Genomic DNA, 57012 nt, shown 5'->3' on the forward strand with positions numbered 1-57012 from the left:
GGTGAATCGTGCGGATGGGACGACCTGCCCGGCCCTCGTCAGGACGAGGACGGCCAGGAAACCAGGACGCGCGTGTGCTTCTTCTCCATCAGGCGACCTTCACCGATCTCGGCGTCGGGAGTACCGGCCGGGAAGACCTCGATCCGCGCGCCGGGGCCGTGGCGGTGCACGCGGTCCCACTCGCGGATCAGCGCGACGTACTTTTCGGCGATGCTCTCGCCGTCGCGGCCGTGGCCGTAGACCACGAACTCGAACGACGTGCGGTCCTCAGAGGTCGCCTGCGACGCCCGGTAGGCGAAGCTGCTCCCGGCCAAGGCCGTCTTCGCGCCCATGCGGGCGGAACGCTCCACCACCCCGGCCTCGATCATCTCGGATTTGGCGACGAGTAGTCCGAAGTCGTCCAGGGCTGTGGCCAGGAACAGGTCCAGCTCGTCGAACGACTCGAACCCGCCCACTTCCACGCCCGACTCGCGCACCACCCGCGGCACGCTCAGCGCCTCACGCAGTGCGTCGGCGTCCACGGCCTGGTCGGCGTCCACCCGCAGCGCGACGTCCTCCCCGCGCAACAGGACCAGACGCTCGGCGTTGGCGCCGACGCCCAGGATCGGCACGAACCCGCAGAGCACATAGCCGCGGCTGACCAGGCGCCCCTGCTCGCGCACCAGCGCGACGGAGCGAGTCAGGCCGCGCATTCGCAGCGGCACGACGAGCACGCCGCCCTCCGCCAGCTGCTCGGTCCAGGCAGGCGGGATGTCCCAGGCTCCGGCGGTGACCACGATCCGATCGAACGGCGCATGCCCGGGAACCCCGCCCTCAGCGTCTGCCCGCACCACCCGGACCCGCGAGTACCCGGTGTCAGCGAGGAACTCGGCGGCGCGGTCGGTGACGAACGAGTCGATGTCGACTGTGGTGACATGGCCGTTCGGGCCGACCAGTTCCGCGATGAGCGCGGCGTTGTAGCCACCGGAGCCGATCTCAAGAACCCGCATCCCGGGCCGGATGTCGGCCTGCTCCAGCATCATCGCCTGAATCCGCGGCGCGGACACCGAGCTGGTGGCGAGCCCGTTCTCGTCCCGCTGGGTGATGACCACGTCGTCGCGGTTGTAGACCTGCTCCAGCGGCGCGCCGGGCGCGAACGCTTCGCGGGGCACTGTGGCGAACGCCCGAATCAGGGCGTCACTACACAGTTCGTCGTGAGTGCGCAACTGCTCGACCATCGCAGCGCGCAGCACGGCGGCCCTGTCGGTGACGGTGTCGTCGTCTCGTAGTGTGTTCACTCGCTCACTTTTCCAGTAGCTGTTCCGAGGCTGCGGACGTCCGCGCCGGTGGGGTCAGGTGGGTTGCCGAGCGGGCTTGCGGAGGCTGTGCCGTCCGGCTGGCGTGGTGCGGTCGGCGGTGTCGCCGACGAGGTGGCGGTAGGCGGCTTTCCAGACAGTGCACCGAACCCGGCGACGCCACGGCCCCGCCGTGCAGGAGCGGCAGCGACCCAGCTCGTCGGGCGCGTGCACGGCCAGCAGCGCCCGAAACGCCCCGGTCAATCGGGCGATCTCGGAGTCCGCAAGGACGGCTTTGGACTGCTGGTCGCCCTCGTCGGCGAGACGTTCGAGGTAATCGAGCCGCCCAAACACCGCTCGCTGGAGGGTGGAGGTGAGGACTTCATCCATGGTCGTACTCCTCGTTGACGGTGTCCGACGGCCAGGCACGGGAATCCTGTGATGTGGCCGGTGCTGCGGGTGCGGGCCACAGTCGCGGGTGCAGGTCGAGCGGGACGACGTCGCCGACCCGCAGCCGGGCGGTGTGTACGCGGTGGGCGGCGTCGTCGAAGTACCGGCACGGCCAGAACCGGCCCGCACAGGTCGGGCAGACGCCCGAGTCGTCGGGGTCCGGCAGGTGCATCGTCAGGTCGTTGATCGCCTCAGCCGCGCGTCCGGCGGGGCTGTCCGACGCTACGACCACGCCCTCCACGGCCCGGATGTCCCCCTCCATCGTCTTATGCCATCCCCGCCGGGCCGGTGGGCGTCTGCAAGACCGGAAGCCGGCGGCGCCCGAGCAGAAGATCGGAGACCAGGTCGTCGTAGGCACGGCCCAGCTCGCCGAGCTGGTTCGCCGCGAGTCGGACCCGCGGATCGTCCACCGCGGCGCGGGCATCAGCCATCAGCTGCCCGCGCATCCACACCGTCACCAGCCGCCCGACGAGCTGGCCGAGAGATTCGGTGTGCAGGACACCGGTGCGGCCCTCGGTGAGCGCGGTGGCGGCCCAGCGGTCGATGCGATCGAGCAGCGCCGCACAGGCGGCGTCGTGTGCGTGCACCGTGCGGGCGGCGGTGGCCAGCACCGGATCAGCGGCCCGGGGATCGCAGACGATCTGGTGGGCTCCGGCGCGCAGCCGGTGCTCGGCGGCCAGCGCCGCCGCCACGGCCAGCACCGGGTGCCCGTAGCCGCCGGGCGGCGTAGTGGCGAACGCGCGCACCACGGCCGTCGCTCGGGGCAGCGACGACGTGGTCACGGTCTCGCTCGGCGCGGTCGACGGGGTGATGGTCATGGCGGTCACGACGCCGATCCGTCCGTGGTGGGAACGGGTCGGCCGGTCATCTCCCACGCGGTGAAGCAGGCGACGCTCCGCTCCCACAGCCTGCTGGCGCCGACCTCGGCGACGTGCATCCGGACGCGGTGGGCGCGGTCGTCCCAGCACGCCATCACCCGGACGCCGGTCCCTGCCTCGACGTCGAGAATCAGGTGCTCGTCGATGCGCCGGTGCAGTGTCCGGCGCCGGTATTCGACAGTCGGCATTCCGGTCGCCACGATCGCGGCAGCGCCTCGGTGTTCGATGCCTGGCACGAACAGCGCCGGGACGAGCGCGGCGGACTGCAGCTCGGTGATCAGGGCAGCGCGGCGGTGTTCGTCGCGCCAGATCCGGGTGACGGCGTGGACGAGTTCGGCCAGAGCCGTTCCCGGTGAGGTGAGGGTCGCGGTCATCGCACGTCGTTCCTTCGTCTGTAGGGGCAGCGACCCCGGACTGGTCGGGGGTCAGCGCCGGGGCCGCTGCCGATCGGACCGCCCGGGACGTCGCTCGACGGCGGCGGGGGCAACGCCGGAGCGCCATCCCGGACGGGAGTTCGTCACCAGGTACGGTGTCGGCTACCTGAGTGACGTAGGTCATGAAGACGACCGTACAACTGACGATCGTCAAAACCGATACTCCGATCGGGTGGGCCTTCTGCGTGCGGCGCAACCTGCACGTGTGAGGGCGCTACCAGGAAGAACAGGAGCACCACCGTGGCCACAAGCAGCCCAACCGCGCTGAGGTGGTGGTTCGCCGTCGCGATGCGGCGGCTGCGGGAGGCCGCCGGCGTCAGCCGCGAAGCTGCCGCGCAGGCAATCCAGGGCAGCGTCTCCGCGATCGCGCACATCGAGAACGGCCGCTCCCTGCCCAAACCGCTGGAGCTCAAGGAACTACTCCGCCTCTACGGCAAGGCCGAGCAGGTCGACGCGTTTCAGGGACTGCGCGAGCGAGCCCGCAAAGGCAGGGATTGGTGGATCGGGTTCGCCAACAACGAGATCGAACAGGACTTCGATGTCTTCCTGGGCATGGAGTCCAGCGCGAGCCAGATCGAGAGCTGGGACGCCCAGGTCATCCCCGGTCTGTTGCAGACCCGTGCCTACGCTGAGGCGCTCGTCCGAGGCGGCAACCCGAACCTGCCCAAAGACGAGGTCGAACGCCGGGTCGAGCTGCGCCTGACCCGTCAGCAGATGGTGTTTGAGCAGGGGGAACATCCCTTGGTGTGGCGGGTCGTGGCTGAACCGGCGCTGACTTGGCGCATCGGCGGCGACACCGTCATGCGCGAGCAGCTGAATCACCTGGCCGACCTCGCCGAGCGGCCCGGTATCAAATTGCAGGTGCTGTGCTCGGCGGTGGGCGCGCACACTGGCGTGGAGGGCACGTTCACCATCCTGTCCGCTCCTCCAGAACTGGAGGACTACCCCGGATGCGTGTACGTCGAGACCCTCGTCGCGCCCTACTACTACGAGGAGCTGGAACAGATCAGAAAGTACCGCAACGCGTTGGACGAACTGCGAATCAAAGCCACCGCGCCGGACAAGACGCCGGCGCTGTTTCGCCAGCTAGCAAAGGAACTGTGAGCGATCATGACGCACGAGGACGCCGTTGCTGCCCTCGCCGCCGCGACCAACTGGCACAAAGCCTCCCATAGCAACAAGGAAAACGGCTGTGTTGAGGTCGCGTCCGTGCCCGGAGTGATAGGGGTCCGCGACACCAAACTTGGTGCGGCGAGCCCCATCCTGGCCTTCGACCCCAACGAGTGGGAAGCCTTCATCCGTGGCGCCAAGGACGGCGAGTTCGACATCTAGAACACCACCCGCATCACCCGAGAGCTGGGCGAGAACGCCCCCGGCCACCGCTGCATGGCCGGGGGCGCTCCCGATGAGCTCGGTCATGTTCGCCACCGATCGTGCCTCACTCCATGCCGTTGACGCCGCTCATCCGGCAGGATCATCGATCACTCCAAGGATACTCGGCGCTGAACCGGTCAAACCCGTGATTGAGATCCTCGTCGGTGGCGTAGTGGTCCACCGAGATTGACGATCCGGCGACCACACCGGCAGCGTCGAGCACGCCTGCGACTGCGTGCACGATCGCCGCGTACTGGTTCGGCGCCACGTCGGAGGGCAGCCGCACCCTGAACTCACGCGATTCCACAGACTCCACGCTGCCCGATGCCCGGTGGCAAACAACGGCCTTACCGGGTGCTCTCAATGTCGTCACCCAGGCGTCGATGTCGCGTTCGGGCCGGGTTCGGTTAGGCATACGCTGCCGAGCCGCGCTAGCCGTACTCGCGGATGAAGCTGTGGTCGCAGTCTTGTCCGCTCATACTTGGGGTGGCGCGTGGGGTAGGCGATGGGCGAGTACGTCGAAGTAGTGCTGGTTCGACCAAGCTCGCCGGTCACCGATGACGTAGAGACGGCGTTTCGCGCGGCTGGCCGCGACGTTGAGGAGGTTGGGTTTGCTCGCGGCCCACTGTCGTGCACCGGGACGTTGTGGGTCGCTGCCGAGGACGAGGATCACGATGTCGGCCTGCTTGCCCTGGGCAGTGTGGATCGTTCCCGCTACCAGCCCCGGATAACGATCACCGAATTTGCGGACTCGGTCGGCGATATCCCGGAACGGCGCGATCACCATCACCTCGGACATGTCGAAATCCAGCCCGGCGAGAGTGCGGAGGATCCGATCGAGCTGCACGCCCTCAGCGGGGATCCAGTGGCTTTGGGAATCGACGGAGGCGACGTCGATCCACTTCGACTCGGGCAACGTCGGATACTTTTCGGCGAAGCTCGCTGCATGCGTTGGCACAATGGCGTGGATCATCAGGCCGTCGTAGGCGATATCGTTGGCGATACCGAACATCGGCTGGTCGCAGCGGCGATGCACCATCAGGGGCGCACCTACCCAGGTTTTCCCGTCCGCTCCTGGCAACCACGTCCCTAGCGGGGTGACCCGGTCCGCTAAACGTTGCACGGATGTGCGACTGGCCGACCACTGCTCATCGACGCCCCGTTCCTGCCGGATAGCTTGCTCAGCGCGGAAAGGCATCGTGGTGATCGGTTCTAGCTGCAAAGGGTCGCCGACGATCACCGCGCGCTTTGACCTCCATAAGGCCCCGACCGCGCTTTGCGGAGTCGCCTGCCCCGCCTCGTCGATCAACAACCATCCCAGCGCCTCGCCGCGTAAATGGGAGAACATCCGGGCGAACGACGAGAACGTCGTTGACACCACTGGTACCACCAAAAACAGCGCCTGCCAAGCCGCGAGCGCGTCGGCCTCCGGTAAGGTCCGCGGCGCGCTACCGGCGAGGACATCAGCGGTGCCGTGCAGAGTCTGCCGCATTTCCTTCGGAGTGTGCTGCAGAAACGCCTTGTGCAGTCTCAATGCTGCCAGGAACAGTTCCGTGCGTGCACAGTTCCATTCTGTGTCGGTCCACGGGGCCGTCAATTCCCGACGGCCCCGATCCTTCCACCAGGAGCCGTCGAGGAAATGCTTCCCGAGATTCACTTGCCCACGCGTCAATGTGGCGATGATCGCGTTCAGCTCGGCCTCCGCGTCGCGCACCGCCTCCGCGGCGGTCGTGGCAGCGTGACCGGCGGCATTCGCGTCAGATGTCAGTCGTGCTTGACCATGGTATGCCGCGCCGTAGGCCTGTTCGGCGGCCAAGATCTGCCCGGCGAGGTACTGATCGCGGGCGTTCCATTCCCGCATGGCTCTGCCGAATGTTGTTAGCCACTGCAAAAACCGGGGTTTGAACCGGAGGTTCTCGACGCGCCTCGACACCCGATGGTCTCGTTCGATCTGCCATGCCCGCACGATGCGTTCCGCCTCAGCGAGGTGAGCACGCGCCTCCGCGAACCGCTGGCTCGCTTCCGCGTGATCCAGGCGGCGCCCGCGCACCCGGCTTTCCGCGGTCACCTTCCGGGTAACAGCCTGATAGACCTGTTCACGCTTAACTTGCGCGGATTCCGCTCGCTTCAGGACGCCAAGGAAGTCTGCAACCGCCTCCGCCCATGTACACGATGGGGATGTCAGCTCGTAGTCCTTGAGGATCGCCAGCAGCCCTGCGTGGGACAGATCCATCTCGATCATGTCCTTGTCGGCGGACTCGGTCTCCGGCTTGTCCAGGTCGGCTGGCGATACCGGTGTCGGCTTGCGGTACCAGAACTCACTGACGAAACGTCCGCGGTTGTCTTTGTTGCCAAGCTTGGCGGCGAGCAGTCCCCACCCGGCGTTCCCGTCACCGGTCTCAGCGGTGCTCCGTGGATCGGCAGTCAGCAGCTCAGAACTGGTGCCGGCGAAGTAGTCGAGCTCCTCGGCCATCTCCCGCCAGCAGTCGTCGATTGCGTCCCGCGCGGGCATCTCGTTGGTGACGTTCTCCACAGCGCCGTTGTTGGCCGACGCGACGACGATCTCGAACCCGGTGAGCTGCGGCACCAGCGTGTGGATGACCCTCTTGCGGTCACCGGTCACCCAGCCTTTCTCTTTCCCGATGAACGCGTCTGCGGGACGAGGCAGCGTGGCGAGCACGCGGGCGCGCTCGACCACCACCGCGGCGACCAAATCCCGCAACATGGTCGTCTTACCGGTGCCCGGCGGCCCGTTGACCGCGAAAATCCCCGCACCTGTCGCAGGGAGTCGAAGCGCGCTGTTGACAGCGAGCTGCTGCCCCAACGCCAAGGAGTGCTCCGGATCGCTGGGCCACCGGCCTAGCGGAATGTGCCTCGGCGCGGTGACGTGCGCTACCGCGTCCAGGTCCTCCTGCACATCCACCCGCTGCCCGAGGTCGAGTGCGGAGTCGGGGCGCAGATACTCGCGCAACGCCGCCCCGGCCCTGCCGGCCCGGGCGTGTTCGGTGACAGTGATGAGATCATCGGCGATCATGCTGTTGAGGAAGTCATGGCCGGTGTCATGAGCATTGCGCAGAGCCACGCGCTTGCTCTGAACGCGAATTTCGCCGTGACGCACCGCCGCGCCAAGACGAGCCATGTCCTCGGCGAGGTTGAAGCATCCCGCCAGGAGGTCCTGCCCCATCGGACTGCCCACCTGGTGTCCGCCGCGCGCGAGTGCCGCAGCTCGCGCGTCGTGCGAATCAGGGCCCACGAGCTTCTCGAACAGGTCGCTGAAGCGAAGTTTGACAGCTTCGAACCCGGTCAACCAGCCGTCTGCCCCCGGGCCTGGATGCAGGACCCGGCTCGTGGCCCACGCGCAACTGGACAACACCTCCGATCCAACGATCGGGCGACCCTCGGCGGAGACAACGAATGTCACCAGCGCGCTTTGCCCGGCCGGTCGCTCCTCGAAGCTCGGCTCATTCGGCTCGAACACCGACTGCAGGACATCAAAGATCGAGTCCAGGCCATAGATGCCCAGATGTACAACGTGCTGCCACACCCGCCCGTCGGTGAACCGGCGCCGCGCCAACTCATGGTCCGGCTCCCACGGCAACGGCTCGCCGGGCTTGACCGCGAACATCAGCTTGTCGCGATCGACCTTCTTCACCGGCGGCGGGCTAAACATCTCCGCCATACTCCAGAACTGCACGATCCCTGCACGGTCCTCGTCCGTTCCCGGCGCCGGGCGTGGGCGAGCTGACGCCCGCACCTCACGTCGAGGTAACTGCTCCCGGCTGCCCTGCCCCGCCGCCGCAGGCGCGCCACCGGCATTGGCCAGCACCTGTGCCAGCAAGTCTGACGACCCGGCCGGACGAGTCAGCGGCCGGTCACTGCCCTGGTCGAGCTGTTCCTCGACGGATGTCGTCGCCGGGCCTCGGACGAGAGCGAGCCGACCGGCGGTGTTGGTAGCGCGGCGTTGGGGTGCAGGCAGGCCCCGGCCGTCGAGTTCAGCATGGACGTGCTGGTAGATCTCGTCCAGCGACAACGGAGTCGGCTCGGCGAGTGCACGCAGCAGGGCTGCGGTGAACGCGGTGTGCCGCGATCCTGGCGGCGCATGTGACGGAGAGGTCGCCGAACTGGAGGTCAGTGTATAGGTGCCGGTGAAGTTGAGCTGGCCGGCGACCAGAGCCTGCGGCGTGGACATCGCGGCAATGGCCCGACCGGAGAAGCAGCAGTCCAGGATCAGTACCCGGGCGCGGGCACGTGCCTGGCCGAGGTCCTGCTTGATCCGCGCTACCGGGATGCCGCTGTAGCCGACGTTGCGGGGCTCGGTGTCTTCGAGCCCGAGGTGCAGGCTCCCATCGTCGTCAAGCAGCCCGTGGCCAGCGTAGTAGACCAACAGCAGATCCGTGGCTTCACGACTCGCGCGGCTCAGAGCCGCACCCACACTTGGCAACGACGCGGGAGCGCCGATTCCTTCGACCAAGCAGTGCTCGCTGCCAAGCAGGCCGTGCAAGGGATCGGTCAGGGTGTCCCGTAGTACTTGAAGATTGTCCGAAACTGCGGGGATCGCCGCCAGCTCGGTAGATTGGAAGGTGCTCGCACCGATCAGCACCGCTCGGGACGAACTGCCGTTCGGGAACCACAAGTCTGTCACCCGATTCATTCCTCGACAGGTGCGATCAGCGCTTTGACCTCGCGAATCACTGTTTCGGGATCACGAGCCCGCCGCACGTTGACAATAACCTCACGACCGTACGGCGCTTTCACCGTGACGGTGATGTCAGCATGGCGCTGTGTCAACCAGGTCGACAGCGACTGAGCGAGCACGGCCCCGGCGCCGCCGAGTGTCACCACCAGCATGTCGACCACGCCGCTCATATGACCGTGTCGGATCGGCATGTCACGCCATTCCAGACAGCCGCGCAGCTCATCTTCACGCACGAGCCACCCGCGCAGCTGCCGCTCCGCGTCATCGCCATGCAAGCTCACGTGTAACTCGGCATCGCGTGCCGCTCGCGCATCTCTGGGCTGCTCATTGATCACGGGCATCTCCCCATCATGCCAGCAAAGCCACCATCCACCGTGCCTTTCCCGGGATGGATGGGCTCACCTGCGGCGTTGCGCAAGTCTTGTCGGGGCGGCCGAACGCCTGACAGGGTTGCAACGGGGATAAGTTCTCGTGTTCCGCGGTGTCGGTCCTTCAAGGTTTGTTCCCCACTTCGTCCGTGAGCGTAGATGGCGTTTCACGATGTGGTGTGCCTCAATACCATGAGGCCACAATCCGACACCTGCGAGGGTTGCCAGTGCAAGGACTAAGCTGGCGTCCGATCCAAATTTCAGCGGCTCAAACGCGGCCTGCACACCGACGGTGGCGAACCCGACAAGCGCGAATCCAGCTGCCTTTTTCATAAGTAGGCCAACTTGAGAACGCACTGCTGAATCTAGATCGAAGTGATCGGCCGCTTGATACGCTAGAAAAGCAATAGTGAAGGGAGCCACGATGATGAAGCACGTAAACGCAAAGGCAGGCTGTCGATAGAAAAAGGTTCCGGCTATCGAAATTACAGCCACCGCTGCGACGAACGTGGTGACCAATCGCTGGTAGTTTCGGCGGCTACGTCGACGGAGTCCGTTGAAACGGTTGGGGCGCCGTAGGCCGTTGCCAGCGCGACGTGCCGAGCGGCCGGTTGCTCTTCGTTTTGATTCGTGACGTGTCATGCCGCGCAAGTTTGCCAGACGGCTCGAGGTCCGCTGCGCAGAACTATAGACACCCAAAAATGAACTGACCGACTGGAGACGGTTGAGGTTCTCCCTTTGGGCCGGACACTCTGAGCCAGACAGTGGTCTGGGGAAGGATGTCCTGGTGCCACGTTCGTCGAAGTATCCCGAGCAGTTCCGCAAAGACGCGGTCGAGTTGGTCCACACCTCGGATCGTCCGCTGCGTCAGGTCGCCCGCGACCTGGGCGTGAACCACGAGACCTTGCGCGCCTGGGTCAGGACCGCCGAGAAGCTGGCCGGGCGGCCGTCCGCTGCGTTGGGTGGCGCCGGTCAGGATGGGTTGCGGACGCTGCGTAAGCGGGTGGCGGAACTGGAGGTGGAGAAGGAGATTCTGCGGGAGGCGGCCGCCTATTTCGCCAAGGAGATGGGTCGTTGACCTGCAGCTACGCGAGACGTGCCGATATAGCGGCCAACGTAAGCCTCCGCAGCAAACCGAAGCACAAGATCATCGTCGTAGGCTGAGGTTGGGAGAGTTCCCGGTGTGGTGGTCATGACCTCCATTGTCAACCCGAAGTTCGCCCGCCAGCACCGCCCAATCACCCACATGCGGCGTGAGAGTGTGTTCGGCTCGGGTCCGTTGGGGCCGGGTCACACCCAATCTGCTGGTGGCCGGTGAGACGACGCGGGCGGCAGGTCCGGGGGATGTGTCGGGTCACGTAGGTCGCTGACCGGTTCGGGGGTGCGGGGTGGAGTGGGAGCGGGTCGCCGCGGTGACTGGGCCGGGTGGACCGGGATCGGGGTATGTGGTTGCGCCGCGGCTGGTGCTGACGTCGGCGCATGTTGTGGCGCGGGCGGGTGCGTCGGTGGTGGTGTTCCGGCCCGGACGGGCCGGTGCGTTCACCGCGACCGTGGCGTGGTGCGGAACACCAGGCGGACGCGACGACGCCGCACTGGTCGTGGTCGATGACCCGGACTGGAACCCGGTAGGGCTTGCGAGGGTGTGCTGGGGGCGTTCGGTGACGCACCGCCCGGGGATCGGGTGCGAGAGCTGGGGTGTGCCGAATCTGGTCCAGCGCCCGGACCGCTCGATCGAGGTGGAGCAGCTCTCGGGCACGCTCAACCCGGGCGATCGGATGGTCGGTGACCGCTATCTGATGAAGCTGACGAGTCATCCCCCCGTGGGGACCTCGCCGTGGGGTGGCCTGTCGGGGGCGGCGATGTTCTGCGGTGACCTGCTCACCGGCGTCATCGTCAGCGACCCGGCCGACCGCGCCCACGCCGCGCTGGAGACGGTGCCGATATCGCTACTGCTGTCCGACCCTGGCTTCGCCGCGGTCATCGACGCTCACACCGGTTCTACCGGGCCTAGGTGTGAGCCGGTCGAGTTGCGGCCGCTGGCCGACGTGCAGGCGATGTCGTGGGCCGGGGCACCGGTCACGTCGCCAGCAGGGTTGTTGCCGGCACGGCGCGCGGTGGTCCCTTTCCATGGCCGTGAGGACCTGCTCGCGGACCTGGACGGGTGGGGCAGGCTGCCGGGGCTGGGGGTGTGGTTGCTACACGGTCCGGGCGGACAGGGCAAAACGCGTCTGGCTCTGCACTTCGCCGATCAGATCGCTCGTGAGGGCTGGGCTGTGCTCTGGCTTCACCGGAATTCCGAGGCTGTCGCGTTGCAGACTCTGGCCGAGGTCCGGGTTCCGGCGTTGATCGTGCTGGACTATGCCGAGAGCCGCACCGGCCAATTCGCTGAGCTCGCCGAGGTCTTGGCCCGGCGACCTGATTCGATCCCGGTGAAGCTGCTGTTGCTCGCCCGCACCGCGGGTGCTTGGTGGATCGAGTTGCCGGCGGCCGGTGACACAGTGCGCGACCTTGTGGATACCGCCAGGGTCGCGTCGTTGCCGGTGCTGGATGACTCCGTCGAGGCCCGCCAGGACAGCTACCGGGGCGCGGTGACGGCGTTCGCCGCGGCATTGAGGCGTGTTCCCGGCCAGGACCAGCAGCCGTGGGAGGTCGCCGCTGCCACGCTGACCGGCCGGTCGGCGCCGGCCGTGGGCGGGCGGACTGTGCTGGCGGTCCAGATGGTGGCATTGGCCGATCTGCTCGATACCGCGAACCTGCCCGCGACCAGTCCGGGTAATGATGCGGGGCGGGAGCCGGAGGACCGGTTGCTTGATCACGAACGTGGCTACTGGCGGACCGCCGCTCACGCGGGTCACCTCGACCTCACGGAGGCGACTTTGGCCGACGTGGTTGCCGCCACCGTCCTGCTCGGCCCTGCCACCCTCGGCGAACTTGACGCGGTTCTGGCGCGGATACCGGCCGTCGCGGATCTGCCCGCGGACCGCAGAGAGGCAGTGCGGGGATGGGTGTTGCATCTCTACCCCGGCGGGAAGGATCAGACCTTCGACAGCCTGGCGCCGGATCGGCTGGCCGAACGCTTGGTCGGACGCCTGCTCCTGGACGCGTCCAGACCCTCGGTGGTCGAGGGCCTGGCCACCCAGGCCAGCGAGGTGGAAGCGGAACGGCTGCTGATCGTGGCCACCCGCGCGGCGGCACACGCCGCGCTGGGCCCCCGAGTTGGGGATGCGGTGACCGCAGTGTGTCTGCGACACCCAGCGTTGCTGGTCCCCGCCATTCGGGCGGCGACACGCCTGGAGCAACCTGGCCCCTTGCTGCGGGCCCTGGACCAGCGCATTACGGACCCGTCCACCGGCATCGCGATGCTGCAGCGCTTGTCCGGCGCGCTACCTGAGCGAAGTCAGGTACTCGCCGAGACGGCAGTCGGCATCGCGCAAGCGCTGGTGGAACGACACCGGCAGACGACCGAGGAGAGCCCAACTCAAGAAACCGCCAACGGCCTCGCCATGAGCTTGAATACCTTCTCCGTCCGGCTGGGTGACGTGGGTCGGTGGGAGGAGGGGCTGGCCGCGATCACCGAGGCCGTTGGTATCCGGCGTCGGTTGGCCGAGCAGCGCCCCGACGCGTTCCTGCCCAACCTCGCCACGAGCTTGAACAACCTCGCTGTCCGGCTGGGTGGTCTGGGTCGGTGGGAGGAGGAGCTGGCCGCGATCACCGAGGCCGTTGGTATCCGGCGCCGGTTGGCCGAGCAGCGCCCCGACGCGTTCCTGCCCAACCTCGCCATGAGCTTGAACAACCTCGCTGTCCGGCTGGGTGGTTTGGGTCGGTGGGAGGAGGGGCTGGCCGCGATCACCGAGGCCGTCGGTATCCGGCGCCGGCTGGCCGAGCAGCGCCCAGCAGTACACAGAGCAGCACTTGATCAATCACTCCGCGTCCTTGAACAATTGCAAAGCATGTCCAACGGGCCGACATCGCCATGACCTAACCCTGGGCGTCGCCTTCGGACATCTCTCTGCTGCAATTCGCGTCATCCGCTCATCGGCATGAGCGTTCACCGGCGACTGGTCAGTGGCAGGTCAGTCATCCAAGAGACACGATCGTCAGGACGGCACAGCGCGCGCTCGCGCCAGAGCGTCAGCCCAGGCGCTGGTGTACTCGTCAACTGTCACCCAGCGCAGGCTGTGGAATGGTGACTCGTCCGAGCCCTCGGCGATGTAGACGCGGTCGGCGTACTGCCAGATCAGGATGCGCCAGCACTGATCACGGTCGCTGTACGGCCGGCTGATGTCTCCCAGCGGGACATCGGCCAAGGTCCACGTCTGCAGATCACGGTATATATCGTCCCACCAGGGGAAGCCTGCGATCTGTCGGCCGTGGCCGTCTGTGAACCGCAGTGCGGTGTTGTTGCCGCGCGCGAAGAACTCGATCTCGAAGCCAGCTGCCTGTGTGAAGAGGTCGCGGTTGCTCTCGGCAACCAGCTCCTGGTGGCTCAGCTCGTGCACGAAACCCCCAGCTCGATCTCGCCGCATCCTCGCGCGCCGGGGTCATCAACCCGCAACCGAGATCATAACGTCTACGCTGGTTGTCAGCGCTCGCGTATTTCCCTAGGTCTTCACATCGCACCAGTTGCTCCTGCGGTCACCGGCAAGCCGGTCCTCGACTACATTCAGTGACCTTTTGGTGCTAATGCGCAGGGCGGATGCTCCTGGGTGATCAATCCGCTACCGTAAGATGTCGAGGTTGTCTGACTTAGCGGTGGAACCGCAGGGCCTCGCGCGTCGTCACACAGCACGCGCGGGGATGCCAGTGTTGGGCAGAGGGGAACGTGGGCGAGGTATGACGCAACCAGAGAGCCAGCCGGGGCCGGGGGTGGCGGCGGATGCTGACCGTCAAGTGCGACTGCTTGCCGGCGCGGCCCAGGTCAACGAGGCCACGCAACCGGTCGCTGCGGGGCAGGGCTTCAGTCTGCGGAAAGGCGAGGCCCGCGACATCCTCAATCAGGCGTACGGCATTCGCGATCAGCTTGAAGACCTTAAGCGGCAGGCGGCGAGTCTGCAGAAGTTGACGCCTCCGGCGCAGGACCAAGCAAGCGCGACCTATAATCAGAAACTTACCCGCGGTGCGATGACAGGTTTTATGGTGTGGGATGCGGCGGCCGCGTTTGACGCCGGCGTTGATCAAGTCGGCACCGAGCTTACCTATATGAATACCATGATTGAGAAGCTGGAAAAAGCGCTCGGTATTACCGGCGAGGTCGAACAGCAAAACAAGGACGCTGTCAATAAGGCTGGATCTGGTCAGGAGAGTATTGTTTCATGATTCGCCGCACTCTTACCATTACCGTTGCCTTGTTGTCGTCGACTGCGCTGGTGGCGGCATGTTCGGGTAAGGGCGGTGGTTCCGGCCCGTCGTCATCGTCGACGCCGGCGGCCTCGTCCCCGGTCACGTCCCTCCCGTACGCAGGGGCTCCAAAAGTACAAAACCCGCTTCCTGTCTCGGTGTTGTCGACCGATCCGTGCGCTGCCCTCACCTCTGAGCAGGTGCAGGCAGCCATCGTCGTCGATGTGCCGGGCAAACGTGGCGACTTAGCCGGACTCGGCGCCGATTGCTCCTGGTCGAACCTCCCCACGGGCGCCAAAGTGGCCCTTACCTACGACACCGAAACCCACACTGGCTTGAGCGGGGTGTATCAGAACACTCAGCCGAAGACGAAGGCGTGGAAAGAGATGCCGCAGGTCCTGGGGTTCCCCGCGGTGGCGCACGACTTCACGCCGGGTGACTGCCAGGTCAGTGTCGGGCTCGCTGATGATCTGTCTATCGATGTGTCGGCCTTCTTGAGCAGCAGGAAGACAGCGACGGCTGACCCATGTGAGGCGGCGTCGAAGGTTGCCGGGCTCATGATCACGACGTTGCGGCAGAAGGCCGGTGCATGATGGGGTTCTTCGACGAGGTGGGAAAGGCGTTCTCCGGTGCCGCGGATGATCTGGTGCATGGTGGACGGGAGGCGTGGCATTGGACGCGGAACTTGTTCAACGACCAGGGCGTGCCGCCGTCGCCGATCGCTGAGCAGGTCGATCTAATTCTTGCTGGGAATAGTCGCGAGTGGCACGCCGGTTCTGTCACAGCGAAAGCGGTCGCTCAGCAGCATGGGGATTTGTCGACGCAGGTGCGTGAAATGGCGACGCGGCTGGAGTCCGCCTGGACGGGTCAGGCCTCAGATGCCGCCGGGGCACGGATACAGAAACTTCAGTCCGTGCTCGACTCCGCAAGTGCCACGTTTGACGGTAACTCCACCAACGTCGGCGCGGTCGCCTCTCATTTCGACTACACGCAGTCCAACGTCAAGAAGATGCCGTCGCCACCGCCGGAGACCAGTTTTTGGGACCGCGCGAAACCGTGGGACACCGACACCGAGAAAGCGGTCAACGACTACAACGCGACTGCGAGACAGAACCTCGAGCTGTACAACGCGTACTCCGATCACACTTCCACCAGCAGCGGCGCGTTGCGCGCCGACTACGGCGATCTGGGGACGTTCGCCGACGGCGATCTCACAATCGCCAAGGACCCGGTCACCCCGCCGCCGGATGACAAATCCACGCCCGGCGACGTTCACCACGAGAGCAGGACCACACAGCCAGTGACACCGCCGCCACCTCGGCCCTGGACGACACCCCTGTCCACCACCGTGTCGCCCGGAGACCACTCGGCCGGCGCTCACACCGGCACCGGGAGCGGTACTGGTGTTGGCTCCGGCGGCAGGACGGCTGTGCCACCGGGTAGCGTCCGCGGCGAAGAAGACACCGTGGCAGCCGGGTATGCGCCCTCGGCGGACCCGCCTGGCCCCAGGCCAGGCCCGGGCACAGGCTGGCTGCCTCTGGGTACCAGCGTCGGCACTGGCAGCGGTGCCTCGACCACGCCATATGTCGGAGTCGGCGACCTCGGCAACGTGACGGGCGGGAAGGCCCTGCCGGGGCAGCCCGGCGCCGGTGGCGTGCCAGGAGGCGGCCGCCAGTCCGGTACAGGGCTCCCGGGAGGGCCGGGCACAAGCGGCGGCGCCATCGGCGGGGCCGGTAAGTCCGCGGGCAGTCGTGCGCAGGGCGGGCCGGGTGGAATGGCGCAGGCTGGGCGTGGCACGAAGGAGGAGGACGCCGAGCACCAGCGTAAGTACGTCCTCGACAGCGACACCCTGTTCACCGATGAGGCCCGCGACGACCTGGACCCCACCACCGGGCTTCCTCCGGTGCCGCCCACCATCGGTGCGTAAAGCACCTATTCAACCGACGTCGGCGACTTTCGGAGTGAACCTACGGTGAGTGTGATCGATCGTCCGGTCGTGCTGCCCAAACTCGCGTTCTTGACGGTGTGGGACATGGTCGGTCTCGGCGAACCACATCCCATTTTCGGCACGAACACCCACTACGTAACCGGTGACGGTTTCGCGCGGGACCTACACGCCCGCACCATGGCGCTGCTTACTGAACATGGCTTGGCGCGCCGGGACCGGCTCAACCCGCTGTGGAAAGCCACGCTTCGCGTGATCGGGCTGGCGGGCCGTGAGTTCTACGCTTGGTCGCACCACTCGGGCGACGGAACGCACGGCGCAATCCTCGTCGCCTCCCACGACGGTCACGCCGTCCGGGTCGCCGCCGACGACCACGTCGTGTCCGTGGAGCCTGTAGCGGACAAGTGGCACGCTACGCACCTGCTTGACGCTCTGCCGGATGTGCCTGGCGCGCGTATCAAGACCGTGCGGGTGGCCGAGGACTTCTACGACGATCCGTACGCGGTGTCTCGGTCCCCGCTGGCCGAGCCCGTCGATACCAATGACATCGACTACCTCAACAAGGTGATGGCAGTACCTCGCGATGCGGTCCACCAGTTCTACACCGCCACTCGCGACGATGGCGACCGTGTTCGCTCCAGCCCCATCACTGCCCTCGACCTCACTGGCCAAGGACGGGTTCTCACCTACCGCACGGACGACGACCGTATCGTCGCGGAGTCAGGAACACCGCGACAATGCATCTCCATCTTGAACACCACCCACGCCGGGTTGTGACAGCAAAGGTTTTCAGCCGCGGCACTTCGGCGGTCTTGAAGCCGACCGTCGCGTCAGTGAAGCGCGTGGTGGTGCTCGGCCACCTTGCGGAACCCGGCGATGTACTGGCGGACGAGCGGCACGTCCTCTTCGTTGTGCCAGACCGGCAGCGTGAGCGTCGACCGGTGGACTCGTTCGGCCATAGGACACTGTCCTGGGCGGTAGGCGATCCTGTCGAGCTGCGGATGGTCGGGAAACAGCGGAGCTGGATCCTGAAGGAGGGGCAGCAGGTTCAGTGGGCAGGGCGAGTGGGGCCTCTGGAGTTCGTGGAGTCCCTCGGCCTGTAGCGCCTCCGCGAGCCGCTCTACCGGGAGGCCATCGAGTTCATCCGGTAGGTAGGTGAGTGGCATCCGGTACCAGGCGGCTCGAATGTCGTCGTCCAGGATGGGCACCATGACCCCCGGAACATGTCGCAATTCATCGCAAAGGTATTCGGCGACGTCGGCCCTGCCGTCCAGGTAGCCGTCCAGCTGCGGCACTTGAGCAAGTGCCGCAGCGGCGGCGACCGGATGAAGCCGCGAAGCCGATCCTCTGCTGGCGGCGGCATAGGGGCGCAGCGGATGAGTCGTTGGGACCTCTTCTAGTCCGTGCGTACCGCCGTAGCCGTGCGCCAGCAGCCGGTGGTAGAGGTCGTCGTCGTTTGTCAGGACCAAGCCGCCTTCATCCGCGGACAATGGCTTCGGGGTGCTCAGGGAGAACACCGCGGCATCGCCGATACTGCCCACTTTGCGGCCGCCGACGGTAGCGCCGTGGGCGTGGGACGCGTCTTCGATCAGCAGCAGGCCGTGGAAGTCTGCGAGTCTGCGCAGCGCCGCGACGCCGGCGGGAATGCCCCAGAGGTGGGTCACGACGATGGCTTTGGTGTTCGGGGTGATCCGCGCTGCCACCTCGGCGATCGAGATGTTGCCGGTTTCCTCGCTGTCGGCCAGCACCGGCACCGCGCCGAGGTGCAGGAGCGGCGTCACCGTCGCAAAAGATGTGTAGGCGGGCACGATGACCTCGTCGCGTGGTCGGATGCCGCTGGCGAGGTATACCGCGTGCAGCGCTGCGGTACCGGAGTTGGTGGCGACGGCGTGACGCACGCCCACGTACGCCGCCAGGGTGTCCTCGAGCTGGGCAACTACGTCGGGTGTGCCCGCACACGAGCTGGCCCCATGCACCTGGTGCAGCACGCTTTGGCTGCTGCAGCCGGCAAATGGGGGCCAGGTGAAGTGCGGTGCCGGTTCGGTGACGGCGGGTACACCGCCGAGCAACGCAAGAGGCGAACTCACAGTAGGTCCTTTCGGGGTGCAGACAGGTGGGAGTGGGCGAGGGTTCTGTCGGGCTCGTGGGCTGCTGGGGTCAGTACCGTTGCAGTACGCCGAAGTAGACGTCCCCGGCGACTTCACTGGAGACCTTGTATTGCTCAGCGATGTCGTCCGGGGCGTAGATACCGGCGTGGTCGAGGCCGGCCGGGTGTTCATGGACGAGGTCGTTGATGATCAGTTGCGTGGGTGAGAAGACGTGCCGCTCCGGTGTTTTGCGGTTGATTCGCCGTGGTCGGTCGAGCCGCGGACTACGCTTTTGCCGTTCTGGTGGGGTGAAGGTGGTCGGGGGGTGTGCGGCGACGGTCCGGTGGTCACCGTTGACGAAGCCTTGCTGCACGAGGATGGTGATGGCTTTGCTGACAAGCGGATCATTGGTGTTGTACCGGTGGGCGATTTCCCTTTGAACTGGTAGTCGGCCGGTCAGGGTCCGGTCGTTGATCGCTTTGGCGAGGTCGGCAGCCAGCGCAGCCAGCCGGTTCGCGGGTCGGTCGCTCTGTCGCGCAGAGGCGTACCTCCTGCCGTGCTTGACCACGAGTCCGCGTACGCCCAAGAGCGCGAAGGCGCTGGAGACAGTCCTCAGTGAGACTTGGTAGCGTTTTGCCAGTTCACTGCGCCTGGGAAACGTTCTGTGCCAGGGCGACTGCTCATCCTCCAACTCCAGCCCGATCAGGTGGGCGATCGCGTCGGTCAAGGTCGTTTGGCGATTCGGAGTCGGCATCTGACTTTCTTTCACGGAAACGGGATATCGGTCGCGTCGCCCGGGTGGCGACGGGAGCCGCTGTGGTGTGCTGGTCGGGCAGCCGCCGCAGGCCGTCCAGTACCCGTTGCATGACCGCGGGATCCGGCCGGTGCAACGGTGTGCGGGGGTATGGGGTTGGCGAGTTCTCCAGGTAGCGCCGCGTCCGGCGAGGTCGCGCGGCGGGAAGAACGATGGTCGGGGCATCCTGCTGGCGTGGCTCACGTTCGGCGGGCGGGACAGTCGGCAGCACGTCGGTCAGATCTGGATCAGCCGTCGACCGCGCTGTGGTCCGGTCTCTTTCGCGTTGCTGAGCGATCCGCTCGGCGATACCGGCAACTGATCGGTCGCGGTGGCGTTCGAGGAACTGACGGCGCTTGCGAGCACTTGCCAGCTCGGCACTGAGCCACATCGCGACTACGCCCACTGCTACCGCCAATATGGCGACGCTGACCCATCCCCACCCGTTCACGTGGCTGGTGGCGGCTCGGGCCCCGGCGGCTCACGCAGCGCGTGCCGCCCTGGGGCGAAAGGCGGCAGGATGAGTTCGGTGCTTGGCTTGAGCGGTGTCTCCGCGTGTGTGTGCAGCAATTCGCCGAGGCCGAGCAGCAGTTCGGCGAACTCGCGCTGTTTGGCCTGGGGAAGCTGCTCGACGAGCAGGTCGTTGATGACCCGGGGAATGTGCTGGTGCACCGCGCCCAGCGCCCGGACGAGTTCGATGGTTTCGGGGTTCACGGCTGTTCCACCGCCCTGAACCAATCCGGTTGTTGGGCTGTTGCCATGGCGGCCACGCTGCGGGCGCAGGGCAGCAGGGCTCCGAGTTGGGCGAGGTGTTCCTCGCGCTGCGTCTGACCGTGCGTGGTGAGTAGTGCCCACCCTGTTCCGTCCTTGCCACGGACCGTGAGGACGTAGCCCCGGCTGCGCAGGAGGTAGAAATGGCGCTTGAGCCGGTCACCGGAGATACCGGTGGCTTCGCACAGGAACGGGAAGCGGCACCACCGGTTCGTATCGAGCAAGCTCACCAGCCGCAGCCGCACCAGATCCGACAGGACTTCATTGGGTGCCGCGCGCAGCGACGCGGCAGCGGGTGTCGTCACCGAGGCACCTCGGCCAGTTCGTCAGCGAGGATCCGCAAGCTGACCTCCGAGCGCCACATCCGACAGATGACCACGGCGCCCGCGGAATCCCGCTTGAGGTTCCGCGCGATTAACCACCGTTGTCGCTGGTCGGCGAGGACTTGGCTTAATAGCGCGGTCGTCTATGACGTGGGAGACGGTGTCGGCCGTCTGCGAGTTCTCGTATGCGCTGCTGAGCTCAGCGAAGGTGTGCCGCTTCCTGCACGGTGGGCGTCCGGCGTGGCGGTTGCATTGTCTAGGGCTGCCGAGGTCCGGGGGGAACGGAGCGAACCCGGCGCCTTCGGTGCGCAGCGCAGCGGCGGCTAGGGCGGCCTCGTTGTCAAGGTCGGGTACGAGCCTCAAGTCAGTCATGACACCGGCCGGTGGTGTAGCAGGCGGTGTATCGCTCCGTGGCGCCGATGACTCGCCCGGTCGCGCTGCCGAGGGATGCCATTGAGTGCGCACAGGTCGGCGACGTCGCGCGGCAGCTCGCGTGGGTCGGGTTGTACGCAGGGCGCAGTGATCATGCGCGAGCAGCGGAGGCAACCCCGCCCACAGGTGCTGGTGGTGGGCTGGAGGTCGATGAGGTGTCCGCAGACGGCGACCAACGGAAGCGTGTGGTCGGCGCGTGAGGCGGCGAACGCTTCGTCAGTGACGTGATGCTCGCGGCCATCTACTGCGCAGGTGAACGGCGAGGTAAACAAACGGTCAGGCTTGCTCATGTCGGGTCCTGGGCGTCGGTGTCAGGGTTATAAGTCGGCGGGAACGTGCGGGTCGGGACCAGCCCGTTCCCGCTGCCGAGTGGGCTGGCGGCGGCGACGCGGGAGCCTCAGAGACGGCATGGGCGTGTCGGCTCGTTGACCGCATCGGCCGCCACCGGTATCCCCCGGGACCTACCGGACCGTGGCTGGTCGGGCTACTACGTGTTGCCAGGAGACGCCCGTGACTGCGACTCCGTCGGCCAGTAGCGGTCTGGGTGGCGGGCGCGCGTATCGGCGATCACCACTTGTTTCAAGATGGCTTCCAAGAGCTGGCGGGCCGCACCGGGCGTGAACACGGCGGCTTCACCGGGTGGGACGATCAACACGACCTCGACACCCTTGGTGAACACCTTGACGTCGCCGGGCCAACCAACGGCGTTCGTGCAGGGGATCTGGTCCGCGTCCGCAGGCAGCTTGCCCGGTCTGGCTTCCATTCGTCCCCCTCGAACAGATCGATGCTCTGCGGAGTCGCCCGCCATACGGCGTGCAACCTTCCAGTAGACTCAGTGGCGCTGGACCACTGCCTGTCTATGGAAAATTCCACATCCAGCGATGTAATGGTGGTCGAGATGGTATTTTTCACCCAGATGGATGAGGCCCTGCTACGTCCCGCACCACGAGGGCCAAACTGTGGAAGGACCAGCGCGTTGGAGGTTGTCGGTGGCTGAGAAGCCCAAGCCGAACGTTCGGCAACGGCGGGTCGCGCGGAAGCTCAAGGAGTGGCGCGCGTCCCAGAAGCCGTCGCTGTCGCAGGAGCAACTTGCGAAGAAGCTCGGCTGGTCGACTCCGAAACTGAACCGTTTCGAGACCTGCGTGGCAGTGACACCGGTCGCGGAGGTCATCGCGATTGCGACCATCTTGGGCATCAGCGACGAAGAGCGTGACCGCGTGGTTGCGTACGCGCGAGCCGGGCAAGAAGGTCAAGTATGGTGGCGCGCGTTCGGTGCGGAGGCGGTGCCCGACTACGCCCACGACTACCTCGACACCGAAGCCTTCGCTGCCGGCGTGCGGACCTTGCAGCAGATCGTGCCGGGGCTCTTGCAGAGCCCGCGGTACACCGACGAGCTCGTGCGTCTCTGGCAGGCGAAGCCTGACGAGGCGGTCACCGAGGATCGCCGCCGCGTGCGTCAGCGGCGGCAAATGCGCCTTGATGACGCTGAGAATCCGCTCAACTTGCACGCGATCATTCCGGAGCAGTCGGTATTGCGGCAGATCGTGGGTGACGCCGACGTCATGGTGGAACAAGTCGACGTGCTCATAGCTCGCGCCGAGCAGTCCAACGTCGTGATTCAGGTCCTGCCCAAGGAACGCGGCGCCTACCCCGGGATTGGGACGAGCTATAGCTTGCTGTCGTTCGAGGATGGCGACACTCAGGAGACGGAGGCTCTCTACCTTGAAAATCTGGTTTCCGGACTATTCGTGGAAGAGCCACCGACGATCGCGCTGTACAACTCGAATCATGAGCGTCTGATATCCCCGGATTGGGCGCTCGACCCCGTTGCGTCACTCCAGAGGATGCATGACATCCGGACGGACTGGTCACGAAAGCGATAAGGAGAAGTGAACGATATGACGGCACCAGAATTCAACGACCCCCGCTGGCACAAGAGCAGTCATAGCAACGGAGATGGCGGCGACTGTGTGGAGATCGCTGCGGCAGACGAGGCCATGTACGCACGTGACTCCAAGCTCGGTGAAGCGAGCGGGCTCGTTCAGTACTCCCACAATGCGTGGACCGCGTTTCTCGAATTGATGACCACCAAGGTCTAGCGCAGAGTCAACGACAGAGCGTTCCCTCTCGCGTGGACACACCAGGGGCGTGAGGGTGACGCTCTCTCGGCGGGGTCTCCGACGATACCGTTCGCGTCCCGCGCCGTCGAAGAACCGCGCCTGGAGACGTTCGCCCAGTGTCGCGTCTAATGCGCTTTCCGCGGGTGGTCCGTCAAGCCGGGCCGGGAGTGATGAGGTTGCCAAGGCGACGGAACGACTTCGCTGCCCTCTCGGCCGACCGTCGGTACGACGGCTCCGGTGCGGCATTGAGCGGCTCAAACGCCACCGCGCCGCGGCGAACCGGTCCGATAATCTCACCTTCCGTTACGAAGCCACCGTCCGCGCGGCGGACAGTCCAGGCGCGCGCTCGCAATTAGGCGGGACTTCGTGGACACCGCGAAGGACCAAGCGGATCCGCTGCGTCTGCGGGTGGGTATCGTTGTGCACCCGCAAGCGCGCGACCAGCGCTGGCAGCGCCGCCTCCACGAATCTTGTCCCGGCCGCGTGGCACATGCCGCCGAGCGCATGGTCCAACTCCAGTATGAAATGGACAAATGCACCCAAGGGGAGGTAGCTCCGAAAGTCTCTACTGAATGGCGGGCTTTCGGCTGGACCCTTTTCGTGAGGACGACTGTCTCTGCTTGAGGTTTCGGTTACGCTGTTGTGTCGGCAGCAACCGACGCTATCGAGGGGGCGCGTGGATCAGCTGACGGTGGACTTCGCCGTGCTCAAACGCACGGCGGAGGCGATCGCGAAGCATATCGACGCCACGGAAGGCAACCTTGACGAACTGGACCGAATCGTCACAGACCTGAAGTCGAGCTGGAAGGGAGACGCGCAGGACGCGTTCGGCACTGCGGCCACCGAGTGGTTCTCGGCCGCCCGCGATCTGCGAGACCAGCTGCACTGGCTTCGGGACGTCGTGATCACCGCGCACGACAATCACGCCAAGGCAGTCCATGTCAACGTCACGATCTGGCAGGGTCGGTAGTGGCGGCGATGGGACCCGGACCCGACGGAGGACCGGCCATGCCGGTGAAGATCTCGCCTCCGGACTTTCATGGTGTGGCGCTGCAGTTCGTCGACGCGCAGGACGGTCTTGAGCGGATACGTCAAGATCTGCTGAACGGCCTTGACGTGGCACACGGGGCGGCTGGTGCCTGCGGCGGTGCGCGGAAGTACCAGGAAAGCTGGGCCGCCGCGATCGACTGCATCATCAACGAGGGGTTCCACACCGCGTTCGACCTCCTCGGTGCGATCGGCAAAGGCATCGACGTGTCCGCGCTCAATCACGTCACCGCCGATCAGGACAGCACACCGGGTAAGCCCGGCGGACAGCCACCGTGGGTGCCAGTGGTGCCGCACGCGTGGCCGGCCAACAGCGACTTCGTGGTCTTGACCGGCGACTCACCGTGGTGGATGCCAGGCTTCCTGGAGAATTCCATCCCTACTGCGGACACCGACAAGATCGACAGCGCGGCCGACGCGTGCCGGAAGGCCGCGGGTTCGATCCGGGGCCTCGCCGCCGGCCTGCACTCCCGGCTTCAAGGACTCGTCAGCAACAACAGCTCCGACGACGTCGCCGAACTGGAACAGTTTTGGGATCGCGCCGCGGGTGCTCAGTCGATCCTCACGGAATTGCCGCAGTCGCTCGAGGACATGGCGAGCAGCCTGGTCGACTTCCGGGTCTGGAACACCGACACCCAGGAGAAGATCAAGGACAAGGTCAAGTCGGTGATCGACGGGCTCGGTGTCATCGGCGGGCTGCTGGTGATCGGCAGCATCCTCACCGAGGGAGCGCTGGACGCGCTCATCGTCGCCCTGGTCGAAGGCCTCGAGCTGTTCGGCATCGACGCGGCAGGCGCTTTGGTCGTCCCCATCGCCGAGGTCGCGGCCGCGGCGGAGACGATACTCGTCGTCGCCGGCGGGGCGATCGCGATCACCCAAGGGGTGGTTCCGGCGATGCAGGCGCGGCGATGAGCAACACGCCGAATCCCAACGTCGAAGGCGTGGACGCCACCAAGATCAGCGACGAAGTAGGAGGCCACACACAACCCACCCGAGACCCGGACCCCAACGCCACCCCCGGCGGACATCCGACCAAGATCCCGAAGAACGCCGATCCGGACGACGTCCGTTCGCTGGGACGTGAGAACGAGTCGGCCACCACCTTGGCCAGGGCTGGATACGACGTCGAACAGAACCCCCAACCGCTGGCGAACGGCAAGAAACCCGACTACCGCGTTAACGGTGAAGTCTTCGATAATTACGCGCCGACGAGCCCCAGCGCCCGTAACATCTCCCGTGAAATGCAAAAGAAGATTAAGAAAGGTCAGACTCAGCGTGTGGTCCTCAACATGGCCGACACGCCCGTTGATCTACCGGCCATGCGCGCTCAATTGCATGACTGGCCAGTCGGCGGCCTCAAGGAGGTCCTGGCGATCGACAAACTGGGTAACATCGTTCACCTCTACCCCTAGCGACTCGCCTAGTAAGGACTGTTCGGATGGCCATCGAGTACGACCTCGAAATGGTGACGGCGCTGTCACCTCAACAGCTCGCCAGTGAACTGCTTGACGCCGCCGAGCCGATGCGACTGTTCGAGACGTCGGTCTCCTCCGAACAGCTTGCCGGTGACGGAGCGGCGACAACGCTCAGCACCTGGATCCAGACCTATGCCGCAGCACCTCAGCCGTGGGCGCCGATAGTCACCGATCTTGGAATCACTCCGACTGTGGCGATCGGATTCCGGCTCGGTAAGAACGATGAGCTCACCGAGCAGCGCGACGACATGGTCCGCCTGACTGCCGCGGTGCTGGAGCGGGTTGTGGGGGACGCGGTGCTTTCGGGCATGGACGTGATCTGGCTCGTGCGCCAAGACGGCGACCTGAGCGTCAATGAGCGCGACGACCTCTGGTCTCCCCGTCGCCTCGCGGAGCTTCGTCAGCCCTACCGGCGCGCTACCCGGACCTACGCAGACGAGTAGCGGCACACGGCCTTCATCGTCGGAACGGATTCGATGACCGTTTTGCCTCAGTTTCCTGTGGATCTTCGACCCTGTTGCTCCCGGGTTGACCGTTCCCAGCGTTGCGACCAGGGATGGCGTTCGCGATTTATGCCGACCCCAGCGGCGTTCGTCGAGGCCGAGTCACGGGCTTGGTGAGGACAACGAACAAGGAGTTCCGTCGACGGCGAACAACGTCGCCAAACTGATCGCTTCGCGCTCGTTGACCAGTACCGACGGATGGCAGGACTCGTCCCTGATCAGGGACGACCTGATCACGGCCGTGCGTCGGATCACCATCTGAGGTTGCTCCGCCGACCGGACACCTCGAATCTGCGGCAGGGCGGGTTCCGCAGGCCGATTGCCTTCGCTTCCCGGATGCGGTCCTCCATCCAGGTAGGTAGGCGGTGGCGCAGTTCCAGTCAGGCTGCTTGAGCAAGCAGGACCCGGGTGCGGTGTTGGTGAGCACTGCGGTGATCCGCTGCCCGTCGGCGTTGGTGAACAGCAGTTGCGCTCCTGGGTGAGGGCGATCCTTGCGCAGGAGCAGCCGGGAACCGGCCGGCCAAGTGGACAGGTCGATCATGCCGGTGGCCTCAGCCCCCGCCCTGTCCCGGATCCCGTCGCGGCTGTCGGGTGCGGGTTGCCAGCACGTGTCGCTTCCCGGCCGACGATCCGCTGAATCCGCGCCTCGACCGGGGAGTCGAACGAGAATCGCACGCCGTGGTCTCGGCCGATGTGGGCGAGCGGCTGGCTTGCTCCGGCGTAGTCGCTGCGCGAGCGGTTGTGGCGAATCGGGGCCACCGGGACGGCGCCACGGCAAGGTCGCGGTCGAGGCTTGCTGTGCTATTCCGAGGGCTGCTGAACGTCGACGGAGCAGAACAGTCCGGACCGGCTGGCCGAGGTCACGGCCACGACAGGGCCATTGTTCTGCTTGGAGGCGCGGACGCCCAGAGCTGCGATGTGAAGCTGGGTCAGGGCCTTGCAGAATTTCAGGACGTCGTTCGGGTCTTCCCAGTAGCTGCCCTGCACCATTCCGTCCTGGTGGGCGACGGCCGGCACTGACCAGATTCAGGAAGCTCAAGATCGTGAACGTGCCGTTCGGGGCGGCGTGCGGACGTCTGACCATCGGCAGCACCTGGACTGTCACGTTCGGTAGCACTGTTGCGTAGAGTAGTCGGATCGTGCATCTGGGTGAAAGTTCGCTGATGGTATCCAACCGGCGACTCTCCGGGCATACCGTGGTTACTCCAGATGTGTGAGGTCGGGGGGCCGCTGGGGAGTTTTACCGCGGGCGGGGAGGGGCCAGATGCGAAGCGCGGGAAACGCTGGAGTCGTCGATTCGTTGAGGGTTGGCGAGTTCCGCGCGTTGTGGTCGGCGGAGACCGTCTCCGTCCTCGGTGATCAGCTGGCCAGGGTCGCGCTCGCGATCCTGGTCTACGACCGGACGTCTTCGGCCACGCTGACGGCACTCACCTACGCGCTGACCTTCGTCCCGGCCGTCGTCGGCGGCTGGCTCCTCTCCGGACTGGCTGACCGGTATCCCCGCAAGCAGGTCATCGTCATCACCGATCTGCTGCGAGCGGCGCTGGCCCTCTCGATGGCCATTCCGGGTATGCCGCTGCCGGTGCTTTGGGGGCTGATCAGTCTTCTGACCATGGCGTCCGCGCCGTTCAAGGCTGCCCAGCTCGCTCTCCTGCCCCAGATTCTGGTGGGGGACAGGTATCAGGCAGGGCTGGCTGTTCGGCAGATGAGTGTCCAGGTCGCGCAGGTGGCCGGCTTCGGCAGCGGCGGGCTCATCGTCAGCGCGCTCAGGCCGAGCGGTGCACTGGTGCTGGACGCCGTCACTTTCGTGGCCAGCGCCGTGATCGTCGCCGTCGGCGTACGCGCCCGGCCGGTCGCCACCGACGACGAAACGGGGTCCGGAAGCGCACCACGAGCGGCGAGGCAGTTCGATCCTCGACTGCTGGCGCCCTTCGCACTGGGGGGTCTGGTCGGGCTGCTCGTTGTGCCCGAAGGTCTTGCGGCGCCCTACGCCGGTGCGATCGGAGTCGGGAGCCTAGGTGTCGGCCTCTTGATGGCTGCGGACCCGGTCGGAAGCGTCCTTGGAGCTTGGTGGACGGCGCGTGCGGGCGGCCTCGCCGTACACAGCCAGCGATCGGTCATCGTCCCCGCGGCACTTGCCGGGATTCCCTTGGCAGCGTGCTCGATCGCTCCGGGGCTAGTGGGGCCGATTCTGCTGTGGGCGGTGTCCGGAGCTCTTTCAACCGTCTACCTGATTCGGCTGCAGCCGATGATCGTGGCAATCGTGCCAAACTCGCGACGTGGCGCGGTTATGGGCCGTTACAGCACGACTGTCTATGCCGGCCAAGGAATTGCCATCTTCGCCGGCGGGCTGCTGGCCGAGCACGCAGGGCCGGTCGCCACCGTGGCGATATCCGGCGCACTGACTACCGTGCTGGTGTTGGCTCTCGCGGCCGCGTGGAGATTTGCTCGTCCCCGGCAGGCGAGAACCGCCGAGGACGAGCCTGGAGCTCCCGGTCGAGCGACTCGAAAACCATCAGACCTCTTTGTTACGCACAGCGGCCTCCTCCCAGGACGTCCTGGAGCAGGAGGGGGCAACGACTCGGAAGCGGCGACTTCAGAGCCGGGACCCTCCAGCGGGAACGGAAGTGAGATTAGTATGCCCGCAGCGTCACGCTCAACGCAGCCGGGTACGCCAGTTGGCCCAACCGGTTGGGCTGCCTGGTCGCACTCTGTGCCTGCCCGCGTGTTCGTGCTGATGGTCGAATTGGCCGCGGTTGCCGTCGTGGGGATCAGCGCGATCGTGGTCCGCCCAGCTGGGCGGGCGTTCGTCCTCTGCGCGGTCGTCGTCGGTTTCGGCCTGGTCGCGGCGGAATTGGCTCGGCAGGTCGAGCGCCGTCGCCGTCGCTTCTCGGACACCCCTCACGTCAACTTCTCGTCGGTGTGGACGTTGGCCGGCGCGCTCGTGCTCCCGCCCGCGTTGGCCGCGGTCCTGGCGGTGACGCTGTACGCCCATCTGTGGTTCCGCTGTTCACGCGGAGTCGATGGGGCGTACCTCTCTCGCTTCCTGTTCAACGCAAGCAACGTGATCTTGTCCTGCCAAGTCGCGGCCTGGACGGCGACGGAACTGCAGCTGGCGCCGATGACGCACCAGTTCGGCCTGCGGGACGCCATCAGTGCCGTCGTCGTCATCGCGGTGTACTACACGATGAACTCGACCATCGCCGCCGCACTCATCGCGATCGTGCGACCGGATCGAACAGCGCGGCGGTTGCTGGGCCCATTGAGCGAGAACGTGCTCGAGCTGGCCACGCTGTGCATGGGCCTTCTGACAGCCCTGCTCCTCAGCCTGCATCCCGCCCTCGTGGTTCTGATGCTCGTCCCGCTCTACGCGCTGCACCGCTCGGTCCTGATCCGGCAGTTCGAACATGCCGCGACGACCGACTCGAAGACCGGCCTGCTCAACTCCACGGCTTGGCACGCGCTGGCGGAGGCCGAGTTCGGACGAGCTCGGCGAACAGGTAGCCGAGTCGGCATCATGATGGTCGATCTTGATCATTTCCGGCGTATCAACAACACCTTTGGGCACCTGGCGGGTGACAAAGTGCTTCGTGCTGTTGGTCAGGCACTCCAGGAGATAGTCGGCGGCGATGACCGCTGCGGCCGGTTTGGTGGGGAAGAGTTCGTTGTGATGTTGCCGGGCGCGTCACACGACGAACTGGAAGAAGTGGCCAACCGCATCTGCCAGGCGATCTTCCGAACACGTGTCGACGCAGTCCACGACGCCGGTGTAGGCCACCAGCTCAGTGCTTCCGTCGGCGCGGCCATGTATCCGACGGCCGGAGCATCGCTCGAGGAGGTACTTCTGGCTGCCGACTTGGCGTTGTTCGCTGCCAAGGACGCCGGTCGCAATCAGGTCCGCGTCATCGAGACCACGTCTTGATCAAGACTGCTGCTCGGCTTATCCGTCTTCCGGCAGGTCCCGATTTTGCTGTGCCCAGTTCGCAAGCGGACGGAGCGAGCGGAGGAGCTCTTTCCCGCTAGACGTCAGGCTGTACCAGACGCTGCCGCCAATTTGGCTACCTTGCGCCCGGCGAACGATCAGCCCGTTGTCCTGCGCGCGCTGGAGCGTGTGCGTCAGCACCTTGTCCGTCACCGGCTTCGGATGGGATACCCAGCCGACCCGTGCCTCAGCTTTGTTCACCTCGGCCATGAGGTCTTTGTACCGTCGCTCGCCCAGCGCGAGCGTCGCCAGCACCGCGACTGTCCACTGGCCGTTGAGCAACGCCAGCGCCTCGTGGAGGCTCTGGCGGTACGGGACATCCCAGTCGTCGGTCACGGGCCTTGCCTACCACGAACAAACCCTCGGTAGTCGATCAACGGGGAAAACGGCGGCCCGGCGTCGACCGTTCGAGTGAAGATACCCCGACTGAGCCAAGGATCAGTACGTACTTACCTTGCAGATAGTCGGGGTTGACCAGCTAAAACCGAAGGTGCCCGGACGTCCACCGCCGGGGAACGGAAGTAGCAGGTGATCGGCTGCACGGCCGCGGCGAGAACGTTCGTGCAGCCGATCACCGCCCAAGAGCCAAGCAGTACCCGTCTGCGAGACCCCAGATCGGAGCCCAACGATGAGTGTCAGACTTTGGGGCCTACCGTCCGGCAACGCACAGCGCGGCGAGTGTGCCGCCGATCAGGAAGGGACCGAGCGGAAACGTCGCCGGTTGCGTGTCTTTGCCGGACGCCTTCATCGCGACGACGAACAGCGCGGCGGCCGTCCAGGACAGGACGAAGCCCGTGGCGACGAGGGACCAACTGTGCCAGCCCAGTACCGCGCCGAGCGGTGCAGCCAGCTTTACGTCGCCGCCTCCGAGTCGACCATGCGCCAAGGCGTAGAGGCTGAAGTAGGCGGCGGTCACCGCGGGCGCGGCGAGGGCGGCTCGCCACGCAGGACCAGCGTCGCCGGCGGCGATGGCCACGGCAAGCACTGCTGCCGCGGTGGCGCCCGTCAGACACGCCACGAGCGAGTTGGGCAGACGGCGCAGTTGCGCGTCGCTGAAGGCCAGTGGCACGCCGAACACAACAACTCCGGCCCCGACCCACAACGGAGGACCGTCTCCGCCGAGCCACGAGAGAAGCGCGAGCAGACAGGCCGTCAACGCAACTTGGGCTGCGGCCCGCCGTCGCCCGAAAGGTTCCCACCGTCGACGTCGCACTGCGAGAATCGCGATCGAGGCCGCCGATCCGGTCAAGGCGGCAACGATGGTCGAGAGAGGTTGCTCGATGGCGACTGCTCCACTTCAGATCCGCGTTCGGCCTCGCGGCGCGGCCGACATCCAGCCGTCGAGTCCGCGAAGTCGATGGAAACAAAACCAGATCCACAACCGCCGAGACAACACGTTCGTGGCCATTGTCAGCCAGTACCCCATCAAATCGCTCGTATGGGTGAAGGGGCGATCAAACCTGTCGTCGAGGCTTCGAGGGTAGCGACTTTATGTCGAGCAGTTGGTAGAGGCAAAGAGTGGAACTGACTCAAACCCGAGATCAGTTTGATTCGGTCTGATGGAAAGCGAGAGGCGACACCGGTGAATTCGCGCGCTGTGAGCAGGGGACTGGCGATCAGTTCGAGCCTAGTCGTCGCGGGGCTTATCGCGACCGGTTGCTCTACTGGCTCTCCAGGAGATTCTGTGCCGTCATCCGATGTGCAGCCAGGCAGCGGATCATCGTCTCCACCGAGTACTCCGCCTTCGACGACGTCACTGGCTGACGCAGCTCGGCAAACGGCGATCACAACATACTTGGGGATGTGGGAAGACATGGCCTTGGCAGGCGAGACCTCGAACTGGCAGGACCCGCGGCTGGGACAGCACGCGACGGCCACCGCGCTGACCAACATCACCCGAGGTCTGTACGCGGACAAGTCCAACGGCTTCATCACGAAGGGGCGGCCGAAGAACGCCCCGACTGTCTCGTCTGCTGAGCCGTCGAGCGCGCCGACCAAGGTGAACATCGCGGACTGCGGCGACGACAGCCACTGGCTGCACTACCGGTCCGACAACGGTCAGCCCGCGAACGACGGCCCCAGCGGCAGACGGCAGATCAACGCCGTCGTCGAGAAGCAGCAGGACGGCGCGTGGCGGGTCACCGACTTCGGCATTCACGAGGTGGGATCATGCTGAAGAGAATTACCCTCGTTGCGGGAGCGGTCGGCTCGATGCTCGTGGCCGGAGCTGTGCCCGCGCTGGCGGGTGGGCCGTGGGGCTCCGCAGATTGCCAGCAGACTCCGTCACCTGCCTGCCAGCTCGGCGCTGGAAACAGCGGCACCCGTCCCACACCGGGTGGAACAAGCCCCGGGTCAGGGAACAACCCGGGTCGATCGAGTGGCGGCCAGGGCGGTGACCAGCAGAAGACTGGCGACCGCCTCATCGGCCCACCGGACAAGACCGTCAACTGCAGCTATGAGAAGTCGAACTACCAGCCCCCGGCGGGCGGAACCGTCACCATCGCTTATCGTCCGCCGTCTCCGGGCGGGAATCTCGTTGCTCGACCAGCCGTCTTTCGCCGAGCTGCGGCGCAGCCTGCTCAAGGGCCGGGAGCTTGGTACATCTACAGGTGCTCCGGCTCGGGCTTCGGAGATGGCATGTACCACGCGCCGGTCTGGCTGCCGGACGGTCAGCAGACTCCGGCCGCCGCCCCGCTGCCCTCGCCCGCCGAGCTGGCGCAGGTGGCACGAAGCCAGCTGAAGCTACCCAGCCCGGAAATCGTCACGAACCCCCGTGGAGACCAGCTCGTCACCTTGCCCACCTGGCTGTGGCTCGCGGGCGGATGGGACCAGCAATCGGCCACCGCCGCGGTTCCCGGTGTCTCGGTCACGGCTGTCGCCAAGCCGACTTCCCTGGTGTGGGCGATGGGAGATGGGGCAACCGTGACGTGCGGAAACGGGGGAACCCCGTTCCCCGCGAGCGGTGATCCTCGAGCTACGTCACCGGACTGCGGGCACACCTATCGAGCGTCGTCCGCCGGGAAGCCGAATAACGCCTACCCGGTTACGGCCACCGTGCACTGGTCGATCTCCTGGGCTGGCGCCGGGCAGGCCGGAACGTTTCCGGACATGACGACCACCGCGAACGCGGCCTTCCGCGTCGCGGAAAGTCAGGCGCTCAACACCGGCGGAGGGTAGAACCGTCAGGGGCATGCTTTCCCGTCCCCGCCGCACAAACGCAGACCTGTTTCCCAGCCACCGCGTCGTTGACGGCGTCGCGACGCGGTGGCTCTATGCCAAAATGAGGAAGGCCGCCATGAGCACACCCGTCTCGACACGGCCAGGACCATCGGAGAATCCTGCCGCACCAGCGGATGCGTGGACGCGACACGGCAGAAAGGATCCCCCGTCGCGGTGGAAGTCCGTGCGGCCCTCACGTCGGATCCCATATTTGCTTGTGGGCGTCGTGCTTGTGATCGCCTTCGCCGCGGCAGCAGTGATTGTGTCGATGCAGCTGGACAACCGCCAGTCGATCCTAGTGCTGGCGCACCCGGTCACCGTCGGGCATACTCTGTCCACACAGGACTTGCGGCAGGTCGCTGTATCAGCCGACGTTGGACTTGATGCGATACCTGCTGCCGAGTCGTCCAGTGTCGTCGGCAGGCCCGTCGCCTTCAGCCTACCGGCCGGCGCGCTGGTGACCCGCAGCTCGGTGGGTGCGCCTGCGGTCCCGACGAACGGTGACGCGGTCGCGGCTATCGGGCTTAAGGCGGGTCAGTTCCCGCCGATGATCGCTCCCGGCGCCCGCGTCGCGGTTCTGGTGTCTGCGGTCGCCGCAGGTACCCCCAGCACAACCGGTGCCCAGCTTGCGGCACCCGTCGCACAGTGGACGGGGACCGTCATCGACGTCGGAGCAGGACCGGACCAGCAGGGCACCGTCGTGTCGTTGCAGCTTCCCGAAAACGAAGCGCGCCAGTTGGCCACCGCGCCGACCGGGCAGATCAGCCTGGTCGCGTTGAGCGGAGGTGGCAGCTGATGTTGATCGCACTGTGCTCGTTGAAAGGGTCGCCCGGCACGACCACGTCCGCGCTGGCGCTCGCCGCCCGATGGCCGGCCCCACAGATTCCCGTCGTCGTGGAGTGCGATCCGGCCGGTGGGGACCTCGCCGCTCGATTCCGACTTCCCTCGACACCCGGGCTCGTCAGCTTGGCAGCCGCGGCACGCAAGATCAGCGACGCGAGCGTTCTCTGGCAGCACGTGCAACGTCTCCCCGCCGGACTGGCCGTGGTGCCTGGCCCGATCGGCGCCGAGCAGGCACGCGCGGCGTTGGGCATCGTGGCGTCAGGCCGAGCGTCGGTTCTGCGGGCCGCGGGTGACCAGCCAGGGGTTGTCCTGCTTGCCGATTGCGGTCGAGTCGAACCGGGCTCTCCGGTCTTGCCGATCATCCGAGCCGCGGACGCCATGGTGCTGCTTGCCCACGCTCGGGACGACGACCTGTCGCACGTTGCAGGCAAGCTCCGCACCGTCGCGACGTGGAATCCTCGTCCAGCCTTCGTCCTGGTCGGCGATGGCTACACCACCGCTGAAGTCGAGCGCGAACTCCATATTGCCGTGATGGCAAGGCTTCCTCACGACCCGAAGGGTGCTGCGGTCCTCTGTGGCTACCGCCGCGGCGGACCCGGGCCGGACCGCTCGGCGCTCGGGCGAGCCGCCCGGCGGTTGGTGCACGGCATCACCACTGCCCAACGTCCCGCAGCCGCGCCATCCGCACGAACTCGGCCCGCTGAACCGGTTCCGACCTCCTGGAACCTGGCCAACGCAACGCCGTTCTCGCCAGCGCGTTCGGCCTCGCCCAACGGGAAGCGCCCATGACCTCTCCGCGTACATCCTCCGAACCTACGAAAGTCGCGGTTGGCCGCGTCGAGCCGACGAACACGCCCCTGCCTGCGCCCAGCAGCGTGCCCGGTGCCGACCCACATCAGAGAGCGGCGGTCGAGCGGTTGCGGGGGCACCTCCGGAGGGAACTCTCCGATCAGCTGTCTACGCGTATCCAAGCCGATGACGCTGCTGGCCGGCCTGCTCTGGAATCGCGACAGCGGCGCAGCATGGCCCAGGCAGTCCTTGCAGACGCCGCTGAGAGGCAGGCGCAGTACGAACTCGACACCGGCGGCGCCGTCGTGCCGCAAGAGGTCGAGCAACGGCTCGTCGCCACCGTCCTGGACGAGATATTCGGCATGGCCGGTCTGGAACCACTGTTGGCGAATCGCAAGATCGAGAACATCAACATCAATGGCGAACGCGTCTTCGTTCGGTATGCCTCAGGCCGGAGGGACCGTCTCCCACCGATAGTCGGGTCGGACGCCGAGCTGGTCGAGCTGATCCGAGACCTTGCTGCGCGCTCGGGTGTCGAGGAGCGTCGCTTCGACCGCGGCAGTCCGATCGTGAACTTCTCGCTGCCTGGAGGGGAGCGTGCTTCGGCAGTCATGGCCGTCACCGCTCGGCCGTCGCTCTCGATCCGACGGCACCGCTTCTCCCAAGTCACCCTGCGGCAGCTGCGCGAGAACGGAACGATCGACCGAGCTCTGGAAAACTTCCTGACGGCGATGGTGCGGGCCCGCAAGAACGTCCTGGTGACCGGTGGCGTCGCCATCGGCAAGACCACGCTGCTACGCGCCCTGGCCTCCGCAATTCCGCCGCACGAGCGGCTGGTGACCATCGAGGACGTCTTCGAGCTCGGCCTGGACCATGACCCCGTCGCGCACCCCGACGTGGTGGCGATGCAGGCTCGCGAAGCCAACGTCGAGGGCCAGGGCGAGATCTCCCAGTCCGAGCTCGTGTGGCAGTCCCTGCGGATGAGCCCGGACCGGGTGATCGTCGGTGAGGTCCGCGGCCCGGTCGTCATCCCGCTGACCAACGCGATGTCGATGGGCAACGACGGCTCGATGGGAACCCTGCACTCGTCGCTGAGCAGCGGCGTATTCACCAAGCTCGCCGCCTACGCGGTCCAAGGCACCGAACGGCTCCCGCTGGAGGCGACCAACCTGCTCGTGGCCTCCGCGCTGCACTTCGTCGTCCACCTCGAAAAGCCCCGCGGTGAAGACGGCAAACGGGTCGTGTCCTCGATCCGGGAGGTCGTCGGCGCCGACGGCGCTCAAGTGATCTCCAACGAGGTCTGGCGCCCCGGCCCCGACCTGCGGGCGATCCCCGGTGTCCCGCTGCGCACCAGCACAGTCGACGACCTCGTCGACGCGGGTTTCGAACCGGACCTGCTCGATCGCGCCGAAGGCTGGTGGAAACCATGACCACTACGACCGCCGTGATGGCGCTGCTCGGCGCCGGTGTCGGGCTCGGCGTCCTGCTGATCGTCGCCGGTTGGCGTGGCACCTCGCTGCGCTTGCCGATTCGGGCCCGGCGGCGTCCTGATCAGGCGGAGCGTGATCCGATCCGAGTGCGCTGGTTGCTCGCGGCCGGTGCGGCGGGGATCGTGGTCGCCATCGCCACGGGATGGCTCGTCGGGGGCGTCCTCGCGGCGATGGCGACCTGGGGACTGCCGCGGGTGCTGGGATCTGACAAGCACCACGCCCGCGCGGTCGCCCGGATCGAGGCCGTCGCGTCGTGGAGCGAGATGCTGCGCGACACACTGGCCGCGGCCGCAGGACTGGAGCAGGCCATCGTGGCGACCGCGGAGAGGGTGCCGGACGCGATCCGCCCGGAGATCAACGAGCTGACCTTCCGGCTCGAGCGCGGCGACCGGCTCGCACCGAGCCTGCGCCACCTGGCCGACCAGCTCGCAGACCCCACCGCTGACCTGCTCATCAGCGCGCTGGTCCTGGCCTCGGAGAAACAAGCCCGCCAGCTCGCCGATCTGCTGGGCGAGCTGGCCACTGAGACCCGCGAGCAGGTGTCGATGCGGCTGCGAGTCGAGGCCGGGCGCGCTCGTACGCGGACGAGCGTCCGGATGATCGTCGGCGTCACCGTCGCTTTCGCCGCCGGGCTCAACCGCGGCTACCTCGCGCCGTTCGACGGCGTACTCGGCCAGCTCATGCTCGCGCTCGTCGGCGGCCTGTTCACGATCTCGTTCCTGTGGCTCGCTCGGATGGCTCGTTACCAGACCCCGGACCGGTTCCTGACCGACTTGGGTGCGCTCCGAGCCCGGGATGCCGGCGCTTACCAACCGGTGGAAGGAGCGAAAGGATGATCACCGCTCTCGTTATCGGCGCCGGGTTCGGGCTGGGCCTCTGGGCTTTGCTCGTCTGGGCGATCCCGCCGCGACCCGGCCTGGGCTCGCTGCTGCACCGGCTGGACGCCGCTCCGACGCCACAACCGATCACCACCCAAGACCGCTCGGGATGGGCCGCGACCCTCGGCAAACCACTCGCGGCACCTCTCGCCGCGCTCGGCCTGCCCAGTCCAAAGCTGCGCAAGGACCTCGCCATTACGGGCCGCCCGGTCGACGCTCATCTCGCGGACAAGGCTGCGCTCGCCATGGCGGGCCTGATGCTCCCGACCTTGGTCTCCGTCGCACTGGCCCTGCTGGGCCTGCCGCTGGCGTGGGAAGTGTCGCTGATCGCGAGCCTGCTCTGCGGATTCGTCGGCTTCCTCTTGCCAGATCTGAACGTGCGGCGCGAGGCGATCAAGCGCCGCGGCGACTTCCGGCTCGCGCTGAGCGCCTACCTGAACCTGATCCGCGTCACGCTCGCCGGAGGCGCTGGAGTGGAGGGCGCGCTCACCGACGCCGCCACGGTCGGCCGCGGCTGGTCGTTCAGCCAGATCCGCCGCGCTCTGACCATCGCCAAGGTCACCCGCGTCACCCCCTGGTCGACCCTGGGGGCGCTCGGCGACGAACTCGACGTGCGTGAGCTGGCGGAGCTGTCCGCGTCGGTCAGCCTCGCCGGAACCGAGGGCGCCAAAGTTCGGGCGTCGTTGCGCGCCAAGGCATCTGCGCTGCGAACACGGGAACTCACTGACGCCGAAGGCGACGCTCAGGCCGCGACGGAGCGGATGAGCATGCCGGTGATCGTGCTGTTCATCGCGTTCTTGCTCTTCATCGGCTACCCAGCCGTTGCCGCTGTGGTGGGAGGTTTCTACTAGGGAAACTGTCCACATAAGACATACATTTAGGAGTGAGCGATGTTGACACCCGTCATGCTGTTATGGAGCTACGTAAAGGTGCATGCACGCCGGTTACGCGAGGACGAAAGTGGCTACACCACCGAAACCGTGCTCGTCACCGCCGCGCTCGTCGCGCTGGCCTTGGTCGTGATCGCGCTGCTGGTGAAAGTGGTCAGCGACAAGGCCAACAGCATTCAGATGTGACACCCATGAAAACCGCCAAGCATGCCGTCGCGACAGCACAACACTCGACCCGGCCGCGTTCGCGTGCTGGCCTGCGGCGAGTGCTGGCCGATGATCGCGGCGCCGCCACCGCCGAGCTGGTCCTCGCTACGCCACTGCTGCTTCTGCTGATCATGCTGATCGCCCAGTTCGCCCTCTGGATGCACGCCACGCACATCGCTCAGGCCGCAGCCTCCCAAGCCCTGTCGGTTACGCGCGTTCAAGGCGGGACAGCGGCACGCGGGCAAACCGAGGCAAGCAACGTCCTCGCGCAGCTGGGCAGTGGCCCACTGCGAGATCCACAAGCCCGAGTCACCCGAAACCTCGACTACGCCGCAGTTCACGTCGAAGGCAACGTAACCGCGGTCGTTCCCTTCCTCACGCTCACAGCTGAAGGTGACGCGACCGGACCGGTCGAACGGTTCCGGAGCAATGTCTACGAGTTCACGAATTCCGAAGCGGTTCCCGGCGGGAACCGGAGCGGTGGTGGTCATTGATGAGGGTAGCTGAGGGCTTCGGTTCGGGAACTGGCGTCGAGTCCTTCCATGCGGCTCGGTGGTGTAGTCGTGCCGTCAGTGCGGACTCACAGCTGCCGGAGTTGGTTTGCGACGTCCTGCGCGACTTTCTGGGGCGGCAGGCCGGATGTGTCGATGATGGTTGCCGCATCACGCAGCCAGGGCAGCGCTTCCTGGTAGCGGGCAATGTGTTTGAGGCGCCACTCCCGCGCCATCGTATCGATTTTGTCGCCCTCGATCCGGGCGACAAGTTCGTCTGCTGGGGCGTGCAGCACGAAGTGCTGGACGGGAATGCCTTCGTTGTCGAGCCCTTGGAAGATCTCTTGTGCGTAGCGTTCGACCAGGACCGTCTGCGGGATAATGAGGGTGCCGCCGACATAGTTGAGGATTTCGACCGCCGTGCGGGTCACGAGTGGGCGCCATGGAGGCCAGTCCTGGAAGTCGTCGACCGGCTCGGTCAGAACGTGCCGCAGCATGTAGCCGATCTGCTCGGAGTCGAAGATCCGCGACCGCGGGATCAGCTGCGTCAGCTCACGAGCAGTCGTGGTTTTGCCAGCTCCGAAGGTTCCGTTCAACCATGCGATCACGTGTCACGCTATCGCGATCCGCTACTTCGTCGCCACGTCGTGCAGGCCGGGGTGGTCGAGGATGGCGGTGTAGCGAGCGGCGGCTCTGATCGAGAGACCGAACAGGTCGCAGATGCCGCGAACGTCGCCGCCGGTGGCGCGGACCTCGTCGAGGATGCGGTCAGTGCGGATGTCGCTGGCTGCGGTGCCCAAGACCAGTCCCGGCCACCGGGTGCCGACAGGGCTGGTTCCCAGCGCGCTGCGATAGTGGATGAACAGATGCGGGTTGGCTGTGTGCGGAGCCCAACCATGAGCGCGCTTGTGGTCCACTTGCGACAGATGACATCAGCGCTGGTGCTCGATGAGCGCGGGTCCGCCACCGCGGAGATGGTTCTGCTCACGCCAGTCCTGATCGTCATGCTGCTGTTCGTCATGTTCTGCGGCCGCCTCGCGGACACCAATCTGCGACTCAACGACGTCGCCCACCAGGCCGCCCGCGCGGCATCGCTGTCCCGCAGCACCGCGAGCGCGCAGAACGACGCTCGCGCGACCGCCCACAGCGCGCTCGCCAACGCCGGAATCACCTGCCAGCACCTCGCCGTCTCCGTCAACGCCGCGGGACTCCGCCCAGGGGCCACCGTCAGCGTCACCGTGGACTGCACGGTCGGGCTTGGAGATCTGGCGCTCCTGGGTGTTCCTGGCAGCACCACTTTGTCCGCGTCGTTCTCGTCGCCAGTCGACACTTACCGCGGAGTCAATGAAAACGCGGGTGGTGCCTGATGACCACGGGCTTGCGGCTGCTGCACGACGCAGAAACAGAGAAGGAGGAACGAAATGACTTCGGCTGAGGAGATCGAACGCCGCATCGAGCAGGCCGACTCTGCTCAAACCGTACGAAGGGCCGACGCGGCCAAACGGGTCAGCGAACTGGCCCGCCAGCAGGCCGCCGTTGCCCAGCAGCTCAACGACATCGAAACAGAACTCGGCGAGGTACTCGCCGATGCCAGCGAGGTGATCGGCGTCGACGAGCTCGCGCGGTTCACCGATGTGCCGGCCGCTGATCTCGCCCGATGGCGCGATGGCCGGAAGTCAGCGCGCACCAAACGCAAGCGAACGGCTCGTCAGGAAGCTGTACCGTCTGGTGCCGCGGCCCCTGGGGTCAGCGCGGCTGATGCCCCTGTGCGCGTTCCGGTAGCGGCCACATGACGCCCGGCCTTCGCTTTCGCCTGCCTGCGAGCGAAATCGGTGCCGCCGGAAACGCTGGCGGTGCCTGATGCTCACGATGTCCAATTCGTGGTTGCGGCGGCTGAACGAGGACGAAGACGGCCGGGTAACCGCGTTCGTCGTCGTGTTCGTCGCGGCCGTGATCGCGTTCAGCGGCCTGGTGCTCGACGGAGGCCTTGCGCTGGCAGGCAAGGTCCGTGCCATCGGAGAGGCACAGGAAGCCGCCCGAGCCGGTGCTCAGGCCATCGATCTGTCCGCCTACCGTTCCAACGGGGCCCTGCGCCTGGTCCCCGGTCAGGCGAGCACGCTGGCCCGGCAGTATCTCGCCGCTGCAGGGCGCAACGGCACCGTCTCCGTCACCGGCAACACCGTCGCGGTCACGGTCACCGACATCCACCGCTCGATCCTGCTCGGCGTCGTCGGCGTCCACTCGATCAGCTCGAGCGCCTCGGCGACCGCCCAACCCGAACGCGGCGTCAACGCACCCGAACCCTGAGGCCGACGATGACCTGGATTTCGCAGAATCCCGCCAGACGCCCTGTACAGCTCGTCGCAGGCCTGGTCCGTGCGCTCGTCGCGCTGACCGTGCTGTTCGTCCTGGTCGTAGTGCTCCCATACGGACTTGCGCACTACATCGGCTGGCCCCTGCCGGACCACATACCCACCTGGCCCGAGCTCCAGAATGTCCTGATGGCGCCGATGTCAGCGCAGTTCCTGCTCAACCTGCTCGCTTGCGTTCTGTGGCCGCTCTGGGCGCGATTCACCTTCGATGTGCTCGCCGCAATTCCAGACACAGTCCGTACCACGGGATGGCCGCGCCGACTCAGCAGCGTCCGCCATGGCCCGCTGCACGCCGTGGCTGGCGTGTTGGTCGGCGCGATCCTCTTCTCCCTCCTCAACAGTCGCGCTTCCACATCGGCGTCGTCGGTGAGCATCACCGCCAGCGACACGGCCTCCGGACACGCCGCGGTTGCTACCGCGCACTACCAGCCGATAGTCGATGAGAAGACCGGGGGAGAGCAGCAACCCGTGATCACCACCGCCGTCCACACACGAGCTGTCGTCCGGAGCGACGAGCGAGGTATCGAAGTCGTTCGCCAGCCGGAGCATGGGGTATACGACAGCCTCTGGCGTGTCGCCCAGCGCTGTCTAGGTGACGGAGACCGATGGCCCGAGATCTGGAAACTCAACCAGGGCGCCACCCAGACCGACGGCCGAGTACTCACCACACCCAGCCTCGTTCGGCCCGGTTGGCAGCTGCAGCTCCCGGCTGCGACCGCGGCGGTACCTCCGTCGCCCCCGGCTGAAGACGAACCTTCCGATCCACCGCTCGAACAGCCGGACCTCGGCGACCAGACGAACCCGAGTACACCCGTACCGGCGCAGCCGTCACCACCTGTTCAACCCGTGTCCGCGGCAGAACCAGGTACCGGCATCACGCTGTCCACCGGCGCGTTCGTCGGCCTCGGCCTGGCTGCCCTGATCACCGTCGCGATGGTCACCGCCCGCCTGCACCGCCGCCGCCGCTACCAACCCGGAACTCCAGAACCCCACGACCCCAGCACCGCACCCGTTGTCCGTGCCCTGCGGATCGCCCATGATTCGGCCACGCTGCCCGACGATGACGGCAGCGACCTTCAACTGCCTGCAGAGACGACGAGGCCTGCGGACCTGGCGACTCGTGATCGAGCACGAGCCACTGCACGGCAGGTCCTGGACGAGCAGAAGGAGACTGTGCTCGGAGTGCGCGATGGGCACGCTGTAGCGCTCGACCTCGCGCACGAGCGTGGACTGGGCTTCATCGGCCCCGGCGCGTACGCCGCCGCCCGGGCTCTGATCGTCACCCAGCTCGCCCAAGCCGCCGAGAACGACCTCCACGCGCTTGTCGTCCTCCCTACTGACGTCGCCCAACCCTGCTCGGCGCGGACCTTCCACATCGAATCTCGCCCCGGCTCCGAGTCGTGGAGAACCTGTCGGCGGCACTTGACACTCTCGAAGTCGAACTCCTCACCCGCGTCCGTAACGACGACCTAGAGGAACCCGAATGCGGTGTCCGTGCGCCCCTCATCCTGGTGGCGACCCCGACGTCGGATACTGAGCGGCGTTTGCAGGCCGTCCTCGACAACGGCTCAGGGCTCGGCCTGAGCGGCGTGCTCCTCGGCCAATGGCGCGCGGGCGGCACCGTCCGCGTCCGCGCGGACGGCACTGTTGGCGCGACGAGCCCTTCCCTCTCCGGCTCTCTCGTGAACGCCAGGCTGTTCTCGCTGCCGGAGGGCGATACCGCCGAGCTGCTCACGCTCCTACAGGCCGTCGAACCCGAACGCCACGAGGCCGTCGAACTCGAATCGGGGGCGGAGGCCGACCGTGCCGTGGAGGCGCAGGATGGCACCCTCGAGTTCGCCTCTGCCGAGACAGATGATGAGCCGGATATGGCGGACGAGGCCGGATCCCCTCCGGTGCAAGGCCACGTCGACGTACCCGCGGGACAGCCGGAGCGGATCGGCTCGACGCCGTCGCTCGTTGACGACCACTTCCTCGACCGGCCCGCCCAGCCCGCGGCAGGCCCCGTCTTGGTCACTCAGAACATGGGGGTTACGACCGACGAGCGTCGCCTGAGGGGCTCGATCGCCGGACGCGTCACGACCACGAACCCGCCAGATCAACCGACGGGCGCCGCCGCCCAGGTGGGCGAATCTGAGCCCGCACCGCTGCATCTGCAGGTCCTCGGCCGGATCCACCTGACATGGCGCGAGCTGGAACCCGCCGACGTCATCGACGTCCTGGCCCCTCGCCAGCGCGAAATCCTGGTCTACCTGGCCCTGCACCGCGACGGCAGCCGACGCGAGGCGCTCACCGCGGCACTGTGGCCTGACGCGCCGGGGGACCGTCCCTACAACTCCTTCCACGCGACCCTCTCGCAGCTGCGCCGCAGCCTGCGCAAGGCCACCGGCGGCGCGGTCGCCAACATCACCGCCAACGACGATGGCCACTACGGCCTCGACCAGTCCCTGCTGACCGTCGACCTCTGGCAACTGCAGGACGCACTTCGCGAACGGCACCAGGCGCCGACAGCCGAAGCAAAGTTGAGTGGTTTGCGGCGCGTCGCCGAGCTGTACCAGGGCGACCTCGCCGCCAGCATCGCCGCTGACTGGATTGACGCCCCTCGCGAAGCCCTTCGCCGTGACGTCCTGGACGCACTCAGCGCCCTGATTCGCAGCGTCGGCGACGACAACCCCGAACAGACGCTCGCCTTGCTCGAACAAGCCCGCGGCCTCGACCCTTACAACGAGGCCGTCTACCGCGATCTCATGCGTACCCAGGCACGTCTTGGTCAGTACGACAGCGTCCCGCGGACGCTGAGCCTGCTTACCAGCTCACTGGCAGACCTCGATCAACGGCCGACGAACGACACCATCGGGCTCGCCGATTTCCTCCGCCGCCCACGCAACCGCCAGCAGCACGCTAGGGAAGCAAGTTGAGCTCTCCGCTCGATCCGGCGCGCCACTGTCTGGTCAGCCCGAACACGGCCTCACCCTCGCCACCGCCCGCCAAGATGACCTGGAGGCATGGCTGGCCAGTCCGCAGGCCACTCACCGAGACGCGGCCGGGAACTTCGTCCGCTGGGCCCGCCGGCAGAAGCTGGCCCGACTGGACTTCGCGGCGGTCAGATTGGGCGGCCCCATCGGGAGCATCGACACCGAGACCCGCTGGGAGCAGGCCGCAGGCTGCTGCAGGACGACACCCTCAAAACCGAGGACCGCGTCGCCGGGCTGCTCGTGCTCCTCTACGCCCAGCCGCCAGCCGCATCGTCTGCTCTGACACTCGCTGACGTCGACGTCAGCCAGAGCGATGTGCACCTCCGGCTGAGGCGTGAACCGATCCTGCTCCCCGAACCGCTGGCCGGGCTCGTTCGCCAGGTCGCCGCGACCCACCAGGGGCATGCCACCGTTGGCGATCCAGGCCCGTCGCCGTGGCTGTTCCCCGGCGGCCGGCCGGGACGGGCCGTCAGCGCCTTCCGCATGGCCGAACGCCTCAACAAGCTCGGCATCCAATGCGGGCAGTCCCGATCCGCCGCGCTGTTCCAGCTCACCACCGATCTGCCCGCAGCGGCGCTTGCCAAGGTGCTCGGCATCCACATCGCCGTCGCGGTCACCTGGCAACGCGCCGGCAGCGGCGACTGGGCCGCCTACGCCGCCGAAGCCGACGAACCCCGCACTGAAGGGAGGCATTCAGACAGTTGGGATATCTGACGTCGCCAGAGGGGTTCATGAGCCCGCGAAACCGACCGGCCGAACGACCCGACTCGGCCTGGCGAGACTGGTGACGATGCCGACGACATGTGGTCTGCCGCCCAGCTCACACCTGCGTTCGGGCTCCGTGGCCAACGCAAAGTGTGGCCTGGGGTGGACCTCCTCTCGCTTGACGGCCCGTCGTACGGGGACCTTCGACCGTAGTCTCGGTATCCCAGCCAGGGGGCCGGCGCAGTCGGCTCTCCTGGGGAGAACAGCAGTGCAGCCGTGCCGCCGCCGGACTTGGGGGTGTAGCGGGATGCGGTTGTTGAGCGATTGGTCAGGGTGAGCCACGAAGCGGAGCCTGTATCGAAGCTCGAGGACCTCTCGGCGCGGGAGGCTGAGTTGGTCCATGCGGCCCGCCATGGTCTGTGGCTGACGTGTGGCGGCCTCGATGTCGCTGTCCTGTCCGGCAGTACCGATCCCGCGCGCTGTGTCCGTGCTCGCCTACTCCGGGAACTGCTTCTCGGCCGTCATGGCGAACTCGATCCCCACGGCGTCCGAGTCCGCGGAGCATGCATCACGGGGGCACTTGACCTGGATCACCTTCGTCCAGCCACTGGCCTCGCCCTGATCGGGTGCGTACTCACCGACCCAGTCAGCGCTCAGGGCGCGCACCTGCCGTGGCTTGACCTCTCCCGCAGCAGCCTCACTCTCCTGCACGCGGTCGGCGTCCGCGTCCACGGCGACTTCACTTTGACCGCTGTGCGCGTCGCCGGGTCCAGTGAGCTCGGCACGATCCTGCTGGAGGACGCCCATATCGGCGGCCAACTCGACGTCAGCAACGCGGTCATCACCAACTCCGCCGGCCCCGCCCTGGACGCTGATGGCCTGCGCGTCGACGACAACCTGTCCCTGGAGCATGTCCGGGCGACCGGCACTGGTGAGCTCGGCGCCGTCCGACTGCCCGGCGCTCACATCGGCGGCCAACTCGACGTCAGCAATGCGGTCCTCCGTAACGGCACCGGCCCCGCCCTAAACGCTGATGGCCTGCGCGTCGACAGCGGCCTGTACCTGGAGCATGTCCGGGCGACCGGCACTGGTGAGCTCGGCGCCGTCCGACTGCCCGGCGCTCACATCGGCGGCCAACTCAGCTGGACAGACACGAGGATTATCAACGCTGCGGGTCACCGCATCGACCTCCAGGAAGCACAGGTGGAGGGCGCGCTGTACTTTCCGACGGTGGTGGTGTGTCCGGAGCCGTGGGGACGTTCGTGCCACTGGTCCAGGACGATCGACCTGAACGATTTCACCTTCGGATCGCTGGCCGAGTTGAATTGGGCGCAGTGGTTGCACCTGATTCGGTTCCACAGTCCGTGCTACAGCCCGTCGCCTTATCAACAGCTGGCGGGGGTGGAACGCGCCGCCGGGCACGACAACAACGCCCGCCGCATCCTCATCGCCCAGCAGCAGGACCTGCACCGCCGCACCCCTGAAGCGATCGGTGGACGGTTCACCCGGGAATTCCACCGGTTGTGGGGCGCACTCGCCGGGTACGGCTATCGCGCCCGGCGCACCGCGGCCGCGTTGCTGTTCGCCCTGATCGCCGCGGGCGGGCTCGGCCTGGGAGCCGGGCACGTCACCGACGGCGGGCATCACACCGCCGAACGCACCGCCTCCTTCAGCAGCGCCGTTGGTCAGCCCTGCTCCACTGTCGAGCTGATCGGTCTCGGCCTCGACCGCGGACTGCCGCTCTCCCCGACAGGGGTACGCGCTCGCTGCGACCTGAACACCGACACCGATTGGGGCGGCATGTTCACCGTCGCGATCTGGATCGTGCAGGCCGCGGTCTGGGGCCTGGCCACCCTCGCCCTCGCCGGCTACACCGGCCTGGTACGCAAGATCAGCTGAACCGCGACGTGCCCTGTCGCGCCGTACTCCCTGCGCGGCCGCGACCACCCCACCGTTTCCACACCGGTCACGTAGGACGAGGTCCGGCCCTGCACCCACGCGACCAGCAGAGCCTGAACCTGCGCGATATCGCAACGCACCTGGTCATCACCACAGGCAACCTCGGGGAACACGCAACGCTCAAGGACGCGGTGCGTCACGGGCAGCGGCCGACTGCGGAACTGGTGAACGCCCGCCGCATCCGGTGCCATCCGGTGAGAGATGTGCTCGTGCGCTACCTCGACGAACGCCGCCCCGCACTCGACTACAGCAGCTTCAAGAACTTGGTCAGCATCCTCGTTGGCAACTTCTGGGCTGACATCGAGCACCATCACCCCGACGTCGACATCCTCGACCTCCCCCACGACGTCGCCGCGATCTGGAGGGAACGCACGAAGACGATCACCGGGAAAGACGGAAGCAGCCGTCCTCGGAAGGGTTACCACACCATCTTCTTCCAGGTCCGTGGCTTCTATCGGGATCTTCAGGAGTGGGCGCTGGAGAACCCGTCGTCCTGGGCACAGTGGAGCTTCTTTAGCCCTGTCCGCAAGGCTGAAGATGACATCCATGATTCAGCCCAGCAGGTCGCGGATCTCCCGGGCGAGGTCGATGGAGGCGTCGATCTCGAGTCTGCGGTTGGTGAGGCTCTCGATGTTGATCCCGAACGGCAGGCCGAGGCGGCGGCAGTAGGCGATCAGGGCTCGGGCGTTGAGTAGGCACTGCTCGTACGAGGCGGTGAGGGGGTCACCGCGGGTGATCTCGGCCCGGAGCCATCGCGGGACGTCGATGCCGAGCCAGGTCATGAATTCCAGGGTCTTCACCGACCCGCACGGGGCCAGGGTCAGCACCACCGGCTTCGGGTCCAGGCCTCGGTCGCGGCAGCCGTGGCTGTAGTCGGAGAGCAGGTTGCGGGTGCGGTCCAGGTCGTAGCAGACCTGGGAGACGAAGAACTCGCAGCCAGCGTCCTGCTTGCGCAGCATGCGTGCGTGCTCCGTCCCCGAGGCGGCGTGTCGCTCGGCGATGACCACGCCGCCCATCCGCGGCGGGAGGGAGAGCCCGGCATGCCAGCGGTAGGCCTCGGAAAGGCTCGTCCGGACCACCTGGTGCCGGGAGGCCGCGCCGACCAGAACGGTCAGCACCCGGTCGTGGTCGGCCTCCGACCACCAGCAGTCCAGCTGGTCGCCGGTGTACTTGCCCACGGCGCGGTAAACGATCACCGGGCCAGCCCAGTCTGCGAGGTGGTCGTCGAGGAAGTGGGCCGGGTCCATCATCGGCATGAACGGGAACGGTCGCGGGGCCTCGGTCCGGTCGGCCTCGGCGTCCACGTCGTAGAGGATGAGCCCGTCGATCTGCACCGACCGGAGCCGAGTCAGGGCCGCGTCGGCGACGGCACCAGCCTGGTCGGGGGTGGTGGTCTGCCGTGGTGGGGTCAGGCCGTAGAGCAGTGCGCCGTCACGGGTGCGGTCCATGAGCCCGGCGGCCGTTGCGGTCTCGGCGGATGCCATGCGCCGATCATGTCAGCCCCTCACGGCTGATCCGCACCTGGCCTTCGGGCGCGAGCTCAGTCCGCCTAGCGGCGGGAGGCGCGGGTCTTGTGCCGGTTGCCGCAGACCTCCATCGTGCACCAGCGTCGGCCCCCGCTGCGGGAGGCGTCGTGGAAGGCTCAGCGGCAGTCCGGGGAGGCGCACAGCTTCAGGCGCTTCAAGGAGCCGTCGGCCACGGCGGTGACGCGCAGGCCGCCGGGCGGGTTCGGCGCCAGGTGCAGGGGGAACTCGGTCAGGGCGGCCGACGTGCAGTCGGTACCACGTTGGCGATATCACCGGGATCGTCAGAGGACGGGCCTGGCCCGTCGGCGATTACCGGTGCCCGCTGCGAGGTCAATAGCTCCCGGACGGAGACCCAACGAACCGTCTGCCTGGTGACGTACTTCAGTACCACTTCGCTTCCGGCCGACGTGCTGGGCATCTCCACGACCTCGGCCCTTCGCCGTCGTAGAGGAAGCGAGTATCAACACCAACACGCACCGTTGCGCCACTCATCCAGCTCTCCTCAGCACCTGCGTCCGCCTCAACGGTCGGGTCGTGTCAACCAGAAAATGCTGTTACCACAACAGATGCAGCAATTCTGAACGCATCACGGGCAGTGGTCGCCGGGGTAGGCTCTCGAACGCCTGCGCGCCAACTCCAGCCGGGACTTGTGGATCACCGGCTCCCGCACCGTAGAAGCCCCAAAAGCGCCCGAGTAATGTTTCTGCCCCTTTTAGCAGCGGAAAGTCCGCCACGGCAATGCTAGAATCAGCGCGTCGACATCGACCGACGCTCACGCCTGAAACGCTTCCGATAGCGTGTCGGCGCGCCGCATCGGCTACGTCCGCTATAACCGATCCTCACGACCGGGTAACTGCCAGCAGGGACACCTTCCCGCCGGTCGGGCACACGGTGCGTAGCAACGTCGGCGACAACACCCTGACGGCCCAGTCTCAACCACGCTTCACAAATGAAGTGGAGATGAAGGCGCTGGTGAGAGAATGGAGCGAGCCGTGAGACCCTACATGCCCGTCCGCCTTCCCGTGTGCCTTCCCATCTGGCTACTCATCTGCCTGCCCACTAGAGAGGTAGTGGCTCGACGCTGCCTTGTTGCAGGTCGAGGAGCTGCGAGTACTGCCTGCGTACCTCCCGACTTGGGTGCCGGCAGGCACATAAACAGGCGGGCGGATGGATGGATATCGTTTTTGTTTGTCGCATTAAGCTTACTTATTTTTATCTAACCCTTTCTTGTCGATTGCCTCCTCTCCTCTCCTCTCCTCTCCTCTCCTCTCCTCTCCTCTCCTCTCCTCTCCTCTCCTCTAATCACTTTGCGTTGTGTCTTATCTGCTTCTGTATGTCCTTGGCTTGCGACTATGTCGATCGGTCTGCTTCCTCGATGGAAATTGCTTGCTTTGTTGGACGTTCCGGTGAAGGGGGCGAGAAATCCACGAATGGGGTATTGATTCTCCGTTTAAGGCGACTAGAATTGTAGGTATCAGAGAACGGGACGGCAACCCTGAACTCTGATTCTCAATCCAACACCGATCCGTTCGACCGAAAAGGTAGTCCGTGATGACTATTCTTCACGCGTCCGTGTCGCAATATTCGCTCACTGTGGACGCATCCGAAACCATCTCCGTCATGCTCGACAACGCCGACAAGCCCTGGGGTCGACGCCTGGACGAAGCCTTGCGCTTCGCCATGGTGTCGGGGTCGCCGACCTACGCCGTGTCGCCCTACGTCCGGGCGGAACTCTCAGACTTCCGCCCGGACCTGCCACAACGGCCGGACATGCCCGACGTTGAAGGCAACTCCGCATCGGACGTACTCGCCAAACTCGAGGCCGCGGGGTACGTCGACACCCGGACCGTGGTGCACGAGACGTCCGGGCAGGCGTATTTGTCCGACGGGCGCACGGTGACCGCGGTCCAGGTGCTGCGGCCGTTCGCGCTGGTCGGTGTCTGGTGTGGGTTTTCCCCGGCTGCCAACAGTCGCGTGATCCGGTACGGGCACGCCTACGCCGACCGCTGGACGATCACCGACCGTTCCTACATCGTGCCCGCCGGGTGGTATTTGGTCGGCGAAACCGGCGACTACACCGACACCCTAGTCGGCGTCGCCGGTATGAACAGCGATCCCGACGGATGGGTGTTCGAGCTGGAAGGGTTCGGCGCGTCCGAGTGCTCAGCGGGCTGCGAGTCGTGCGACGCCCGATGGGTGGCCTACGCCGATTCGTGGCACTTCCGGCCGGAGGACTGCGACGCCGACGCGTGGCACTTCGACGACGCCGACGACTTCGACACCGCCAATACGATTGCCTGCCCATCGTGCCGTACCGGCCGAGTCGGGTTCTTCATCTTCTGATCGTTCCGGCGCCCGCGGGCAGCTCCCAGCCGACGCGCCCGCGGGCCCGGTTTCCCTTTCGATCCCTTGCCCTTGTGAGGTTTGCGATGTTTGCTGCGCTCTACGTGGACGGTGTCCCGGCCGGACTGTCCGATGACACACCGGACACGGTCAGTCTCGAATTCGACGCCGACGCGTCCGCCATCCATCGATGCCGCATGTGCGGCGAAGACCTGACCGAAACCGCGGACGGATACGAAAGCGAGTCGAACGGCACGGTCTGTACCGACTTCGAACCCGCCACCGACACGGACCCGGAACGCGGCGAAGGTCCGCACGACCTGGAACCCATCCCCGTGTCCTGGTGCAACAGCGCCGCCGTGCACACCGAAGAATCAGAGGATTCCGTCACGGTGTCAATCTCGGTCGGCGACCCGCGAGGAGCGTTCACGCTCACCATCCGCCGGGTGCCCGACGACGTTGGCGGCGACCTCGCCGGATGCCTGATCATGCACACCCCGCACGCGGGGGACACCGCGCCGCATATGGAACTCACCCCGTTGCACGACGGAACCTACGCCGTCGGCCCGCATGCTCCCGCACGTCGTTTGCACTCCCTACCAGCGGCCTAGCCGCATCCGCAGCCCGTTCCACGCTGCACAACCACGGAGGTACCCACGATGACCATCACCGCAGACACCCCAACCACCACGCGGACCAGCTCGGTTGCCCGGATGGGTTTCACCACCGATCGCGCCACCCTGGCCGACGCCTTGACCACGGTCGGACTCGCCATCTCCAAACGGCCTGTCGTTCCGATGCTGGGCGGCGCGCTGCTGCAGGCCCGAGACGGCCATCTCACGATCACGGGCACCGACTACGACACGACCGTGACCGTCCGGCTCCCCGGCACGGTCGACACCCCGGGCACCCTGCTCCTTGATCACGGCGAACTCACCAAGCTTCTCGGCGCGCTGGTCAAGGGCACCCGCAAGCGCGATGCCGACGCACTGGCGGTCACCGTACGCACCCTCGACAACGGCACCCCAGTAGTTGATCTTGCTGGGTACACGATGCCCGTCACCGACTTCCCCGCCGAGGAGTACCCCACCATGCCCGGCGCCGGGCCGACCGTCGCGCAGGTCGACCGTGACACGTTCGCCCGCGACATGGCGCGCGTCATGGTCGCGGTCGGCACCGACGACGCCTTGCCCATGCTCACGGGCGTTCACCTCGATATCGCGCCCGGCGCGGTCACGATGGCAGGCACTGACCGGTACCGGCTCGCCATGGCGCCGCTCCCGGCGGTATCGACCACCGGAATCGGCGAGACCGTCGCCGCGCTGATCCCGGGACATCTGGTCGCGCCCGTCGTCAAGCGGTTCACCGGTGACCGTGTCCGGATCGGCCTTGACGACTCGACCAACCCGGGAGTCGTCTCGCTCACGTGCGGGCACGTCACCGTGTCCGTGCGGACGATCGACGCCGTGTTCCCGCCGTACCGCCAGCTCATCCCCGGTTCCGCGGCTGGCGTCATACAAACCGACCGCGCCGCCCTGTTGGCCGCGACGCAGCGCGCGGCGGCGGTGCTCGACGCGAAACGCCAGCGCGGCGGACAGGTCATTGTCACGTTCACTGGAACGTCGGTATCCGTCGCTCCCGCGCTCGAGGAGCACGCCGACACGGTGACCGCGCCCGAGCAACCAGCGACTGTCGACGGGGTTACCAGCCCCGAACGATTCTGGTTCTCGCCCGCCTTCTTCGCCGACGCGCTCACCAGCTTCACCGGCGACACGATCACCCTGCATACCCAAGCCAGCGTCCACCGCCCCGTCCTGCTCACCGACGCCGCCGACGGACTCACCACCGATGCGGCATTCCGGCACTTGATCATGCCCGTCCGTTCACCCGGGAACTGAGCCCGCCATGGACCACCGACAGAACGATCCCGCCGAGCTGATTGAACGACTGGCCGACGCCGTCGGCGCTTTGGCCGAATGCAACTACTCCGGCGGCGAATTCGAAGCCCTCATTGATGAACTGGACGCCGCCTTCAGCGACTACCGCGCCCACGGCCCGCACCCGTCGCCCTGAACGACGCACACCACGGAGCACATCGGGACAGCAACCCCGCGCGCCGCGGCATACCCAACACCGCAACCGCAGCAACCGGAAGGAACATCATGGACACGCCAGGCAATCGCCGCGCACGAGACGGCGAAGTCTACGTCGCGCTGGCCGACCGGAAACCTGCGTTCCCCGCAGTCATCGATGATAAGCGCTGGAACGGCTTTGTCCGCCCCCTATTCACCCGCGACACCGCCGAAGTCATCGCTGCGTGGCTGAACCTGCCGCACGCCAGCGATCCCGTGGTCGGGAATTACAGGGCCGTGTTCGACGACGACGTCCTGATCGTCGCCGACACCTACGCCGGTCACACGTACCGGTTCGAGCCCGACGCCGACCGTCGGTACGCGATCGGCGCCGGAGAGTGGATTTGGGAGCTGGGAACACCCGAGCCTGATGTGGCCGCGGAAACCGCGCTGCTCGCCGACACCGACAGGCTCACACCCGAGGACGGCGAAATCCTGGTCACGATGAACCTCACCGGATCCGACCCTGTATTCCCGGCCACGATCGACCCCGACGCAGGCTGGAGCCGCGCGAACAAGCCCCGGTTCCGTCCGGCGGTCGCGGCCGTCGTGGTCGCCTGGCTCAACGACACCGAACGCCGCCACCCCGGCGGACCGATGGCTTACTGGGACGACGGCACGATCGTTCTCGTGGACTGGCTCTCTGCCGCCGAAGACGGCTACCTGCCGACCCGGGTCGTCCGCGATCCCGACGGCTGTTACATGGTTGACACCGATTTCGAGTGGGAGCGACCCGCCGACGGCAATCGCCAGTAGGACACCAGCTCTACCAGCACGCATTGCGTGGCGCGTCGGGACAGCAACCCCGTCGCGCCACGCCGCAACCCCAACACCGCACCACACAACGAAGGAGCGATCCGCAATTACCCGACCGCCCGGACGCCGCACGTCCGCAACCCGCCGGAAGACCCGTCCCACCTTGTCGCTTGAAGAACGCGCCGAAAGCCTGGCGGCCGCCCGAGAGCAGCTGCTCGACGGAAAGAGGAATCGGTGGCCTGCATCGTGACCGCCGTATGGGACTGGACACCCTGGCCTACTCTTTGCCCTACGTCGAAGGCTGGGTCGCCGACCGCGACATCGGATGCCAATCCGCCGAACGCGTCCTCGCCGTCGCCGACGCCATCCTCGGCCAACAGGACCAGGTACCAAGCCGGGTGCACGTCGACGGGGGCAGCTCTCAACGTGCCGGACGCTGCCCGCATCGACGTTCGCGTCGCCGTCGCCTGATCGCCGCGCTCGCGCCCGTGGTCGCCGGTGAACCGACCGCAGGAGAAGTTGATCTTGATTTTCCGCGACGGCAATCGGAACACGTCAGAGTTTCTGGCGACGGCACCAAGCCGTGTGGAGTGGGCCCGGCGGATGAACACCTCCGAAGAGGCGCAGCAACTCACCCGCCGGGCATCCAACACCGCTCACCAACCGAAGGGCGCGCGGACCGCCAGCCTAGCGCATCACCTATCTGCCGGAATTCTGCCGGTCGCGGGCTCCGAGGTTATTGCTCGCGGACGGATTCCCACCGGTACCGGGACTTGGGTCAGCCTTCCTTCAAGCCCGGTTGCAACTACATCGCTGAACTGTTTCATGCCGTCGAAGTATCCGCACTCATCCGGAGCACTTTATGTCCCCGTCATCGCCTAAGAAGACCTCTCCGCCCGCTGCCACGAGTACGCGGAAACGCTGAGCAACCGCATTCAACCCGGAGGCGCACGCGCAAAAGATCGCTGAAGCCGCCTCACACGTCACCGAGACCGCGTGGCACGGAGCGTATGGAAGCGGCCGCCTTGACGTGCCCTCTCCGTCGTCGCGACGGTGGCAGCCTTGCCGCAGAAGGATTCCAACGGGCGTGACGTTGCCGAGGTTATGGGCGACTGGGATGCGTCAGGTTTCGTCGACTACGCCCGGCACACCTGGTCAGCCATCGTCAGGCAGCGCCCGGACACTGTGCACCTGGGCCTCTGACCTGCGCGATGACAGCTTTGCCGAGACGGAATGATCGACAAGAGTACGGGCCGGTGCCAAGTTCCGGTAACTGACGCGGGACCGTCTCGGTGATCGTGTCAGTGCGGGCGGGCTCTGACCAGCGGAATAACAGGTTATCCTAGACTGAACGTGCAGGATTCTTATTGGAGTTGTCATTTTTCGCAAGTACCGAGCGGAGCCGTGGTTAACTATGACCCGTGGCGGAAGAGTGTGTCGGGTTGCCTTGGGTGAAATGCACTTGCCGCGAACATGTAATCGTTTGTGTCAGGCGTGACCAACGGTCAGGTAAGAAGCCGACGCTAGGTAGAGCAGTAGGTCAGTCAGAGGGACTGTCCTCCAACGCCTTCTGCCAGTGGGCAAGCTCATCGCTGGTGGCCAGGGTGTCGGGGTGGTCTGCACTGAGCACACGCAGTCGGTCAGCGAGCAGCTCCACATACGCAGCCGCGGCGCCAGCGGGATCACCAGCCCTACCACGCCAGTGGGCAAGGTTAGCGCGGGCCGCCAGGGTGTCGGGGTGGTCGGGGCCGAGCACACGCAGCCGGTCGGCCAGTACGTTCTCGAACGCAGCTGCTGCGCCGGCGGCATTACCCGCTTCACCACGCCAGTAAGCGAGGTTGCTCACTGTGCTCAGGGTGTCGGGGTGGTCGGGGCCGAGCACACGCAGCCGGTCGGCGAGCAGCTCCTCAAACGCAGCTGCGGCACCTGCGGGATCACCCGTCTCACCACGCCAGTAGGCGAGGTTGCTCACTGTGCTCAGGGTGTCGGGGTGGTCGGGGCCGAGCACACGCAGCCGGTCGGCCAGCAGCTTCACATACGCAGCCGCGGCACCTGCGGGATCACCCGCTTCACCACACCAGTGGGCAACGTTGTTGCGGGTCGCTAGGGTGTTGGGGTGGTCGGGGCCGAGCACACGCAGCCGGTCGGCCAGTAGGTCTTCGAACGCAGCTGCGGCGCCGGTGGCATCACCCGTCTCACCACGCAAGTAAGCGAGGTTGCTGCGGGTAGTCAGGGTGTTGGGGTGGTCGGGGCCGAGCACTCGCAGCCGGTCGGCCAGCAGCTCCATACATGCAGCCGCGGCGCCAGCAGGATCACCAGACCGACCACGCCAATAGGCGTGGTTGTTGCGGATGGTCAGAGTGTCGGGGTGATCAGGACCCAAATTTCTGGTTGCCGCGGTGTCCATTCGCGCGAAGTAGTCCCGGGCCTGGCGCACCAACCCGGCCTCGCCCAAGCTGGACCCGACCCGAAACAAGACTGGATGCCCGTCCGGATGCCACAGATGAGCCCCGCCGACCGCGGTTACTGCCTCTGCATTAGCCCGCAGCATCTGGCCGACGACGGTATCCCGCTCGACCTGCGGCCACAGCGACGCCAGCGCGTCGGCCACTGCCCGCACCAGGATCGGCAGGCGGTCGGCGGGCACGGTGTCCCGGGTGACTCGCTGCACCAGGGCGTGTACCCGCACTGTGGGCCGCGTCGACCCCGAGGCCAGGCTGAGCAGGCTCAGCCTGTGCGCGCAGCCCACCCCGTCTCGTGCTTGCTCCGCGTCCACCTCGCGGCCACGTCGCCTCCGTCGTGGCCACAAGCGACGTACCTGTTTCCCGTCCACCTCGCGTCCGGTCGCCTCGGTCAGCAACGCCAACACCGATGGTGCTGTGAACAGTTCGATCGGGATGCCGTTAGCGTCCAGCACGCTCGCGACCTCCAACACCACCCCGGCCAGCCCAGTCGGTTCCAATTGATTGGCCTGCTCGATCGACAACGACCACGTCGCGGCCACCGTGGCCCGGTACTCATCGGGCAGGCTCTCCGGCTCAGGCACCAACCCCGCCAACTGGTGTCGCCAATCAGCCAGTCGTTCCCGGTAGCCGGCGCAGGACAGATTGCGATCCAGCATGAACGCAGCGGCCTGGGCCAACGCCAA

Annotated in this window: 60 protein-coding genes and 1 pseudogene (1 of these 61 only partly in view); 36 read left to right on the top strand and 25 right to left on the bottom strand. The window is 66.4% G+C overall.

Annotated elements, in window-relative coordinates; translation table 11 throughout:
- Positions 1-38 precede the first annotated feature (38 nt).
- From fxlM to QMK34_RS03170, 5 genes are read right to left on the bottom strand one after another with little or no spacing between them, the layout of a single operon-like run.
- The gene (fxlM, locus tag QMK34_RS03150; protein ID WP_326411213.1) at positions 39-1277 is read right to left on the bottom strand and encodes a methyltransferase, FxLD system; all 1239 of its coding nucleotides are present in this window, start codon (positions 1275-1277) and stop codon (positions 39-41) included.
- A gap of 54 nt (positions 1278-1331) precedes the next feature.
- Entirely contained in the window at positions 1332-1664 is a 333-nt protein-coding gene (locus QMK34_RS03155) for a hypothetical protein (RefSeq protein ID WP_326411216.1), read from the bottom strand.
- The gene (locus tag QMK34_RS03160; protein WP_326411218.1) at positions 1657-1986 is read right to left on the bottom strand and encodes a hypothetical protein; all 330 of its coding nucleotides are present in this window, start codon (positions 1984-1986) and stop codon (positions 1657-1659) included. The genes QMK34_RS03155 and QMK34_RS03160 overlap by 8 nt, the downstream gene beginning before the upstream one ends.
- Positions 1987-1990: 4 nt before the next feature.
- Positions 1991-2542 carry a DUF4254 domain-containing protein gene (locus QMK34_RS03165; RefSeq protein WP_326411415.1) on the bottom strand — a complete coding sequence of 184 codons (552 nt, stop codon included), beginning with the start codon at positions 2540-2542 and terminating at the stop codon, positions 1991-1993.
- A gap of 5 nt (positions 2543-2547) precedes the next feature.
- Positions 2548-2976 carry a hypothetical protein gene (locus tag QMK34_RS03170; protein WP_326411220.1) on the bottom strand — a complete coding sequence of 143 codons (429 nt, stop codon included), beginning with the start codon at positions 2974-2976 and terminating at the stop codon, positions 2548-2550.
- A 300-nt stretch (positions 2977-3276) separates the two neighbouring features.
- Between QMK34_RS03170 and QMK34_RS03175 the strand changes: the two genes are divergently transcribed.
- Complete coding sequence (locus QMK34_RS03175; RefSeq protein WP_326411222.1) at positions 3277-4140, top strand: helix-turn-helix domain-containing protein; 864 nt, start codon at positions 3277-3279, stop codon at positions 4138-4140.
- A 6-nt stretch (positions 4141-4146) separates the two neighbouring features.
- Positions 4147-4368 carry a DUF397 domain-containing protein gene (locus QMK34_RS03180; protein ID WP_326411224.1) on the top strand — a complete coding sequence of 74 codons (222 nt, stop codon included), beginning with the start codon at positions 4147-4149 and terminating at the stop codon, positions 4366-4368.
- A gap of 142 nt (positions 4369-4510) precedes the next feature.
- Here the strand turns inward: QMK34_RS03180 and QMK34_RS03185 are convergent, their stop codons facing one another.
- The 3 genes from QMK34_RS03185 to QMK34_RS03195 all read right to left on the bottom strand — a co-directional run bounded on the left by QMK34_RS03185 (position 4511) and on the right by QMK34_RS03195 (position 9441).
- On the bottom strand, positions 4511-4717 hold the full coding sequence (locus QMK34_RS03185) for a hypothetical protein (RefSeq protein ID WP_326411227.1): 207 nt from the start codon (positions 4715-4717) through the stop codon (positions 4511-4513).
- 168 nt (positions 4718-4885) lie between these two features.
- Positions 4886-9052, bottom strand: a complete 4167-nt coding sequence (locus tag QMK34_RS03190; protein WP_326411229.1) for a caspase, EACC1-associated type — start codon at positions 9050-9052, stop codon at positions 4886-4888.
- A 5-nt stretch (positions 9053-9057) separates the two neighbouring features.
- On the bottom strand, positions 9058-9441 hold the full coding sequence (locus QMK34_RS03195) for an effector-associated constant component EACC1 (protein ID WP_326411231.1): 384 nt from the start codon (positions 9439-9441) through the stop codon (positions 9058-9060).
- Positions 9442-10261: 820 nt separating this feature from the next.
- On the opposite strand from QMK34_RS03195, the gene QMK34_RS03200 reads away from it, so the two are divergent.
- Positions 10262-10552, top strand: a complete 291-nt coding sequence (locus tag QMK34_RS03200) for a transposase (RefSeq protein ID WP_326411233.1) — start codon at positions 10262-10264, stop codon at positions 10550-10552.
- A 367-nt stretch (positions 10553-10919) separates the two neighbouring features.
- The gene (locus tag QMK34_RS03205) at positions 10920-13451 is read left to right on the top strand and encodes a tetratricopeptide repeat protein (RefSeq protein WP_326411236.1); all 2532 of its coding nucleotides are present in this window, start codon (positions 10920-10922) and stop codon (positions 13449-13451) included.
- Positions 13452-13571: 120 nt separating this feature from the next.
- On the opposite strand, the gene QMK34_RS03210 is transcribed toward QMK34_RS03205, so the two are convergent.
- The gene (locus QMK34_RS03210; protein ID WP_326411239.1) at positions 13572-13973 is read right to left on the bottom strand and encodes a hypothetical protein; all 402 of its coding nucleotides are present in this window, start codon (positions 13971-13973) and stop codon (positions 13572-13574) included.
- A gap of 334 nt (positions 13974-14307) precedes the next feature.
- On the opposite strand from QMK34_RS03210, the gene QMK34_RS03215 reads away from it, so the two are divergent.
- Genes QMK34_RS03215 through QMK34_RS03230 form a run of 4 tightly spaced genes read left to right on the top strand, consistent with a single transcriptional unit; the run spans position 14308 to position 17533 of the window.
- The gene (locus QMK34_RS03215) at positions 14308-14790 is read left to right on the top strand and encodes a hypothetical protein (protein ID WP_326411242.1); all 483 of its coding nucleotides are present in this window, start codon (positions 14308-14310) and stop codon (positions 14788-14790) included.
- Positions 14787-15404, top strand: a complete 618-nt coding sequence (locus QMK34_RS03220) for a DUF3558 domain-containing protein (protein ID WP_326411245.1) — start codon at positions 14787-14789, stop codon at positions 15402-15404. Before QMK34_RS03215 ends, QMK34_RS03220 begins: the two co-directional genes overlap by 4 nt.
- A complete protein-coding gene (locus QMK34_RS03225; protein ID WP_326411248.1) occupies positions 15401-16738 on the top strand; it encodes a hypothetical protein in 1338 nt (445 codons plus the stop codon). The genes QMK34_RS03220 and QMK34_RS03225 overlap by 4 nt, the downstream gene beginning before the upstream one ends.
- 45 nt (positions 16739-16783) lie before the next feature.
- A complete protein-coding gene (locus tag QMK34_RS03230; protein WP_326411251.1) occupies positions 16784-17533 on the top strand; it encodes an ESX secretion-associated protein EspG in 750 nt (249 codons plus the stop codon).
- Positions 17534-17586: 53 nt separating this feature from the next.
- On the opposite strand, the gene QMK34_RS03235 is transcribed toward QMK34_RS03230, so the two are convergent.
- From QMK34_RS03235 to QMK34_RS03255, 5 genes are all read right to left on the bottom strand, one after another.
- On the bottom strand, positions 17587-18843 hold the full coding sequence (locus QMK34_RS03235) for a DegT/DnrJ/EryC1/StrS aminotransferase family protein (RefSeq protein WP_326411253.1): 1257 nt from the start codon (positions 18841-18843) through the stop codon (positions 17587-17589).
- Between the two features lie 70 nt (positions 18844-18913).
- On the bottom strand, positions 18914-19570 hold the full coding sequence (locus tag QMK34_RS03240) for a hypothetical protein (RefSeq protein ID WP_326411255.1): 657 nt from the start codon (positions 19568-19570) through the stop codon (positions 18914-18916).
- A 513-nt stretch (positions 19571-20083) separates the two neighbouring features.
- On the bottom strand, positions 20084-20350 hold the full coding sequence (locus QMK34_RS03245) for a hypothetical protein (RefSeq protein ID WP_326411257.1): 267 nt from the start codon (positions 20348-20350) through the stop codon (positions 20084-20086).
- The gene (locus QMK34_RS03250) at positions 20347-20712 is read right to left on the bottom strand and encodes a transcriptional regulator (protein ID WP_326411259.1); all 366 of its coding nucleotides are present in this window, start codon (positions 20710-20712) and stop codon (positions 20347-20349) included. Before QMK34_RS03250 ends, QMK34_RS03245 begins: the two co-directional genes overlap by 4 nt.
- A gap of 937 nt (positions 20713-21649) precedes the next feature.
- Positions 21650-21925: a hypothetical protein gene (locus QMK34_RS03255; protein WP_326411262.1), complete on the bottom strand. Its 276-nt coding sequence runs from the start codon at positions 21923-21925 to the stop codon at positions 21650-21652.
- Positions 21926-22151: 226 nt separating this feature from the next.
- Between QMK34_RS03255 and QMK34_RS03260 the strand changes: the two genes are divergently transcribed.
- The 6 genes from QMK34_RS03260 (at position 22152) to QMK34_RS03285 (ending at position 26247) form a co-directional block, all read left to right on the top strand.
- Positions 22152-23045 (top strand): helix-turn-helix domain-containing protein, encoded by an 894-nt coding sequence (locus QMK34_RS03260; protein WP_326411264.1) that lies wholly within the window; start codon positions 22152-22154, stop codon positions 23043-23045.
- A gap of 15 nt (positions 23046-23060) precedes the next feature.
- Entirely contained in the window at positions 23061-23261 is a 201-nt protein-coding gene (locus QMK34_RS03265; protein WP_326411417.1) for a DUF397 domain-containing protein, read from the top strand.
- 697 nt (positions 23262-23958) lie between these two features.
- Complete coding sequence (locus QMK34_RS03270) at positions 23959-24252, top strand: WXG100 family type VII secretion target (RefSeq protein WP_326411266.1); 294 nt, start codon at positions 23959-23961, stop codon at positions 24250-24252.
- Positions 24253-24290: 38 nt separating this feature from the next.
- On the top strand, positions 24291-25241 hold the full coding sequence (locus QMK34_RS03275; RefSeq protein ID WP_326411270.1) for a WXG100 family type VII secretion target: 951 nt from the start codon (positions 24291-24293) through the stop codon (positions 25239-25241).
- Positions 25238-25741, top strand: coding sequence for a hypothetical protein (locus QMK34_RS03280; protein WP_326411272.1), 504 nt, complete (start codon positions 25238-25240; stop codon positions 25739-25741). Before QMK34_RS03275 ends, QMK34_RS03280 begins: the two co-directional genes overlap by 4 nt.
- A gap of 26 nt (positions 25742-25767) precedes the next feature.
- Positions 25768-26247, top strand: a complete 480-nt coding sequence (locus tag QMK34_RS03285) for a SitI3 family protein (RefSeq protein ID WP_326411274.1) — start codon at positions 25768-25770, stop codon at positions 26245-26247.
- A gap of 861 nt (positions 26248-27108) precedes the next feature.
- Here the strand turns inward: QMK34_RS03285 and QMK34_RS03295 are convergent.
- Positions 27109-27324, bottom strand: coding sequence for a hypothetical protein (locus QMK34_RS03295; protein ID WP_326411277.1), 216 nt, complete (start codon positions 27322-27324; stop codon positions 27109-27111).
- A gap of 247 nt (positions 27325-27571) precedes the next feature.
- On the opposite strand from QMK34_RS03295, the gene QMK34_RS03300 reads away from it, so the two are divergent.
- The gene (locus QMK34_RS03300; protein WP_326411279.1) at positions 27572-30229 is read left to right on the top strand and encodes an MFS transporter; all 2658 of its coding nucleotides are present in this window, start codon (positions 27572-27574) and stop codon (positions 30227-30229) included.
- A gap of 18 nt (positions 30230-30247) precedes the next feature.
- On the opposite strand, the gene QMK34_RS03305 is transcribed toward QMK34_RS03300, so the two are convergent.
- Together QMK34_RS03305 and QMK34_RS03310 are read right to left on the bottom strand one after the other, a co-directional pair.
- Complete coding sequence (locus QMK34_RS03305; RefSeq protein ID WP_326411281.1) at positions 30248-30625, bottom strand: winged helix-turn-helix transcriptional regulator; 378 nt, start codon at positions 30623-30625, stop codon at positions 30248-30250.
- Positions 30626-30938: 313 nt separating this feature from the next.
- Positions 30939-31367 carry a prepilin peptidase gene (locus QMK34_RS03310; RefSeq protein ID WP_326411283.1) on the bottom strand — a complete coding sequence of 143 codons (429 nt, stop codon included), beginning with the start codon at positions 31365-31367 and terminating at the stop codon, positions 30939-30941.
- A 723-nt stretch (positions 31368-32090) separates the two neighbouring features.
- On the opposite strand from QMK34_RS03310, the gene QMK34_RS03315 reads away from it, so the two are divergent.
- From QMK34_RS03315 to QMK34_RS03355, 9 genes are all read left to right on the top strand, one after another.
- Positions 32091-32465: a hypothetical protein gene (locus QMK34_RS03315; protein ID WP_326411285.1), complete on the top strand. Its 375-nt coding sequence runs from the start codon at positions 32091-32093 to the stop codon at positions 32463-32465.
- 461 nt (positions 32466-32926) lie between these two features.
- Positions 32927-33466: a hypothetical protein gene (locus QMK34_RS03320; protein ID WP_326411287.1), complete on the top strand. Its 540-nt coding sequence runs from the start codon at positions 32927-32929 to the stop codon at positions 33464-33466.
- A 274-nt stretch (positions 33467-33740) separates the two neighbouring features.
- The gene (locus QMK34_RS03325) at positions 33741-34304 is read left to right on the top strand and encodes a hypothetical protein (RefSeq protein ID WP_326411289.1); all 564 of its coding nucleotides are present in this window, start codon (positions 33741-33743) and stop codon (positions 34302-34304) included.
- Positions 34304-35140: a chromosome partitioning protein gene (locus tag QMK34_RS03330; RefSeq protein ID WP_326411291.1), complete on the top strand. Its 837-nt coding sequence runs from the start codon at positions 34304-34306 to the stop codon at positions 35138-35140. The genes QMK34_RS03325 and QMK34_RS03330 overlap by 1 nt, the downstream gene beginning before the upstream one ends.
- Positions 35141-35373: 233 nt before the next feature.
- Complete coding sequence (locus QMK34_RS03335; RefSeq protein WP_326411293.1) at positions 35374-36570, top strand: CpaF family protein; 1197 nt, start codon at positions 35374-35376, stop codon at positions 36568-36570.
- Positions 36567-37466, top strand: a complete 900-nt coding sequence (locus QMK34_RS03340; RefSeq protein ID WP_326411296.1) for a type II secretion system F family protein — start codon at positions 36567-36569, stop codon at positions 37464-37466. The genes QMK34_RS03335 and QMK34_RS03340 overlap by 4 nt, the downstream gene beginning before the upstream one ends.
- On the top strand, positions 37463-38359 hold the full coding sequence (locus QMK34_RS03345; protein ID WP_326411298.1) for a secretion system protein: 897 nt from the start codon (positions 37463-37465) through the stop codon (positions 38357-38359). The genes QMK34_RS03340 and QMK34_RS03345 overlap by 4 nt, the downstream gene beginning before the upstream one ends.
- Before the next feature lie 39 nt (positions 38360-38398).
- Positions 38399-38584 (top strand): hypothetical protein, encoded by a 186-nt coding sequence (locus tag QMK34_RS03350; protein ID WP_326411301.1) that lies wholly within the window; start codon positions 38399-38401, stop codon positions 38582-38584.
- 80 nt (positions 38585-38664) lie between these two features.
- Positions 38665-39099 carry a TadE/TadG family type IV pilus assembly protein gene (locus QMK34_RS03355; protein ID WP_326411303.1) on the top strand — a complete coding sequence of 145 codons (435 nt, stop codon included), beginning with the start codon at positions 38665-38667 and terminating at the stop codon, positions 39097-39099.
- An 86-nt stretch (positions 39100-39185) separates the two neighbouring features.
- On the opposite strand, the gene QMK34_RS03360 is transcribed toward QMK34_RS03355, so the two are convergent.
- Entirely contained in the window at positions 39186-39704 is a 519-nt protein-coding gene (locus QMK34_RS03360; RefSeq protein WP_326411306.1) for an AAA family ATPase, read from the bottom strand.
- 21 nt (positions 39705-39725) lie between these two features.
- The gene (locus QMK34_RS03365) at positions 39726-40013 is read right to left on the bottom strand and encodes a hypothetical protein (RefSeq protein WP_326411308.1); all 288 of its coding nucleotides are present in this window, start codon (positions 40011-40013) and stop codon (positions 39726-39728) included.
- Positions 40014-40022: 9 nt separating this feature from the next.
- On the opposite strand from QMK34_RS03365, the gene QMK34_RS03370 reads away from it, so the two are divergent.
- The 5 genes from QMK34_RS03370 (at position 40023) to QMK34_RS03390 (ending at position 44386) form a co-directional block, all read left to right on the top strand.
- Entirely contained in the window at positions 40023-40463 is a 441-nt protein-coding gene (locus QMK34_RS03370; RefSeq protein ID WP_326411310.1) for a TadE/TadG family type IV pilus assembly protein, read from the top strand.
- Between the two features lie 54 nt (positions 40464-40517).
- Positions 40518-40889: a hypothetical protein gene (locus tag QMK34_RS03375; protein WP_326411313.1), complete on the top strand. Its 372-nt coding sequence runs from the start codon at positions 40518-40520 to the stop codon at positions 40887-40889.
- 76 nt (positions 40890-40965) lie between these two features.
- The gene (locus QMK34_RS03380) at positions 40966-41403 is read left to right on the top strand and encodes a hypothetical protein (protein WP_326411315.1); all 438 of its coding nucleotides are present in this window, start codon (positions 40966-40968) and stop codon (positions 41401-41403) included.
- Positions 41404-41411: 8 nt separating this feature from the next.
- Positions 41412-42941, top strand: a complete 1530-nt coding sequence (locus tag QMK34_RS03385; protein WP_326411317.1) for a LysM peptidoglycan-binding domain-containing protein — start codon at positions 41412-41414, stop codon at positions 42939-42941.
- 38 nt (positions 42942-42979) lie between these two features.
- Positions 42980-44386 carry an AfsR/SARP family transcriptional regulator gene (locus QMK34_RS03390; RefSeq protein ID WP_326411319.1) on the top strand — a complete coding sequence of 469 codons (1407 nt, stop codon included), beginning with the start codon at positions 42980-42982 and terminating at the stop codon, positions 44384-44386.
- 111 nt (positions 44387-44497) lie between these two features.
- Here QMK34_RS03390 and QMK34_RS03395 read toward each other — a convergent pair whose 3' ends face one another.
- Entirely contained in the window at positions 44498-44848 is a 351-nt protein-coding gene (locus QMK34_RS03395; protein ID WP_326411322.1) for a hypothetical protein, read from the bottom strand.
- 78 nt (positions 44849-44926) lie between these two features.
- Between QMK34_RS03395 and QMK34_RS03400 the strand changes: the two genes are divergently transcribed.
- Complete coding sequence (locus tag QMK34_RS03400) at positions 44927-45157, top strand: hypothetical protein (protein WP_326411324.1); 231 nt, start codon at positions 44927-44929, stop codon at positions 45155-45157.
- Between the two features lie 486 nt (positions 45158-45643).
- Here the strand turns inward: QMK34_RS03400 and QMK34_RS03405 are convergent, their stop codons facing one another.
- Positions 45644-45880 (bottom strand): hypothetical protein, encoded by a 237-nt coding sequence (locus QMK34_RS03405; RefSeq protein ID WP_326411327.1) that lies wholly within the window; start codon positions 45878-45880, stop codon positions 45644-45646.
- Positions 45881-45892: 12 nt separating this feature from the next.
- On the opposite strand from QMK34_RS03405, the gene QMK34_RS03410 reads away from it, so the two are divergent.
- On the top strand, positions 45893-47047 hold the full coding sequence (locus QMK34_RS03410) for a hypothetical protein (RefSeq protein WP_326411330.1): 1155 nt from the start codon (positions 45893-45895) through the stop codon (positions 47045-47047).
- On the opposite strand, the gene QMK34_RS03415 is transcribed toward QMK34_RS03410, so the two are convergent.
- The 3 genes and pseudogenes from QMK34_RS03415 to QMK34_RS03425 all read right to left on the bottom strand — a co-directional run.
- Complete coding sequence (locus QMK34_RS03415) at positions 47017-47655, bottom strand: hypothetical protein (RefSeq protein ID WP_326411333.1); 639 nt, start codon at positions 47653-47655, stop codon at positions 47017-47019. The genes QMK34_RS03410 and QMK34_RS03415 overlap by 31 nt on opposite strands.
- A gap of 3 nt (positions 47656-47658) precedes the next feature.
- On the bottom strand, positions 47659-48591 hold the full coding sequence (locus QMK34_RS03420) for a 5,10-methylenetetrahydrofolate reductase (RefSeq protein ID WP_326411335.1): 933 nt from the start codon (positions 48589-48591) through the stop codon (positions 47659-47661).
- Between the two features lie 65 nt (positions 48592-48656).
- Positions 48657-48737: pseudogene (locus tag QMK34_RS03425) on the bottom strand (CGNR zinc finger domain-containing protein); the annotation flags it as partial.
- A 1489-nt stretch (positions 48738-50226) separates the two neighbouring features.
- Between QMK34_RS03425 and QMK34_RS03430 the strand changes: the two are divergent.
- The 5 genes from QMK34_RS03430 to QMK34_RS03450 all read left to right on the top strand — a co-directional run bounded on the left by QMK34_RS03430 (position 50227) and on the right by QMK34_RS03450 (position 53864).
- Positions 50227-50976 (top strand): hypothetical protein, encoded by a 750-nt coding sequence (locus QMK34_RS03430; protein WP_326411338.1) that lies wholly within the window; start codon positions 50227-50229, stop codon positions 50974-50976.
- A gap of 86 nt (positions 50977-51062) precedes the next feature.
- Positions 51063-51587: a hypothetical protein gene (locus QMK34_RS03435; RefSeq protein ID WP_326411341.1), complete on the top strand. Its 525-nt coding sequence runs from the start codon at positions 51063-51065 to the stop codon at positions 51585-51587.
- Between the two features lie 48 nt (positions 51588-51635).
- Positions 51636-52874, top strand: coding sequence for a DNA polymerase III subunit beta (gene dnaN, locus QMK34_RS03440; protein ID WP_326411344.1), 1239 nt, complete (start codon positions 51636-51638; stop codon positions 52872-52874).
- 7 nt (positions 52875-52881) lie between these two features.
- The gene (locus QMK34_RS03445) at positions 52882-53049 is read left to right on the top strand and encodes a hypothetical protein (RefSeq protein WP_326411346.1); all 168 of its coding nucleotides are present in this window, start codon (positions 52882-52884) and stop codon (positions 53047-53049) included.
- Between the two features lie 89 nt (positions 53050-53138).
- Positions 53139-53864 carry a hypothetical protein gene (locus QMK34_RS03450; protein WP_326411348.1) on the top strand — a complete coding sequence of 242 codons (726 nt, stop codon included), beginning with the start codon at positions 53139-53141 and terminating at the stop codon, positions 53862-53864.
- Positions 53865-55404: 1540 nt separating this feature from the next.
- Here the strand turns inward: QMK34_RS03450 and fxsT are convergent.
- Positions 55405-57012 carry the 3' portion of an FxSxx-COOH system tetratricopeptide repeat protein gene (fxsT, locus tag QMK34_RS03455; RefSeq protein WP_326411350.1) on the bottom strand. The gene runs 759 nt beyond the window's last position, so 1608 of the gene's 2367 nt are visible here — the last part of the coding sequence; its start codon lies off the right edge, out of view — the gene reads right to left on this strand; the stop codon is at positions 55405-55407.

The organism is Amycolatopsis sp. H20-H5 (assembly GCF_035828755.1).
Taxonomy (GTDB): Bacteria; Actinomycetota; Actinomycetes; order Mycobacteriales; family Pseudonocardiaceae; genus Amycolatopsis.

Coding starts and splice junctions, on each gene's coding strand:
- QMK34_RS03335 (WP_326411293.1), top strand. CDS start 35,374: ATGGCCCAGGCAGTCCTTGCAGACGCCGCTGAGAGGCAGGCGCAGTAC.
- QMK34_RS03255 (WP_326411262.1), bottom strand. CDS start 21,925: ATGGAAGCCAGACCGGGCAAGCTGCCTGCGGACGCGGACCAGATCCCC.
- QMK34_RS03445 (WP_326411346.1), top strand. CDS start 52,882: ATGGACCACCGACAGAACGATCCCGCCGAGCTGATTGAACGACTGGCC.
- QMK34_RS03280 (WP_326411272.1), top strand. CDS start 25,238: ATGAGCAACACGCCGAATCCCAACGTCGAAGGCGTGGACGCCACCAAG.
- dnaN (WP_326411344.1), top strand. CDS start 51,636: ATGACCATCACCGCAGACACCCCAACCACCACGCGGACCAGCTCGGTT.
- QMK34_RS03435 (WP_326411341.1), top strand. CDS start 51,063: ATGTTTGCTGCGCTCTACGTGGACGGTGTCCCGGCCGGACTGTCCGAT.
- QMK34_RS03340 (WP_326411296.1), top strand. CDS start 36,567: ATGACCACTACGACCGCCGTGATGGCGCTGCTCGGCGCCGGTGTCGGG.
- QMK34_RS03165 (WP_326411415.1), bottom strand. CDS start 2,542: ATGACCATCACCCCGTCGACCGCGCCGAGCGAGACCGTGACCACGTCG.
- QMK34_RS03315 (WP_326411285.1), top strand. CDS start 32,091: ATGTGGGAAGACATGGCCTTGGCAGGCGAGACCTCGAACTGGCAGGAC.
- QMK34_RS03420 (WP_326411335.1), bottom strand. CDS start 48,591: ATGGCATCCGCCGAGACCGCAACGGCCGCCGGGCTCATGGACCGCACC.
- QMK34_RS03265 (WP_326411417.1), top strand. CDS start 23,061: ATGACGGCACCAGAATTCAACGACCCCCGCTGGCACAAGAGCAGTCAT.
- QMK34_RS03330 (WP_326411291.1), top strand. CDS start 34,304: ATGTTGATCGCACTGTGCTCGTTGAAAGGGTCGCCCGGCACGACCACG.
- QMK34_RS03345 (WP_326411298.1), top strand. CDS start 37,463: ATGATCACCGCTCTCGTTATCGGCGCCGGGTTCGGGCTGGGCCTCTGG.
- QMK34_RS03225 (WP_326411248.1), top strand. CDS start 15,401: ATGATGGGGTTCTTCGACGAGGTGGGAAAGGCGTTCTCCGGTGCCGCG.
- QMK34_RS03415 (WP_326411333.1), bottom strand. CDS start 47,655: ATGGATGTCATCTTCAGCCTTGCGGACAGGGCTAAAGAAGCTCCACTG.
- QMK34_RS03285 (WP_326411274.1), top strand. CDS start 25,768: ATGGCCATCGAGTACGACCTCGAAATGGTGACGGCGCTGTCACCTCAA.
- QMK34_RS03160 (WP_326411218.1), bottom strand. CDS start 1,986: ATGGAGGGGGACATCCGGGCCGTGGAGGGCGTGGTCGTAGCGTCGGAC.
- QMK34_RS03370 (WP_326411310.1), top strand. CDS start 40,023: ATGACATCAGCGCTGGTGCTCGATGAGCGCGGGTCCGCCACCGCGGAG.
- QMK34_RS03300 (WP_326411279.1), top strand. CDS start 27,572: ATGCGAAGCGCGGGAAACGCTGGAGTCGTCGATTCGTTGAGGGTTGGC.
- QMK34_RS03380 (WP_326411315.1), top strand. CDS start 40,966: ATGTCCAATTCGTGGTTGCGGCGGCTGAACGAGGACGAAGACGGCCGG.
- QMK34_RS03350 (WP_326411301.1), top strand. CDS start 38,399: ATGTTGACACCCGTCATGCTGTTATGGAGCTACGTAAAGGTGCATGCA.
- QMK34_RS03385 (WP_326411317.1), top strand. CDS start 41,412: ATGACCTGGATTTCGCAGAATCCCGCCAGACGCCCTGTACAGCTCGTC.
- QMK34_RS03375 (WP_326411313.1), top strand. CDS start 40,518: ATGACTTCGGCTGAGGAGATCGAACGCCGCATCGAGCAGGCCGACTCT.
- QMK34_RS03170 (WP_326411220.1), bottom strand. CDS start 2,976: ATGACCGCGACCCTCACCTCACCGGGAACGGCTCTGGCCGAACTCGTC.
- QMK34_RS03155 (WP_326411216.1), bottom strand. CDS start 1,664: ATGGATGAAGTCCTCACCTCCACCCTCCAGCGAGCGGTGTTTGGGCGG.
- QMK34_RS03275 (WP_326411270.1), top strand. CDS start 24,291: ATGCCGGTGAAGATCTCGCCTCCGGACTTTCATGGTGTGGCGCTGCAG.
- QMK34_RS03220 (WP_326411245.1), top strand. CDS start 14,787: ATGATTCGCCGCACTCTTACCATTACCGTTGCCTTGTTGTCGTCGACT.
- QMK34_RS03395 (WP_326411322.1), bottom strand. CDS start 44,848: ATGCCCCTGGTGGGTCGCGGCGACCTGGCGAACGAGCCCGGCCAGCGG.
- QMK34_RS03320 (WP_326411287.1), top strand. CDS start 32,927: ATGTACCACGCGCCGGTCTGGCTGCCGGACGGTCAGCAGACTCCGGCC.
- QMK34_RS03215 (WP_326411242.1), top strand. CDS start 14,308: ATGACGCAACCAGAGAGCCAGCCGGGGCCGGGGGTGGCGGCGGATGCT.
- QMK34_RS03400 (WP_326411324.1), top strand. CDS start 44,927: ATGGCCGAACGCCTCAACAAGCTCGGCATCCAATGCGGGCAGTCCCGA.
- QMK34_RS03450 (WP_326411348.1), top strand. CDS start 53,139: ATGGACACGCCAGGCAATCGCCGCGCACGAGACGGCGAAGTCTACGTC.
- QMK34_RS03180 (WP_326411224.1), top strand. CDS start 4,147: ATGACGCACGAGGACGCCGTTGCTGCCCTCGCCGCCGCGACCAACTGG.